Annotated in this window: 58 protein-coding genes (1 of these 58 only partly in view); 22 read left to right on the top strand and 36 right to left on the bottom strand. The window is 64.8% G+C overall.

Features of this window, described 5'->3' with window-relative positions; genetic code table 11:
• The 3 genes from purF to radA form a co-directional block, all read right to left on the bottom strand.
• Positions 1–297, bottom strand: partial view of an amidophosphoribosyltransferase gene (gene purF / locus ACODS4_RS15565; RefSeq protein WP_488865172.1) — the 5' end (the start) only. The gene continues 1,152 nt to the left of window position 1, outside the view; only the first 297 of its 1,449 coding nucleotides appear in the window; its start codon is at positions 295–297; its stop codon lies beyond the left edge, outside the window.
• An 88-nt stretch (positions 298–385) separates the two neighbouring features.
• Positions 386–1,072 (bottom strand): CvpA family protein, encoded by a 687-nt coding sequence (locus tag ACODS4_RS15560; RefSeq protein WP_488865170.1) that lies wholly within the window; start codon positions 1,070–1,072, stop codon positions 386–388.
• A 12-nt stretch (positions 1,073–1,084) separates the two neighbouring features.
• Entirely contained in the window at positions 1,085–2,491 is a 1,407-nt protein-coding gene (radA, locus tag ACODS4_RS15555; protein WP_488865168.1) for a DNA repair protein RadA, read from the bottom strand.
• Positions 2,492–2,654: 163 nt separating this feature from the next.
• Between radA and map the strand changes: the two genes are divergently transcribed.
• From map to ACODS4_RS15530, 5 genes are all read left to right on the top strand, one after another.
• Complete coding sequence (gene map / locus ACODS4_RS15550; RefSeq protein WP_488865166.1) at positions 2,655–3,479, top strand: type I methionyl aminopeptidase; 825 nt, start codon at positions 2,655–2,657, stop codon at positions 3,477–3,479.
• Positions 3,479–4,087: an NUDIX hydrolase gene (locus ACODS4_RS15545; protein ID WP_488865164.1), complete on the top strand. Its 609-nt coding sequence runs from the start codon at positions 3,479–3,481 to the stop codon at positions 4,085–4,087. The genes map and ACODS4_RS15545 overlap by 1 nt, the downstream gene beginning before the upstream one ends.
• 80 nt (positions 4,088–4,167) lie before the next feature.
• Positions 4,168–4,794 carry a Uma2 family endonuclease gene (locus tag ACODS4_RS15540; RefSeq protein ID WP_488865162.1) on the top strand — a complete coding sequence of 209 codons (627 nt, stop codon included), beginning with the start codon at positions 4,168–4,170 and terminating at the stop codon, positions 4,792–4,794.
• Complete coding sequence (locus ACODS4_RS15535) at positions 4,791–5,246, top strand: cupin domain-containing protein (RefSeq protein WP_488865160.1); 456 nt, start codon at positions 4,791–4,793, stop codon at positions 5,244–5,246. Before ACODS4_RS15540 ends, ACODS4_RS15535 begins: the two co-directional genes overlap by 4 nt.
• 150 nt (positions 5,247–5,396) lie before the next feature.
• Positions 5,397–6,350 (top strand): hypothetical protein, encoded by a 954-nt coding sequence (locus ACODS4_RS15530; RefSeq protein WP_488865158.1) that lies wholly within the window; start codon positions 5,397–5,399, stop codon positions 6,348–6,350.
• A gap of 142 nt (positions 6,351–6,492) precedes the next feature.
• Here ACODS4_RS15530 and der read toward each other — a convergent pair whose 3' ends face one another.
• The 4 genes from der to ACODS4_RS15510 form a co-directional block, all read right to left on the bottom strand.
• Positions 6,493–7,893, bottom strand: coding sequence for a ribosome biogenesis GTPase Der (gene der / locus ACODS4_RS15525; RefSeq protein ID WP_488865156.1), 1,401 nt, complete (start codon positions 7,891–7,893; stop codon positions 6,493–6,495).
• 51 nt (positions 7,894–7,944) lie between these two features.
• Entirely contained in the window at positions 7,945–9,291 is a 1,347-nt protein-coding gene (locus tag ACODS4_RS15520; protein ID WP_488865154.1) for a PQQ-like beta-propeller repeat protein, read from the bottom strand.
• A 3-nt stretch (positions 9,292–9,294) separates the two neighbouring features.
• Positions 9,295–9,939: a tetratricopeptide repeat protein gene (locus ACODS4_RS15515; RefSeq protein ID WP_488865152.1), complete on the bottom strand. Its 645-nt coding sequence runs from the start codon at positions 9,937–9,939 to the stop codon at positions 9,295–9,297.
• 213 nt (positions 9,940–10,152) lie between these two features.
• Positions 10,153–10,794, bottom strand: coding sequence for a response regulator transcription factor (locus ACODS4_RS15510; protein ID WP_488865150.1), 642 nt, complete (start codon positions 10,792–10,794; stop codon positions 10,153–10,155).
• A gap of 397 nt (positions 10,795–11,191) precedes the next feature.
• Between ACODS4_RS15510 and ACODS4_RS15505 the strand changes: the two genes are divergently transcribed.
• Positions 11,192–11,368 (top strand): hypothetical protein, encoded by a 177-nt coding sequence (locus ACODS4_RS15505; RefSeq protein ID WP_488865148.1) that lies wholly within the window; start codon positions 11,192–11,194, stop codon positions 11,366–11,368.
• A gap of 440 nt (positions 11,369–11,808) precedes the next feature.
• Here ACODS4_RS15505 and ACODS4_RS15500 read toward each other — a convergent pair whose 3' ends face one another.
• Genes ACODS4_RS15500 through ACODS4_RS15470 form a run of 7 tightly spaced genes read right to left on the bottom strand, consistent with a single transcriptional unit; the run spans position 11,809 to position 16,806 of the window.
• The gene (locus ACODS4_RS15500; RefSeq protein WP_488865146.1) at positions 11,809–12,015 is read right to left on the bottom strand and encodes a response regulator transcription factor; all 207 of its coding nucleotides are present in this window, start codon (positions 12,013–12,015) and stop codon (positions 11,809–11,811) included.
• The gene (locus tag ACODS4_RS15495) at positions 12,012–12,278 is read right to left on the bottom strand and encodes a response regulator transcription factor (RefSeq protein ID WP_488865144.1); all 267 of its coding nucleotides are present in this window, start codon (positions 12,276–12,278) and stop codon (positions 12,012–12,014) included. The genes ACODS4_RS15500 and ACODS4_RS15495 overlap by 4 nt, the downstream gene beginning before the upstream one ends.
• 15 nt (positions 12,279–12,293) lie before the next feature.
• Entirely contained in the window at positions 12,294–13,073 is a 780-nt protein-coding gene (locus ACODS4_RS15490) for an SDR family oxidoreductase (protein ID WP_488865142.1), read from the bottom strand.
• Positions 13,012–13,776: an HdaA/DnaA family protein gene (locus ACODS4_RS15485; RefSeq protein WP_488865140.1), complete on the bottom strand. Its 765-nt coding sequence runs from the start codon at positions 13,774–13,776 to the stop codon at positions 13,012–13,014. Before ACODS4_RS15485 ends, ACODS4_RS15490 begins: the two co-directional genes overlap by 62 nt.
• 13 nt (positions 13,777–13,789) lie before the next feature.
• On the bottom strand, positions 13,790–14,857 hold the full coding sequence (locus ACODS4_RS15480; RefSeq protein ID WP_488865138.1) for an AI-2E family transporter: 1,068 nt from the start codon (positions 14,855–14,857) through the stop codon (positions 13,790–13,792).
• Complete coding sequence (locus ACODS4_RS15475) at positions 14,854–15,414, bottom strand: CDP-alcohol phosphatidyltransferase family protein (protein WP_488865136.1); 561 nt, start codon at positions 15,412–15,414, stop codon at positions 14,854–14,856. The genes ACODS4_RS15480 and ACODS4_RS15475 overlap by 4 nt, the downstream gene beginning before the upstream one ends.
• Entirely contained in the window at positions 15,415–16,806 is a 1,392-nt protein-coding gene (locus ACODS4_RS15470) for a DUF2066 domain-containing protein (protein WP_488865134.1), read from the bottom strand.
• 97 nt (positions 16,807–16,903) lie between these two features.
• Here ACODS4_RS15470 and purM point away from each other — a divergent pair, with 97 nt between their 5' ends.
• The 3 genes from purM (at position 16,904) to ACODS4_RS15455 (ending at position 18,870) form a co-directional block, all read left to right on the top strand.
• A complete protein-coding gene (gene purM, locus ACODS4_RS15465; protein WP_488865132.1) occupies positions 16,904–17,962 on the top strand; it encodes a phosphoribosylformylglycinamidine cyclo-ligase in 1,059 nt (352 codons plus the stop codon).
• Positions 17,959–18,636 (top strand): phosphoribosylglycinamide formyltransferase, encoded by a 678-nt coding sequence (gene purN / locus ACODS4_RS15460; RefSeq protein ID WP_488865130.1) that lies wholly within the window; start codon positions 17,959–17,961, stop codon positions 18,634–18,636. The genes purM and purN overlap by 4 nt, the downstream gene beginning before the upstream one ends.
• Before the next feature lie 87 nt (positions 18,637–18,723).
• Positions 18,724–18,870: an aa3-type cytochrome c oxidase subunit IV gene (locus tag ACODS4_RS15455; protein ID WP_298372478.1), complete on the top strand. Its 147-nt coding sequence runs from the start codon at positions 18,724–18,726 to the stop codon at positions 18,868–18,870.
• Positions 18,871–18,926: 56 nt separating this feature from the next.
• On the opposite strand, the gene ACODS4_RS15450 is transcribed toward ACODS4_RS15455, so the two are convergent.
• From ACODS4_RS15450 to ACODS4_RS15435, 4 genes are all read right to left on the bottom strand, one after another.
• Positions 18,927–19,364 carry an ArsC/Spx/MgsR family protein gene (locus ACODS4_RS15450; protein ID WP_488865128.1) on the bottom strand — a complete coding sequence of 146 codons (438 nt, stop codon included), beginning with the start codon at positions 19,362–19,364 and terminating at the stop codon, positions 18,927–18,929.
• A gap of 126 nt (positions 19,365–19,490) precedes the next feature.
• The gene (locus ACODS4_RS15445) at positions 19,491–20,528 is read right to left on the bottom strand and encodes an ABC transporter substrate-binding protein (protein WP_488865126.1); all 1,038 of its coding nucleotides are present in this window, start codon (positions 20,526–20,528) and stop codon (positions 19,491–19,493) included.
• A 25-nt stretch (positions 20,529–20,553) separates the two neighbouring features.
• Entirely contained in the window at positions 20,554–21,354 is an 801-nt protein-coding gene (locus tag ACODS4_RS15440; RefSeq protein WP_488865124.1) for an ABC transporter permease, read from the bottom strand.
• A gap of 7 nt (positions 21,355–21,361) precedes the next feature.
• A complete protein-coding gene (locus tag ACODS4_RS15435) occupies positions 21,362–22,186 on the bottom strand; it encodes an ABC transporter ATP-binding protein (RefSeq protein ID WP_488865122.1) in 825 nt (274 codons plus the stop codon).
• 203 nt (positions 22,187–22,389) lie between these two features.
• Here ACODS4_RS15435 and ACODS4_RS15430 point away from each other — a divergent pair, with 203 nt between their 5' ends.
• The 3 genes from ACODS4_RS15430 to ACODS4_RS15420 all read left to right on the top strand — a co-directional run bounded on the left by ACODS4_RS15430 (position 22,390) and on the right by ACODS4_RS15420 (position 25,677).
• Complete coding sequence (locus ACODS4_RS15430; RefSeq protein ID WP_488865119.1) at positions 22,390–23,190, top strand: substrate-binding periplasmic protein; 801 nt, start codon at positions 22,390–22,392, stop codon at positions 23,188–23,190.
• A complete protein-coding gene (locus ACODS4_RS15425; protein WP_488865117.1) occupies positions 23,187–24,734 on the top strand; it encodes a SpoIIE family protein phosphatase in 1,548 nt (515 codons plus the stop codon). Before ACODS4_RS15430 ends, ACODS4_RS15425 begins: the two co-directional genes overlap by 4 nt.
• Positions 24,735–24,918: 184 nt before the next feature.
• Entirely contained in the window at positions 24,919–25,677 is a 759-nt protein-coding gene (locus ACODS4_RS15420) for a response regulator transcription factor (protein WP_488865115.1), read from the top strand.
• A 19-nt stretch (positions 25,678–25,696) separates the two neighbouring features.
• Here ACODS4_RS15420 and ACODS4_RS15415 read toward each other — a convergent pair whose 3' ends face one another.
• The 4 genes from ACODS4_RS15415 to ACODS4_RS15400 all read right to left on the bottom strand — a co-directional run bounded on the left by ACODS4_RS15415 (position 25,697) and on the right by ACODS4_RS15400 (position 29,587).
• Positions 25,697–26,722 (bottom strand): sensor histidine kinase, encoded by a 1,026-nt coding sequence (locus tag ACODS4_RS15415; RefSeq protein WP_488865113.1) that lies wholly within the window; start codon positions 26,720–26,722, stop codon positions 25,697–25,699.
• Positions 26,719–27,117 carry a DUF1987 domain-containing protein gene (locus tag ACODS4_RS15410; protein WP_488865111.1) on the bottom strand — a complete coding sequence of 133 codons (399 nt, stop codon included), beginning with the start codon at positions 27,115–27,117 and terminating at the stop codon, positions 26,719–26,721. The genes ACODS4_RS15415 and ACODS4_RS15410 overlap by 4 nt, the downstream gene beginning before the upstream one ends.
• Before the next feature lie 29 nt (positions 27,118–27,146).
• Complete coding sequence (locus ACODS4_RS15405) at positions 27,147–27,698, bottom strand: SiaB family protein kinase (RefSeq protein WP_488865283.1); 552 nt, start codon at positions 27,696–27,698, stop codon at positions 27,147–27,149.
• Positions 27,699–27,826: 128 nt separating this feature from the next.
• On the bottom strand, positions 27,827–29,587 hold the full coding sequence (locus ACODS4_RS15400) for an ATP-binding response regulator (RefSeq protein ID WP_488865109.1): 1,761 nt from the start codon (positions 29,585–29,587) through the stop codon (positions 27,827–27,829).
• 328 nt (positions 29,588–29,915) lie between these two features.
• Between ACODS4_RS15400 and ACODS4_RS15395 the strand changes: the two genes are divergently transcribed.
• Positions 29,916–30,563 carry a hypothetical protein gene (locus tag ACODS4_RS15395; protein ID WP_488865107.1) on the top strand — a complete coding sequence of 216 codons (648 nt, stop codon included), beginning with the start codon at positions 29,916–29,918 and terminating at the stop codon, positions 30,561–30,563.
• Complete coding sequence (locus ACODS4_RS15390; protein WP_488865105.1) at positions 30,560–31,102, top strand: hypothetical protein; 543 nt, start codon at positions 30,560–30,562, stop codon at positions 31,100–31,102. The genes ACODS4_RS15395 and ACODS4_RS15390 overlap by 4 nt, the downstream gene beginning before the upstream one ends.
• A gap of 7 nt (positions 31,103–31,109) precedes the next feature.
• Here ACODS4_RS15390 and hisE read toward each other — a convergent pair whose 3' ends face one another.
• Positions 31,110–31,520: a phosphoribosyl-ATP diphosphatase gene (gene hisE / locus ACODS4_RS15385; protein ID WP_488865103.1), complete on the bottom strand. Its 411-nt coding sequence runs from the start codon at positions 31,518–31,520 to the stop codon at positions 31,110–31,112.
• 60 nt (positions 31,521–31,580) lie between these two features.
• Positions 31,581–32,297, bottom strand: coding sequence for a Crp/Fnr family transcriptional regulator (locus ACODS4_RS15380; RefSeq protein ID WP_488865101.1), 717 nt, complete (start codon positions 32,295–32,297; stop codon positions 31,581–31,583).
• A 197-nt stretch (positions 32,298–32,494) separates the two neighbouring features.
• On the opposite strand from ACODS4_RS15380, the gene ACODS4_RS15375 reads away from it, so the two are divergent.
• Positions 32,495–33,247, top strand: coding sequence for a DUF502 domain-containing protein (locus ACODS4_RS15375; protein WP_488865099.1), 753 nt, complete (start codon positions 32,495–32,497; stop codon positions 33,245–33,247).
• On the opposite strand, the gene recG is transcribed toward ACODS4_RS15375, so the two are convergent.
• From recG to ACODS4_RS15340, 7 genes are all read right to left on the bottom strand, one after another.
• The gene (gene recG / locus ACODS4_RS15370) at positions 33,225–35,306 is read right to left on the bottom strand and encodes an ATP-dependent DNA helicase RecG (protein WP_488865097.1); all 2,082 of its coding nucleotides are present in this window, start codon (positions 35,304–35,306) and stop codon (positions 33,225–33,227) included. The two genes, ACODS4_RS15375 and recG, sit on opposite strands and share 23 nt — an antisense overlap.
• A gap of 392 nt (positions 35,307–35,698) precedes the next feature.
• Positions 35,699–38,707 carry a chemotaxis protein CheA gene (locus ACODS4_RS15365; RefSeq protein ID WP_488865095.1) on the bottom strand — a complete coding sequence of 1,003 codons (3,009 nt, stop codon included), beginning with the start codon at positions 38,705–38,707 and terminating at the stop codon, positions 35,699–35,701.
• A gap of 22 nt (positions 38,708–38,729) precedes the next feature.
• Positions 38,730–39,146 (bottom strand): response regulator, encoded by a 417-nt coding sequence (locus ACODS4_RS15360; RefSeq protein ID WP_298372502.1) that lies wholly within the window; start codon positions 39,144–39,146, stop codon positions 38,730–38,732.
• A 12-nt stretch (positions 39,147–39,158) separates the two neighbouring features.
• The gene (cheB, locus tag ACODS4_RS15355; protein WP_488865092.1) at positions 39,159–40,256 is read right to left on the bottom strand and encodes a chemotaxis-specific protein-glutamate methyltransferase CheB; all 1,098 of its coding nucleotides are present in this window, start codon (positions 40,254–40,256) and stop codon (positions 39,159–39,161) included.
• Positions 40,253–41,674, bottom strand: coding sequence for a chemotaxis protein CheW (locus ACODS4_RS15350; RefSeq protein WP_488865090.1), 1,422 nt, complete (start codon positions 41,672–41,674; stop codon positions 40,253–40,255). The genes cheB and ACODS4_RS15350 overlap by 4 nt, the downstream gene beginning before the upstream one ends.
• On the bottom strand, positions 41,671–42,561 hold the full coding sequence (locus ACODS4_RS15345) for a CheR family methyltransferase (RefSeq protein WP_488865088.1): 891 nt from the start codon (positions 42,559–42,561) through the stop codon (positions 41,671–41,673). The genes ACODS4_RS15350 and ACODS4_RS15345 overlap by 4 nt, the downstream gene beginning before the upstream one ends.
• 13 nt (positions 42,562–42,574) lie before the next feature.
• A complete protein-coding gene (locus tag ACODS4_RS15340; protein ID WP_488865086.1) occupies positions 42,575–43,777 on the bottom strand; it encodes a methyl-accepting chemotaxis protein in 1,203 nt (400 codons plus the stop codon).
• A 163-nt stretch (positions 43,778–43,940) separates the two neighbouring features.
• Between ACODS4_RS15340 and ACODS4_RS15335 the strand changes: the two genes are divergently transcribed.
• Entirely contained in the window at positions 43,941–45,950 is a 2,010-nt protein-coding gene (locus ACODS4_RS15335; RefSeq protein ID WP_488865084.1) for a methyl-accepting chemotaxis protein, read from the top strand.
• Between the two features lie 18 nt (positions 45,951–45,968).
• Here the strand turns inward: ACODS4_RS15335 and mltG are convergent, their stop codons facing one another.
• From mltG to fabD, 5 genes are all read right to left on the bottom strand, one after another.
• Positions 45,969–46,979 (bottom strand): endolytic transglycosylase MltG, encoded by a 1,011-nt coding sequence (gene mltG, locus ACODS4_RS15330; RefSeq protein ID WP_488865082.1) that lies wholly within the window; start codon positions 46,977–46,979, stop codon positions 45,969–45,971.
• Positions 46,980–46,985: 6 nt separating this feature from the next.
• On the bottom strand, positions 46,986–48,248 hold the full coding sequence (gene fabF, locus ACODS4_RS15325; RefSeq protein WP_488865080.1) for a beta-ketoacyl-ACP synthase II: 1,263 nt from the start codon (positions 48,246–48,248) through the stop codon (positions 46,986–46,988).
• A 94-nt stretch (positions 48,249–48,342) separates the two neighbouring features.
• Complete coding sequence (locus ACODS4_RS15320) at positions 48,343–48,582, bottom strand: acyl carrier protein (RefSeq protein WP_014247969.1); 240 nt, start codon at positions 48,580–48,582, stop codon at positions 48,343–48,345.
• A 172-nt stretch (positions 48,583–48,754) separates the two neighbouring features.
• On the bottom strand, positions 48,755–49,492 hold the full coding sequence (gene fabG / locus ACODS4_RS15315) for a 3-oxoacyl-[acyl-carrier-protein] reductase (RefSeq protein ID WP_488865078.1): 738 nt from the start codon (positions 49,490–49,492) through the stop codon (positions 48,755–48,757).
• A gap of 7 nt (positions 49,493–49,499) precedes the next feature.
• Entirely contained in the window at positions 49,500–50,441 is a 942-nt protein-coding gene (fabD, locus tag ACODS4_RS15310) for an ACP S-malonyltransferase (RefSeq protein WP_488865076.1), read from the bottom strand.
• Positions 50,442–50,938: 497 nt separating this feature from the next.
• On the opposite strand from fabD, the gene rpsF reads away from it, so the two are divergent.
• The 6 genes from rpsF (at position 50,939) to ACODS4_RS15280 (ending at position 55,498) form a co-directional block, all read left to right on the top strand.
• Positions 50,939–51,382 (top strand): 30S ribosomal protein S6, encoded by a 444-nt coding sequence (rpsF, locus tag ACODS4_RS15305; RefSeq protein WP_119829578.1) that lies wholly within the window; start codon positions 50,939–50,941, stop codon positions 51,380–51,382.
• The gene (rpsR, locus tag ACODS4_RS15300; RefSeq protein WP_119829579.1) at positions 51,379–51,654 is read left to right on the top strand and encodes a 30S ribosomal protein S18; all 276 of its coding nucleotides are present in this window, start codon (positions 51,379–51,381) and stop codon (positions 51,652–51,654) included. Before rpsF ends, rpsR begins: the two co-directional genes overlap by 4 nt.
• Before the next feature lie 50 nt (positions 51,655–51,704).
• Positions 51,705–52,667, top strand: coding sequence for a DUF2232 domain-containing protein (locus ACODS4_RS15295; protein WP_488865073.1), 963 nt, complete (start codon positions 51,705–51,707; stop codon positions 52,665–52,667).
• Positions 52,667–53,230 carry a 50S ribosomal protein L9 gene (rplI, locus tag ACODS4_RS15290; RefSeq protein WP_119829581.1) on the top strand — a complete coding sequence of 188 codons (564 nt, stop codon included), beginning with the start codon at positions 52,667–52,669 and terminating at the stop codon, positions 53,228–53,230. The genes ACODS4_RS15295 and rplI overlap by 1 nt, the downstream gene beginning before the upstream one ends.
• A 521-nt stretch (positions 53,231–53,751) precedes the next feature.
• On the top strand, positions 53,752–54,975 hold the full coding sequence (locus ACODS4_RS15285) for an NADP-dependent isocitrate dehydrogenase (RefSeq protein WP_488865071.1): 1,224 nt from the start codon (positions 53,752–53,754) through the stop codon (positions 54,973–54,975).
• Between the two features lie 142 nt (positions 54,976–55,117).
• Positions 55,118–55,498, top strand: a complete 381-nt coding sequence (locus ACODS4_RS15280; RefSeq protein ID WP_488865069.1) for an oxidoreductase — start codon at positions 55,118–55,120, stop codon at positions 55,496–55,498.
• The last annotated feature ends 25 nt before the right edge of the window (positions 55,499–55,523 follow it).

Below are 55,523 nucleotides of genomic sequence, written 5' to 3'. Positions count from 1 at the left end.
GTTGCGGATCGAGGTGTCGCCGGTGGTGGCGTAGCGGACATGGCCGATGGCCGAGGCGCCCTTCAGCTTGGCGATGATCGCCTCGGAGCTGAAATGGTCGCCGACGAGGCCCAGCGTGTGCTGAAGATGAAAGCGGCTGCCGTCGAAGCTGACGATGCCCGCCGCCTCCTGCCCGCGATGTTGCAGGGCGTGCAGCCCCAGCGCGGTGATGGCGCCCGCTTGCGGGTTGCCGTAGATGCCGAACACGCCGCACTCTTCGCGCAGCTTGTCGTCGTCAAACGGATGCGTCGTCAGCATCTCAGGAGTCCTTCGTTAAAAGCGCCCAGTCGCAGGGGCGCCATCAGCCGGAGTCAGCGCAGTATTACAGAGCGTCGAGCGGCGCGACTCATCGCGCATTCTGAATCAGCCGTTCAAGGTCGCCGCGTTCGCGGTCCTTATAGCCGGTATCGGTTGGCGGCGCACCCCCGGTCTTTGAAGGGCTGGGCACCGGAGTCGACAGGCGGTCCAGCGCCTCCTTGGCCTCCACCGCCTGCTTGGCGCGGTCCCGCGCCATGTCCAGTTGCCCCAGACTTTCCTTGCGCAAATTCTCCGGGACGATCTCATAGACCAGCGCCGCGCCGGTGGCGAGGAAGGGCCGGGTTTTCGCCGTCTGCAACCAGACCGGATGTTCCGCCGTGTTCGGCACCAGCCAGATGAAGAACAGATAGGCCACCGACACCAGAACCGCGCCCTTGGCCAGTCCGAAGACGAAGCCCAGCGAGCGGTCGAGCGCCGACAGGCTGGAGTTCTGCACCCCGCGCGACAGCGACCGCCCCAAAATGGTCAGCACGATCAACGCGACGATGTAGACGCCGACGGACGCGATGGCGTAGGCCAGCATCTCGAATTTGATGCGCTGCTGCACCAGCGGCAGGACATAGGGCAAGGCGTACAAGGTCGCCACGCCGGCCCCCGCCCACGAGGCGACCGACAGGACTTCGGCCACCATGCCACGGGTGAAGGCCAGCAAGGCGGCCAACAGCAGCACGGCGATAACGGCGGCGTCCGCCGGGTTGACGGGAAAATTCTCCATGGCCTAACGCTCTCAATCCTCGTCGCGATGGCGCGACCGTTGTGGCCGCGCGCCCGGCTGGAACAGCGGCATCAACTCGCCCAGATGGTGGAGTTCCACCGTCTTCAAACCGTTGTCGCCGCGCCCGCCCCGCGCTCCCGTTCGTCTAGCCGGAAAAATCGCGGAGGAAAAGCCCAGCTTGGCGGCTTCCTTCAATCGGGTGTCGCTCTGGCCGACGGCGCGCACCTCGCCCGACAGGCCAAGCTCGCCAAAAACCACGGCGTCCGCCGGAACCGGCTCGCCGGTCAGCGACGACACCAGCGCCGCCGCCACCGCCAGATCCGCCGCCGGTTCGGTGACGCGCAGGCCGCCCGCCACGTTCAGATAGACGTCGTTGGCCCCGATCTGCACGCCGCAACGCGCCTCCAGCACCGCCAGAACCATGGCGAGCCGCGCCGAATCCCAACCGACCACCGCCCGGCGCGGGGTGCCCAACGGCGAGGGGGCGACCAGCGCCTGCACCTCCACCAACACCGGACGGGTGCCTTCCATTCCCGCGAAGACGGCGGCGCCCGACACGTCGCCGCGCCGTTCGGCCAAAAACAGCGCCGACGGGTTGGCGACCTCGCCCAAGCCGCCGTCGCCCATCTCGAACACGCCGATTTCGTCGGTCGGGCCAAAGCGGTTCTTCACGGCGCGCAGAATGCGGAACTGGTGGCCGCGCTCGCCTTCAAAATAGAGGACGGTGTCGACCATATGCTCCAACACGCGCGGCCCGGCGATCATCCCCTCTTTGGTGACGTGGCCGACCAGCAGCAGAACGACGCCGCGCCGCTTGGCGACGCGAATCAGCTCCTGCGCGCTGGCGCGGACCTGGGCGACGGTGCCGGGGGCGCTGTCCAGATTGTCCACATACATGGTCTGGATGGAATCGATGACGATGATCTCCGGCCCGTTGGTCTCGTCCAGCGAGGCGACGATGTCGCGCACGTTGGTGGCCGAGGCCAGATTGACCGGGGCCGACGCGCAGCCCAACCGTTGGGCGCGCAACCGCACCTGATCCACCGCCTCCTCGCCCGAGACGTAGGCGCAGCGATGCTCCTGCGCCAAGCGCGCCATCGCCTGGAGGAGAAGGGTGGATTTGCCGATGCCGGGGTCGCCGCCGATGAGGATGGCCGATCCGGGAACCAAACCGCCGCCGCACACCCGGTCAAACTCGGCGATGCCGGTCAGTCGGCGGGGCGGCGCGCTGCTCGATCCGGCCAGCCCGAAAAACTCCAACCGCCGCCCACGCCCGGCGCCCAACCCCTTGGGCGCGCTGTCGGGCGCCGCCTCTTCGATCAGGCTGTTCCATTCGCCGCAGGCGTCGCACCGCCCCGCCCATTTCGGGAAGGACGCGCCGCAGGACTGGCACACATAGCGGGTGGTGGGCTTGGCCAAAACTCAGGTGGTCCTATGAGGGCGAGACCGCCGACATATAGCAAGACGCTCCCCGGAATCCTATGGGCGAAGCCCGGAAAAGGCCGGGGCTTTTCACCGGGGCTTTTTTCGGCGCGCCATGATGGTAGGGTGGCGACGGCGCAGACCAGCGTCGAACATTCAGATGACCGAGGGTTTCGTGGCGGATAAGGAAGGCAAGCGCATCGTCCTGCATGGACCGGAAGCGTTCGCGGCGTTGCGCAAGGCGTGCCGTTTGGCGGCGGAGACGTTGGATTACATCGGCCCCCACGTCGTGCCGGGGGTCAGCACCGGCCATCTCGACCGCTTGGTCGAGACATTCCAGCGCGACCGGGGCGGGATTCCCGCCACCATCGGCTATCACGGCTACCCGAAGGCCTGCTGCATCTCGCCCAACCATGTCGTCAACCACGGCATCCCCAGCGACGACAAGCGCTTGGCCGACGGCGACATCGTCAACATCGACGTGACGGTGATCCTGGACGGCTGGTACGGCGACAGCAGCCGGATGTATTTCGTCGGCGACAAGGTTGGGATCAAAGCGCGCAAGCTGGTCGATCTGACCTATCGCTGCATGATGGCCGGGATCGCCCAGGCCAAGCCGGGCGCCACCCTTGGCGACATCGGCCACGCCATCCAAACCCTGGCGGAGGCCAACCGCTGTTCGGTGGTGCGCGATTTCGGCGGGCATGGCATCGGTCAGGTTTTCCACGACGCCCCGCACGTCGATCATTACGGCAAGCCTGGAACCGGCGTGGTGCTGCAACCCGGCATGGTCTTCACGGTCGAACCGATGATAAACGCCGGGCGGCACGAGGTGAAAATCCTGTCCGACGGTTGGACCACGGTGACGCGCGACCGCTCGCTCTCCGCCCAGTTCGAGCATCAGATCGGCATCACCGAGGATGGCTGCGAGATCTTCACCCTCTCCCCCGCCGGTTTCACCCAACCGCCCTATGGGGCCGCATGATGAGCGACGATTCCGAAAAGGACGCGCTGAAGCCCTGGAAAATTCTCGGCAGCCGTGACCTTCTCGACGCCAGCCCTTACTTGAAGGTGCGCGCCGAAACCGTGGAGTTGCCCGACGGTCGGCGGGTGGAAAGCTTCTATCAGGTGGAGCAGCCCGATTACGCCCTGATGTTCGTCGAGACCGAAGACGGCCACGTCGTCATGCTGCGCACCTACAAGCACGGCGCCCGCCGCGTCAGCCTGACCTTCCCGGCGGGCGCGATCTCCCCCGGCGAGGATCCGCTGGCCGCCGCCAAGCGCGAGCTGCTGGAGGAAACCGGCTATGAAGCCGACGATTGGACGGCGCTGGGCGACTATGTGGTGCAGGGCAATCATCGCGGCTGCGCCTGCCACATGTTCCACGCCAAAAACGCCCGCAAGGTGGCCGAACCCGACAACGGCGACCTGGAGGACATGCGGATCGAACTCCACACGCCCAAGGATCTGATCGACGCGGCGGCGCGCGGCGAATACGCCTTCCTGCCGGTCATCGCCATGCTGGGCGCCATGCTGGTGCCGGAACTGCGCGCCGGTCTGGGCATGGCGGCCAAGGGGCGTGATGGGGCGTGATGGCGGGCATGATGGCGGGCATGATGGCGGACGCGGGGAGGCCGTGTTAGCCTGACAGGGGTGTAAAGCCGGAGGCTGGCATGGGGGCGTTGCGCAAACATCGGTCGATGACGATGGCCGAATTCCTCGTCTGGGAGGATCGGCAGGACGAGCGCCACGAATTCATTCATGGCGAGATCGTCGCCATGACGGGCGGAACTGTCGCGCACAACCAAATCTCCGGCAACCTCTACACCGCGCTGCGTTCGGCTTTGCGCGGCACGCCCTGCCGGGTGTTTCAGGAAAACATGAAGATTGCCGCCGACGGCTCCCTCTTCTACCCTGACGTGTTCGTCACTTGCGCCCGGCTGAGCGACCAGGACCGGCTGGCGACCGAACCTTTGGTGATCGTCGAGGTCCTGTCCGACAGCACGACCAACCGTGATCGCTTGGTGAAAAACACCGCCTACCGCACCCTGCCCTCGCTGGCCCAATATGTGATCGTGAACCAGCGCGTCGCCGCTGTGGAAAGCGTTCGTCGCGAGGGAGCGAACTGGCTGCACGAGGTGGTGACGGGCGAACAGGGCGTTTTGCGGATTCCGGCGCTGGGCGTCGATGTGCCGCTGTCCGTGATTTACGAGGACACGGAAACCCCCTTCGATCTGGAAAGCCTGGATGATGGTCCAGACGACGGCGCCGGGGCGACGGAGGCACGACTTACACCATGAGCGCTGACATGACGCCCGACCAACTGATCGCCCTGCTTGGCCTGCAACCACACCCGGAGGGCGGCTGTTACGTCGAGACCTACCGCGCGCCGACCGATCCGCCGGGTGGGCGGGGCAGCGTCACCGCCATTTATTTTCTGCTGACGGCGGGCGAGCGGTCGCACTGGCATACGGTCGACGCCGTGGAAATCTGGCTGTGGCACGGCGGCGCGCCGCTGGAACTGTCGATCCATGATCCGGCCCACGGCCCGGCGGCGCAGACGCCGACCACCCAGCGCTGTCGGCTTGGCATGGACCTCCAAAACGGCGAACGCCCACAGGCGGTCGTGCCGGTGGGCGCGTGGCAGTCGGCCCGCAGTTTGGGCGCTTGGTCGCTGGTCAGTTGCACGGTGGCGCCCGCCTTTGACTTCGCGGGCTTCACCCTGGCGCCGCCGGGCTGGGAACCGCTATGAGCACAAGGCATTCAAATTGATCGGATTTTTAAGAATTTTTTGGATCAATTGAGCGCCGGAATTCATTTTTCAAAAAATTATAGCGACATCATTCCAGATAGTTTATGAAATCTCAACGCAACTATCGATACTCACAAGAGGCATCCAAGAATGAAAAAAGAGGTTTACGATTTAGCTAACCACGCCGCTTCAGATTTAAACTCAGACATACTTTTTTACAATGGGGGTATTTCGCAAGGCAATTGGTTAAAGTTGACTGATGAGATTTCAAAAAGAAAATTCAAAAGAGAGAACGTTATATTATTATTGATCACACCAGGTGGCGATCCAGATGCTGCCTATAAAATAGCTAGACTTCTTCAGAGAAGCTATAAAAAATTTCACGCCTTTATCCCAGGATGGTGCAAAAGCGCCGGCACATTAATTGCCATGGCCAGCTCTTCTTTATACATAAGTAACAAAGGAGAACTAGGTCCCCTTGATATACAAATTGCGAAACAAGATGAACTTGACGAAATGGCATCTGGCCTTTTAATGGATGCCACCATGAAAACTCTTGAATCAACCGCCTCTCGCATGTTCATTAGTTTGCTTAAAACGGTTCGACGTGAAACAGGTATTTCAACACGCCTAGCAGCGGAACTATCTGCAAAGATGGTGGTTGGTTTATTAGATCCTGTTTTTGCTCAAGTTGAACCCATGAAGGTCGGAGAAAACGCTCGTGCAATGAATATTACAAGAGCATACGGAGCAAGGCTTTCGCAACTCTCCAAATCATTGGTATCCCCGCAATTTTTGGATTATCTGGTAAACTCATATCCTGACCACGGTTTCGTAATTGACAGAGAGGAAGCCGGATATATATTTAGAGATGTTCGAGAGCCGACTCCAAGCTTGACACTTTTAGAAAACGCCTTAGGTGAACTTGCCTTACTTCCGAAACAAGGCGTTGAAAATGCACAGATTGAGTATCTGTCAACTGAAATGTGCAGCGACGAGGATGCCGAAGGAGAATTAAATGGAAGAGACCAAGAACAAACCCCAGAGGGGCGAGAAGGAAGCCGAGACACAGAGGAACGCGAAGGAGATAATGGCACTTCTTGAGCAAGAACTTCAAGAGAGACTGATAACTCCGATTAAAACGCGAATACCTCAGGCTTCTTCACATTATCCGTATAGAACTTATTGAAAAAAGGCCTCGCTTCGCGAGGCCTTTTTTCACGTTTTAGATTTGATCTGCGCCCTATTATTCGTCGGCGTAGGGGTTCTTGCCCTTGCGCAGCAGCAGACGCAACGGCACGCCGGGCAGGTCGAAGCTATCGCGCAGGTCGGCGATCAAGTAGCGCTGATAGCTTTCCGGCAGTTCCAACGGCTTGTTCACGAACAGCGCGAAGGTCGGCGGGCGGGTCTTCACCTGGGTGACGTAGCGGATCTTCACCCGGCGGCCTTCGATCAAGGGCGGCGGGTGATGGTCGAGCACGCCGCCGATCCAGCGGTTCAACTGCGCGGTCGAGATGCGGCGGTTCCACACCGCGTAGGTCGCCAGAATCCCATCCAGCAGCGTGTCGAGCTTGTGGCCCTTCAAGGCCGAGATGGTGACGACCTTCACGCCCTTGATGTAGCCGAGCGCCGCTTCCAGCTTGTCTTCGACCTGACGCAGCGCCATGGCGCGGTCATCGACGATGTCCCATTTGTTGATCGCGATGACCAGCGAGCGGCCCTCCTCGATCACCATCCGGGCGATGGTCAGATCCTGCTTGTCGAGGATCGCCTCGGCGTCCACCACCAGCACCACGACATTGGCCATGCGGATGACGCGCAGCGTGTCGGCGACCGCCAGCTTTTCGACCTTTTCATCAACGCGGGCGCGGCGGCGCATCCCGGCGGTGTCCACCAGTTTGAACCGGCGGTCGCGCCATTGCCAATCGACGCTGATGGCGTCGCGCGTCATCCCGGCTTCCGGGCCGGTCAACACGCGCTCTTCGCCAACCAGGCTGTTCAACAGGGTCGATTTGCCGACGTTCGGACGGCCAACGATGGCGATCTGAATCGGCTTGACCAGATCCTCGGCGGGTTCGGGCTGGTCGCCGATGGGAATCGGACGGTCGCCGACGCTCTCGACGACCTCCTCCTCCGTCTCCTCCACGTCGCCTTCCTTGTCGTAGGGCATCAGGGCTTCGACCAGATCGGCCATCCCCTCGCCATGCTCGGCGGACAGCGGGATCGGATCGCCCAGGCCCAGCTCGTAGGATTCATAGAGGCCGGACTTCGACGCCTTGCCTTCGGTCTTGTTGGCGACCAGCAGGACCGGGGTCTTGATCTTGCGCAGCAGCGCGGCGAAATGGCGGTCGAGCGGAGTCACCCCGGCCCGCGCGTCGATCATGAACAGGGCGACGTCGGCGCGCTCCAGCGCCTGCTCGGTCTGGCGGCGCATGCGCGCCTCCAGACTGTCGTCGGTCACATCCTCAAGCCCGGCGGTGTCCACCACGGTGAAGGACAGGCCGCCGACATGGCCGGGGGCCGAGCGCCAATCGCGGGTGACGCCCGGCGTGTCGTCCACCAAAGCCAGCTTCTTGCCAGCCAAGCGGTTGAACAGGGTCGATTTGCCGACATTCGGCCGACCGACGAGAACGACTGTGAACGACATGGGGCCAAAGGCCTCCTAAAGCAGACAAGAAGCAAAAGACTTCACGAACGATCAACGGAAGGCGACGAGCGATCCGTTGTCGCACAAGACATAGAGAGTGTTGTTGGCGACGATCGGCGGCAGAAAGGCGGCGGCGGGCAAGGAGCGCGTCACCTCGATCTTGCCATTGGCGGTGGACAGGCCCAGCAGAACGCCGTTCGATCCGGCCACCCACAGGCGCCCCCCGGCCAGAACCGGCCCCGCCCAAACGATGGGGCCGCTCTTGTCCTGGGGATCGTCGTAACGTTGCAGCGGCGCGACCCAACGGACCTGACCCGCCTGACGAGTCACGGCCACGACCTCCTGGTCGTTGGTCACGACATAGAGATAGTCGCCAGCCAGCCAGGGCGTTTGCACGCCGCCGACTTCGGTTTCCCAAACGCGGTTGCCGATGCGCTGGTCGATGGCGACCATGCGGCCCGAATGGCCGATGGCGTAAACAACGCCGCGATCCATCACCGGCAGGCCGCGAATGTCGGCCAGATTGCTCAACGCGCCGGTGCGGCGGATGGCCGCCAGGCTTTCCTGCCACGACACCCGGCCATTTTCCGGACGCAAGCCGAACAACTCGCCCGACGAATACGGCGCCACCACCAGCGAACCGTCCGCCGCCGGGCTGGCGGCCCCCAACAGACCAGCGGTTTCCAGAATGCCCTGGTGCGACCACTGAACCTCGCCATCGCTGGCCGACAGGGCGACCAGTTGGTTGTCCAGCGTCAGAACCAGAACGCGCCCGCCAACCACCGTCGGCGCGCCGCGCACCGGACCGGCGACGCGCTTGCGCCACAGGATGGAGCCGTTCGCGGGATCCAGCGCCATGACTTCGGCGTACCCCGTCGCGGCGAACAGACGGCCGTCGGCGTAGGCCACGCCGCCGCCGGTCGCGCCGCCGCGTTCATTTTCGGGCTTGGTGTCGACGCGCCAAACCGACCCGCCGGTGCGCTCGTTCAGAGCCGACACATGGGCGTCGGCGTCCATGGCGAACACGCGGCCATCGGCGATCACCGGGACGCCCAGCAGCATGCGCGAGCTGCTCGACCCGGCGCCGACGTCGCCACGCCACGCCTCAACCGGGTTTGCCGCCAAAGCGAGATGGCCCATGGCATGGTCCGGCGCGCCGCCGGGTTGCGCCCAGGCGGCGTTGACGGTCGGCGACGGAACCGTCACGGCGACGTCGGCCAGACGGGCGTCCGGCTCCACCTTGCGCTCACGGGTCAGAACCGAAACGCGCTGGCCCGGCAGGGGCGGATCCTGCGTTTTGCCGAACCAGTCGCCTACGGTGTCGCAGCCGCCCAGAAGGACGGCGAGCAGCGAAGCGGACAGAAGCGCCGAACGGCGGATGTTGCGAGCCGTGGTCATCGTTCAGGTCTTGCCGTAAAGGGAAGCGAGATCAGCGGCGCGCGACCGGACACCCGCAGGGGCCAGAGCGTCGTCCGCCAGTTGCTGGAACAGGCCGCGCGCCTTGGCCGTGTCGCCGCCCCGCAGGGCGAGCACCGCCGTCAGCTCCCGCGCGGTGAAGCGCCAGGGGCTGCTTTCGGCGGTCAAGGGGGCCAGCTTGGCGGCGAGCTGCGCCGGATCGCCGGTTTCGACGCGCTGCATCGCCCCCAGCAGGGTGGCGAGATCGCGGTACGCCGGATCGACCGAGCCGTTGGCGGCGACGCCGTCATAAATGGTGGCGGCGTCAGCGGCCTTGCCCTGGCGGACCAACAGCGCCGCCGCGTTGAATTGGGCGAGCGCGGCCATGCGAACCTCGGCGCCGCCCGCATAGGCGGCCAGAGCCTCCACGCCTTTTTCCGGCCCCTGCTGGGTCTGCGAAATGGCGGAGACCAGCGCGGCGGTGTCCTGCTGCTGCTTGTTCTGCTGCCAATTGCGCCAAGCGGTGTAACCGCCGGTGCCGACGACCACGGCCACGGCGGCGGCGATCATGTAGCCGCCATATTGTTTGAAGACATGCTCCGCGCGGTCCCGGCGCAGATCCTCGTCAACTTCGCGGAAAATATCGCTCATGGCCCTGCGGTGCAGTCCTTGTTCGCGCGGCCGTTGGCGGCACGGGCGCTGGGTCGGGTCACGCCAAACCTACGCCTCCAGCATAACCGGAGGGGCGGTTCGGCATCATCACAGGGCCGGATAGCATTGGGTACCACGCCCGTCAAGTGCGCAGGACGCGCGCCTCTCCAATCCCACAGGGCGATTTGACGAAAATCCGCGCGCGAACGCCGATCACGCCGTCAAGGCCGAGGCGGCGATCACCGCCTGGGTGCGGTTCTTGACGCCCAGCGATTTGAAAATCGCGGTGACGTGAATTTTTACGGTGCCTTCGGACAGGCCAAGCTCATAGGCGATCTGCTTGTTGGATTTGCCTTGGCGCAGGCAATCCAACACCTCGCTCTGGCGCTGAGTCAAACCGTAGCCGCCGTGACGCTCCAAAGGCTCCTGAAAGCGGCGGCGGTTTGGCGATTCCACTGTGGTTCCCAGCGCGCCGGGCGGCACGTAAATTCCCCCGGACATCACCAGATTGATCGCCCCCATCATCACCTTGACGCTGCTGGATTTGGGGATGTAGCCGGTGGCGCCATGGTCGATGGCGCTGCGGATGTCGCTTTGCGCCTCCGACGCCGACACGATGACGACGGGGACGCCGGGTTGCAGGGCCAAAACATCCCGGATGCCGGAAAATCCAGGCCAACCCGGCATGTGGAGATCCATCAAAACAATATCAATGCCCTGATTGTCCCGGCAATGATCGAGAAGTTCGCTGAAGGTGCCGGATTCAACAAACAACGCGTCGTCTTGCAATTGTTCGAGGACACGCCGCAGGCCTTCGCGGAACAGCAGGTGATCGTCACCGATCAGAATTTTCATGGCGCCGTTACTTTCGCTCGCCGCCCCTTGCGGGCGTCGGACCCTGCGCCCAGCGCGCCCTCGTGACGCGCGGATCGACTCTCCGACGGCAACTGGTGGGATGCATTGTTATCACGTTCGGTCAGGCGCTCGCATCCCAACAAGAGCCATAGGTCATTTGCTGCTTTCTTTGGCCGCATATCTTTCGTCAGGTGTTTTGCCAGCGTTCACCTTCCCATAGGTCATAGCAACAAATGTCAGAGGATGACCGTGTTGGCCTCTGCGGACATCATCGCAGACAGCGCCCCTCTTCAGACGTCACAGGTCCGGCGACCAGCGGCCGACAACGCCTTGACGACACGCCGTCGCTGGTGTGGTCTTAGGATGCGCGCGCGGGCGCCACAAACATGGGGACGACATGACGGGTTGGCAGATCATCGGCGCGGCGATGGTCGGGTATCTTCTGCTTCTGGCGCGCAGCGCCTGGAAGCAAGGAGAGTTTCGCCAATTTCTGCGCAGCCTCGCCATTGTCGCGTTGCTGATCGGCAGCGTCGCCGGGGTTGTGGCCGCCGCCATCGCGCTCGATTCTCCGTAACGCGTGACGTTCGGGCGGACACGTCGTCGCGGCTGCCGATGAGCGCTTGGAAAACCCTGCCAAGCGTTCATCGGCGTTTCAGAGCGGCGCGCGGCGCGGAACCGTTTTTTCACCGCGTCAAAATGGGACCGATCATCGACCAGCCGTAGAGCGTCGCCAGCAGCACCGCCAGCGTCACGCATTCACGCACGAAAGCCAGAACCGACATGCCAACCTCCACGGTTCACTTAATGTTCCCATTCAATACCAGAACAAACCATGCACATCAATCCTGGTGTTTGTATTTTGTTCTTTTTTTGACCGCGTTCGTTCCCCAAAGAGAACGGATCGCAACGGCGATCGGATCGCTTCAAACCATGCTGCTTCTGGGGTGGGGTGAGGTAAGGTGAGGTGAGGTGAGGTGAGGCGACGCGCGCCCATCCAAGGGGAAAACCGACGTCTTACAGGAACTCAGCTCCGGCCATCACCTTGAAACGGGACCACATCTTTCGGAACAAGGCTGGATCGATGGGCTTCAACAGGAAATCATCCGCGCCCTGAGCGCGGGCCGTCCGGACCGATTCAGACCGCCCATCGCCCGACACCATGATGATGTAGACGTCCGGTCGCCGCCGCTTCATTTCGGCCAGCGCGTCCAATCCGTTCACCCCTGGCAGATGAACTTGCGGATCATAGGCGCGCAAAACGTCTCCAAGACCTGAAGACCGTTCCGGCCCGGCATGTTGACGTCCAGCCGAACAAGGTCGCAACGATGCCCCTTGTACAAGGCCACCGCCTCGTTCCCATCCACCGCCTCGACAAATTCGAGGCGGTGTTCGTCCTTGGGGAAACTGCTGCGAATCAGAATCAGCGCCCGCATGAAAGGCGCGTCATCGGCCAGCAGAACGCGGATGGGAAGCAACGGCTTCACGCCCGCTCCCGCAGATCACAGGGTTCCCGCATAGGCGCCGCCATCCAGCAAAACATTCTGCCCTGTCATGTAACCAGCAGAGGCCGAACAGAGGAAGGCGCAAGCGGCCCCGAACTCCTCAGGATCGCCAAAGCGCGCAGCCGGGTTGGTTTGACGCCGCGCCGCCATCTCGTCATCGACGCTGCGACCGGCGGCCTTGGCGCCGCCCTCCATGGTTTTCCGCAGACGGTCGGTCTCGAACGGGCCGGGCAGCAGGTTGTTGATGGTGACGTTGTGGCGGACCGTTTGGCGCGACAACCCGGCGACGAAGCCGGTCAACCCCGCCCGCGCGCCGTTTGACAGCCCCAAAATGGGAATGGGCGCCTTCACCGCCGCCGAGGTGATGTTGACGATGCGGCCAAAGCGCCGCCCGATCATTCCGTCAACCGTCGCCTTGATGAGAAAGATCGGCGCCAGCATGTTGGCGTCGAGCGCGCGGATCCAATCCTCGCGCTCCCAATCGTGGAAATCGCCCGGCGGCGGGCCGCCCGCGTTGTTGATGAGAATGTCAGGATCGGGACAGGCTTTGAGCGCGGCGGCCCGCCCCTCCTCCGTCGCGATGTCGCCGACGGCGGTGGTCACGGTCACGCCGGTGGCGGCGCGGATCTCGGCGGCGGTCGCCTCCAACGTCTCGGCGCTGCGGGCGGTCAGCGTGACGTGAACGCCCTCCCGCGCCAAGGCCGACGCGCAGGCCTTACCCAACCCCTTGCTGGCCGCGCAGACGAGCGCGCGACGACCGGCGATTCCCAGATCCATGGTCACTCTCTCCCGTGATTTGTTCCAACCCCGCCAGCACCTCGCGGGCCAGCGGAACCGTCACCCGGCGGTGCGCCGCCAGCGAGGCGTGATCGAGCGCCGCCACCACCCGGCGGGCGGCGTCGAGCGAACGCTCCATCCGCGTCAACAGATAGGTGACGACCTCCAACCCTGGCCGCAACTGGCGGTCGGCGAACAGCTTGACCAGAACGGCGGCGAGCAGCGCGTCGTCGGGCGCGGCCACCTCCACCGCCGGAGCGCCCTTGATGCGGGAGCGCAGATCGGCCAGCCGCGCCCGCCAACGCGACGGCGCCTTGCGCGACAGCAGCAGCAGATGGCCGTTCTGCTCGCGCGCCAGATTGTAGAGATGGAACAGCGCCTCTTCCCGCGCCGGTTTCCCCGCCACCTTGTCGGCGTCCTCGACCACCACGGCGTTCGCCGTGGCCAACAAACCCGGCAAATCGGCTTGATCGAGCGTTTCCCCGTTGGCGATCACCGCCCGGCTGCGCGTCCGCCAGACATGGCCCAGATGGGTCTTGCCGCAGCCCGCCGGGCCATAGACGGTCAAGGCCGGGGCGGGCCAAACGGGCCAGCGGTCGAGCCACGCCACCGCGTCGGCGTTGCTGGACGCGACGAGGAAATCCTCGCACCCCATCGCCGTTCGGTGCCCAAGATCGAGCGGTATCTGCGCCGGAGCGCTCATCAGCCGGTTTCCATCAGCGCTCTGGCCCCACGCCATGATAATAGCGGCTGCTGAGATACTGGCGCAGCGCGAAGCGGGTCAACACGCCGATCACCGCCGCCACCGGCACCGCCAGCAACACGCCAAGGAAACCGAACAGGCTGCCGCCAGCCAGCAAGGCGAACATCACCCAAACCGCGTGCAACCCGACTTTGTCCCCGACCAGCTTCGGGGTCAGAACGTTGCCTTCCATCGCCTGCCCGAACAGGAAAATCCCGATGACGATGGCGACGCGCCACACATCGTCAAACTGCAACAAAGCCAGCCCGACGCTGACCACAAAGCCGAACAGCGAGCCGACATAGGGAATGAAGGACAAGACGCCGGACAAAAGCCCGATCACCAAACCGAAATCCAGTCCGGCGACCGTCAACCCCGCCGCGTAGAGCGCCCCCAGCGCCAAACAGACCGTCGCCTGGCCACGCACGAATCCGGACAGCGTGACGTTGACCGCCTTGACCTGCTCGCGCACCACATCGGCGTGGTGGCGCGGCAACCAACCATCGACCTTGTGGACCATCAGGTCCCAGTCGCGCAGCAGATAAAAGGCGACGACCGGCGTGATGAACATCACCGACAGCACGTCGAACAGAGCCAGCCCGCGCGACAGGATGCCGGAAATCACCTTGGCGATCCAACCGGCGACGTCGCCCGCGTAATTGCCCGCCGCCGCGCGCAGACGCTCCACATCGCCCGGCGGCAGGCGATGAACCAGCCGGTCGAGCGCGGGCAAGGCGCGCTCCTTCACCACGGCGACGTAATTCGGCAGCACCTGCAACAGATGGGTCGTCTGCCCCTGGACCAACGGCACCAGCAGCAAAATCATCACCACCAGAACCAGGATGAAACCCAAAAGAACCACCCCGGTCGCCAGCCAGCGCGGCAGCCCCAGACGTTCCAGCCGATCCACCGTGGGGTCGAGCAGATAGGCGATGGCCAACCCGGCGACGAAGGGCAACAGCATGTCGGCCAGCAACCACAGGACCAGCACGAACAGCCCCAACCCGATCAACCAGAAGCGGAGCTGCTTGTCCTGAGTCACGCGACGCCCCCATGGCGGTTGAACAGCAGCGCGGCGCGCTGGGCGTAGGCGACGCCGGACAGGACCGTCGTCACCGTGCAGGCGTAGACCAGCGCGTCCACCACCTCCAACCCAAACAGATGGAGTTCCGGCAGCCCCAACGCCGGAGGAGCCAGAACGGCGGCGGCCAGCGCGATCTGAACCACCGTGTTCAGCTTGCTGACGATCAGCGGCTGCATCGCCAGCGTTTCCTTCAGCGTGAACAGCAGAATGACGCCGCCGACGATCATCACGTCGCGGAACACCACCATCATGACCAGCCACAGCGGAATTTGGCCGACATAGCCCAGCGCGACATAAACGCCGATGATGAGCGTCTTGTCGGCCAGCGGGTCGAGATAGCCGCCCAGCACCGTTTGCGCCCGGAACAGGCGGGCGATGGCCCCGTCGAGCGCGTCGGACACGCCCGCCGCGACGAACAGCCAGAAGGCCCACTCCATCCGCCCGGTCAGGATCATGTACATCGCCAGCGGCACCGCCAGGATGCGCAGGAAGGTGATGATGTTGGGAACGCTCACTTACTGGACGCTCTTGGCCGGAAGGGTTCCCAGATCGCGCGGCGGCGCGCCCAACCCGCCGGATGGCGCCGAAGAGGCGCCCATGGGCGCGGTTGGGGCCAGCGCGGCGGGCGCGCCGAGCGGGGCGACCATGGCCTCGCCGCCGCTGCGCGGCAGCAGGGTCAATTGCCAGTCGGTGGACACGGCGCCCGGAACCGTCGGCGGGGCCGACGGGGCGCGGGTCAACGACAGGTCGCGCTTGGTCAGAGCTTGGGCCAGCCGATCCGGATCGCCGCGATGGGTCAGCGTGACCATCGCGGCGCTGCGGCTCATGGATTGCAAATCCGTCCGGGTCACGGCGGCGAAGCCGGTCAGGCGCTTGCGCACCTCGACCCAATCGGCGGCGGCGGTCAGCGGCACGCGGACCAGCGTCGATTGCTCCGGCCCGGAAGCCATCACATTGTCGCGCCGCCACGCGTCATCCAACTGAGCGCCGACCGTCGCCACCGCGCGGGTCAGCACGTCGCCCGCCGCCGCGTCGGGCTTGACGCTGACGGTCTGGGCGTCGCGCGCGCCATCCAAGCCGTAACGGGTCAGATCGACGCTCAACCCGCGCGCCGGATCGGCCCCGCCGCTGGGAAGCTCCACCCGCGCGACGATGACGCCGCCCGCGTTGTAGCGCTGGGCGATGCGGGCCAGCGCCTCGGGGTTGCCCGCGACTGCCTCATCCACGCCGATGGCCTGAACATCGGCCAGCTCGCCGTCCGGCACCACCAACGGCACCAGCGAGGACGCGGCGGGGCGATCCTCCCACGCGGCGCGCCAAGCGGTGCGGTCTTCCCACAGCACGGCGCGCCCGGCGGTCATCGTCACCGGCAGCACGACGAAGGGCTTGGCGGGCGGCTCGACATATTGGCTGTTGCCGGTGACGCTGCCGCCGATGACGTCGCGCACCGCGTTGGGGCGGAAACGCACGGTGATCGACCCAATATATTGGGTGGCGGAGACTTTCTCCTCGTCGATCTCGAAGCCTTGCACCAGCTTGGCGAGCTCCGTTTCCGGCAGTTTCGGCGCGGCGCCGCCGGTGGGGACGAGACGCTTGTAAAGTTCCGTCCACGCCCGGCTTTGCGCCTCGCGGATCGCCTGGTCGCGGGCGTTGTTGGCGTTGGCGGCGGTGATGTCCACCTTGACGCCCGACACGGCGAAGGCGTCGGCGGCGGTGTTGGCGGTCGGCGCGGTGGACGGCAAGACCGAAGCGGCGGGAGACGCCGCGCCGAGAGGCTGCCCCTGCGTCATCCCTTGCGTCATCGGCGCCGGAGTCGTCTGCGCCTGAGCAAGGCCAGCCGACAGGGCGGAAGCGACGGACAAGGCGGCGAGACCCGCAAACAGCGGCGCGCGACGGCGGTGGAGCATTGCAATGCCTTCCGATTCGAGTATGTTCGGCCCGAGCCAACGGCTCGGTATATAGCCCAGCTCAAGCGAGGATACCATCAGCACCCAGTCCAACAACATGTCCGACGCCTACAAGCAGGCTGGCGTGGACATCGACGCGGGCAACGCGCTTGTCGAAGCGATCAAGCCTCTTGCCCGCTCCACCGCGCGTTCCGGCTCCGACGCGGGTCTGGGCGGCTTCGGCGCGCTGTTCGATCTGCGCGCCGCCGGCTATCAGGATCCGCTTCTCGTCGCCACCACCGACGGCGTCGGCACGAAGCTGAAGGTCGCGATTCTGGCGAACCGCCACGACACGGTCGGCATCGATCTGGTGGCGATGTGCGTCAACGATCTGGTCGTGCAGGGGGCCGAACCGCTCCTGTTCCTCGACTATTACGCCACCGGCAAGCTGGACGTGGCCGCCGGTCGCGCCATCGTGTCGGGCATCGCCGAAGGTTGCCGTCAGGCGGGCTGCGCGCTGGTCGGCGGCGAGACCGCCGAAATGCCCGGCATGTATTCCGAAGGCGACTATGACCTCGCCGGTTTCTCGGTCGGCGCGGTCGAGCGCGAATTCGCCCTGACCGGCTCCACCGTGCAGGCGGGCGACGTCGTTCTTGGTCTGGCGTCCAGCGGCGTGCATTCCAACGGCTATTCGCTGGTCCGCAAATTGGTCGACATGTCGGGCCTTGGCTACGACTCGGCCTGCCCGTGGGACAGCGCCAAGACGCTGGGCGAAGCGCTGCTGACCCCGACGCGCATCTATGTGAAGAGCACGTTGAAGGCCGTGCGCGCCGGAACCGTGCGGGCGATGGCCCACATCACCGGCGGCGGCCTGATCGAGAACATTCCGCGCGTGCTGCCCGACGGGTTGGGCGTGACGTTGGACGCCGGGACCTGGTCCCTGCCCCCGGTGTTCTCCTGGTTGATGAAGACCGGCGGCATCGCGCCGTTCGAGATGGCCCGCACCTTCAACGTCGGCCTCGGGATGGTCGTCGTCGTTCCGGCGGACAAGGCCCAACAGGCCATCGACATCCTGACCGAGGGCGGCGAGACGGTCCACACCGTCGGAACCGTCACCGCGCTGAAGGATGGCGAGCCGCGCGTCACCGTCACCGGCATGGAAACGGCCTGGGCATGACGTCAACGCCAAAAACGGCGGCGCCAAAGCTGAAGCTGGGCGTTCTCATTTCGGGCCGGGGCAGCAATTTGCAGGCGTTGATCGACGCCTGCGCCGCCCCGGATTTCCCGGCGGAGATCGTTCTGGTCCTGTCGAACAAGGCCGACGCCTTCGGTCTGGAACGCGCCGCCAAGGCCGGGATCCCGACGGCGGTGGTCAGCCACCGCGATTTCCCCGGCGACAAGGCGGCGTTCGAGACGGCGATGGACGCCCAACTGCGGCAGGCGGGCGTTCAACTGGTCTGTCTGGCCGGTTTCATGCGGCTTCTGTCGCCGCTGTTCGTCACGCTGTGGAACGACTCGCTCATCAACATCCATCCGTCGCTCCTGCCCTCCTTCAAGGGGCTGGACACGCACGAGCGGGCGTTGGAAACCGGCGTTCGCTTCCACGGCTGCACCGTGCATTACGTGCGGGCGGAGATGGACGCCGGACCGATCATCGCGCAGGCGGCGGTTCCCGTGCTGCCCGGCGACGACGCCCACGCGCTGGCCGACCGCGTGCTCGAATCGGAGCACAAACTCTACCCGCACGCCGTCCGCCTGATCGCCGAGGGGCGCGCCCGCGTCGATGGCGCGGTCGTGCGGATCAACGGCGATTCCCAGGAACTGGCCTCCTCCATCAATCCGCCCCTATAAAGGCGAGCGGGTTGGTTGGTTTTTGTTGCGCTTCTCCCATTCGTGGGCAGAATTGTCGGCAATGCAAACCAAAGGAGGGTTCTTGAGATGGCGGCTGTTGGTTCCCCGACCCCGGTCAGCGACGATCTGGTCCGCACGCACATGCAGGGCTGGCTCGCCTTCACGCAGTTCGTGAAGATCGGCACCGGCGGCGTTGTCGCCCTTCTGGTTCTGATGGCGATCTTTCTTCTGTAAACCGTTGACGGCGTTTCCCCCGGTCGATGACCGACAGGGAAACGCCGTCACTTCCCTCATGCCGCGACGGGCGGCTTCACAAAATGCTGGTGGCCGTGGTCGCACTGGCCGCGCGCGTGCTTGTCGTCGCAGCTTTCCTGCGAGGTCAAACCGATCCAGGCGTGCAGCGTCGCCGGATCAAAGCCCGCCTCGCGGCGGTCGCCCGATTCCAGCAGCGGGCGGCGGATCAAATCGCGGTCGGCCAGCATCGCGGCCAGCGCCGCCGCCTCGTCCAAATCATCGGGCGTCACCGCGCCGCTTTTGACCGCGACGGCCCGGCGGTTGAACCACGCCGCAACCTCCTTGTCGCCAAAGAAGGCGCGCAGTTCCGCCGCGCTCAAGGGCGCGGTCGCCAGATCGCGTTCGATCAGGCTGTGGCCAGCCGCCTGCAACTGAAGCTTCTGCTTGGCGTTCGCCGTGCAGCCGGTCAACCCGTAGAAAATCACCTCAGCCATCGCGTGCGCTCCGCATAGGGGATGGTCCGAAAGGAACAATCAGGACCAATTCCGTCCAGTCTAACGGCGGCGCGGCATGAAAAAGGGCGCGACAGAATGCCGCGCCCACATTTTTTGTAAGGTTATTTATTTCGCCAACCGCTTCAACGAGTCCTCGACATACTGGTTGGTGTAGGTCTTGGACAGGTCGATGGACGCCGCCGCCACCGCCGGATCGAACGCCTTCAACACCGTCAAGGCCGCCTGGGCGCCATCCTGGGTGAAACGACCGTCGGGCGAGTAGGTCGGTTTGGAATGCTCGAACGCCTGGGCGTAGAGCGTCTTGTTGCCGAGGAAATACTCCTCCGGCAGCACTTTCAGGACGTCTTCGGTGCTGGCCTTGTTCAGCCACAGCATGGTCTTCACGAAGATGTCGGACAGGGCTTGCGTGGTTTTCGGGTTGGCTTTGATGAAGGCCGCCGTGGTGTAGAGCACCGCCGCCGGGTACGGCCCGCCATAGACGTCCAGCGTGCCCTTTTCGGTGCGGGTGTCGGCGATGATGGCGATGTCGCCGTCGGCCTCGGCTTGGCTGATGACCGGATCCAGATTGGAAATGGCGTCGATGTCGCCACGCTTGATCGCCGCCACCGCGCTGGGGCCGCCGCCGACGCCGATGATCGACACGTCGTCCGGCTTCATCCCTTCCTTGGCCAGCAGATAATTGACCATGAAGTTGGTGGAGGAGCCGGGAGCGGTGACGCCGATCTTCTTGCCCTTCAGATCCTTGATCGAGGCGATGGTCCCGGCCTTTTTGACCGAGGCCAGAACGATGCCGGGGTAGCGGCCCAACTGGGTCACGCCGACGATGCTCTGCCCCTTGGCCTGCATCTGGATGGTGTGGTCATAGGCGCCGGTCACGACGTCCGCCGAGCCGCCGACCAACGCTTGCAGGCTCTTGGCCCCGCCGCCGAAATCGCTGATTTCGACGTCCAAGCCCGCCTCTTTGAAATAGCCCAGCCGTTCGGCCAGGGTCAGCGGCAAATAATAGAGCAGCGGCTTGCCGCCGACGGCGATCTTCAACTCTTTCTTTTCCAGCGCTTGCGCGTTGGCCGAACCGACCGCGCCCAAAGCCAAGGTCAAGGCGACGGTTGTGGCGGCGGCGGCGATCAAAGTCCTGAAGCCCATGGGGCGATCCTCCCGACAATCAACGTTAATGGGTGGTTTGCGCCTCTTGCGGGCGCCAATGCAGCAGACGTTTTTCAACGACCGTCACCGCCGAATCGATGGCCACGACGAAGATGGTCAGCACCAGCATGCCGGAAAACACGCCGACCGTGTCGAACACGCCTTCGGCCTGATGGATGCGGTAGCCAAGACCGGCGGACGATCCCAGATACTCCCCGACCACCGCGCCGACCATGGCGAAGCCGACGGCGGTGTGCAGGGAGGAGAACACCCAGGACAGGGCCGAGGGCAGATAGACATGACGGAACAGGTGGCGGGAGTTGGCCCCCAGCATGCGGGCGTTGGCCAGCACCACCGGGCTGACCTCCTTCACCCCCTGGTAGACGTTGAAGAAGACGATGAAGAAGACCAGCGTCACCCCCAACGCCACCTTGGACCAGATGCCCAGTCCCAGCCACAGGGCGAAGATCGGGGCCAGCACCACGCGCGGCAGGGCGTTGACCGCCTTGATGTAGGGGTCGAAGACAACCGAGACCAGCGGCGCGCGGGCGAACCAAAAGCCGAAGGCGATGCCCGACGCCGTGCCGATGACGAAGGCCAGCGCCGTTTCCAGCAGCGTGATTCCCAAATGATACCAGATGACGCCGGAGGCGAAGTCCTTGACCGTGCGCTCCAGCACCGCCAGCGGCGTGCCGAAGAAAAAGGGGCTGAGCAGATTGGTGGTCACGGTCAGGACGTGCCACAGCAGGAAGAAGCCGACCAGAACCGCAACCTGCAACAGCAGGATGACGGGACGGCTCGGCAGGCGCTTGGCGTGGGATCTCATGATGTCGTCACCGCAGCTTGGTCTGGGCGTAGCCCTTCAGCACTTCGTCGCGCAACTGGCCCCAAATCTCTTTGTGCAGCGCCAGGAACTGCGGGGTCATGCGGATTTCCGCCACGTCGCGCGGGCGGTCCAGGGTAATTTTGTACTCGCCGATCAACCGCGATCCCGGCCCCGCCGACAGCACCAGCACCCGATCGGACATGGCGATGGCCTCCTCCAGATCATGGGTGATGAAGACCACCGATTTGCGATCCGCCGCCCACAGGTCAAGCAGTTCGTTTTCCATCATCTGCCGGGTCTGGATGTCGAGCGCCGAAAACGGCTCGTCCATCAAAATGATCTTGGGATCGACGATCAATGTTTGGGCGAGCGCCACCCGCTTGCGCATCCCGCCGGACAATTGATGAGGGAAGCGGTCACCGAAGCCGTCCAACCCGACCCGCGCCAACCACGGCCCGGCGCGGTCCAGCGCTTCGCGCTTGGGAACCCCGCGAAACTCCAGCCCGGCGGCGACATTCTCCAGCGCCGATTTCCAGGGCATCAACGCTTCGGCCTGGAACATGTAACCGGCCAGCGGGTTGATCCCCGTCACCGGCTGGCCAAAGCTCAACGCCCGGCCCTCGCTGGGCCGCAGCAGCCCGGCGGCGACGTTCAGCAACGTGGATTTCCCGCTGCCGGTCGGCCCAACAATCGAAACGAACTCGCCATCCGCCACCGTGAAACTGGCGTTCTGCACGGCGGTGTAGGTGCGCCCGCGCCCGTCGGGGGATGGAAAGGTGCAGGTCACGCCCTCCAAACAGAGAGCGGGCGCCGTCGCGGCGGCCTCGGCCATGGGTGGAACGTCCTTCCTTGCTGGGTGCGCGTCATGCGGGCCGTCATACTGGCCGATGCGACGCGCCGGAGCAACATGGTCCGTATGACTCACAATCGCTGAGCTGCCCTGCTCCGCCCCGCCTCATGCCACGTTGCGGCTGTTTGTCATACCGGAGTAGAGTGGATGAGAAAACAAAGGCAACCCACGGCGAGAGGGGCAGCATGACGGGCCGATCAACCCGCCGGATGGCGCTTTCGGTCGCTTGGTCGTTGTGTTTTCTGGTGATCGCCGGGATCATCGGCGGATCCTGCGCAAGAGCGGCCATCACCGTCAAGGTTGGCGCCTATGAATTTCCGCCCTACGTGGAGGAAACCGGACCCAGCGTCACTCAAGCGTTTCTTGATCTGTTGAACTCCAGCCAAAATGAATTTCGGTTTGAGTTGGTCGCAACCTCCCCGCAACGGCGTTACGAGGATTTGGAACAGGGCCGTTTCGACGTGATCGCCTTTGAGAGCTTGACCTGGGGCTGGCGGAATCGCCCGGTTGACGCCACCCGCGTGTATTTGCGCGACGCCGAGGTGTTTGTCGCCAAGGCGGGGCCGGGCGTCGACCAGTCCTTTTTCGACAGGCTGGACGGCAAAACGATTCTCGGTCGGCTTGGTTATCATTACGCCTTCGCCAACTTCAACGCCGACCCGAAGGCCCTGGAAACGGGCTACGGCGCCCGCGTGACGGTCACGCATGAGGGGAATGTGCGCAACGTCGCGGCTGGCCGCGCCACGCTCGCCATCGTCACCCGCTCCTTCCTCACCCGCTTTCTGAAATCAGACCCGGACCTTGCGCGCAAGATTCTGGTCTCCAACCGCGTCGATCAAATTTACGAACACACCATCCTGGTCCGGCGCGGCGCGCCTGTCACCGTCGTCTGGCTGAACGCGCTGCTGGACCGTCTTGACGCCGCCGGGAAACTGAACGCCCTGTGGAACAGCACCGGGATCGCCAACGGCGAGATGGCGCGATGAAGCCCAGCCGCCGCCTCGCCCCCTTTTGGCGTGGAGAGTCGCTGCTGGCGCGCGTCAGCGCCACCATGCTGATCGCCACCGTCACCATTGGCCTGCTGGCGGTCGCCCTGTCGGCCCGCATCGTCGGCGAACAACGCCATCAGGATTTGCTGCGCCGCGCCGAACTGGTGGCGGCCACCCAGGCGGACGCGCTCAGCGGTCCTGTGTGGGAGCTGGACAACCGCAGCATTCAAGGCACCATCAACGCCCTTCTGGCCCGTGACCCGGCGATCCGCAGCATCGCCGTGTTCGAGGCGAATCACCCCACGCCGCTGGCGCGCGCCGCGTCCCCCGCGTCGCTCAACGATTCGACAAGCCCGTTGCGGATCGAGCGCCCGATTGTTCTGCGCAGCCGCGAGGGAAACACGGAAACCGTCGGCCGTCTGGAGATCGCCTATTCAACCGCCGAAGTGTGGCAGGCGACGTTGGACGCCCTGTTTCCGGTGGTCGGGCTGTTGCTGCTGTCGCTGCTGGCCGCCATTGGCTTGCTGGGCGTCACGCTGAACCGGATCATCCTGCGCCCGCTGCGCCGTCTGACCCAATTGGCCCGCGCCATGGCGCGTGGCGACTATGGCGCCCGTATGGACAGCGCGCGCGGCGACGAAATCGGCGTGCTGGCCGAAAGCTTCAACCGCATGGCGGAAACCGTTCAGGAGCACACGCAAACCCTGGAAACCCGCGTTCAGGAACGGACGGAGGCGCTGGCCGCCACCAACCGCGCCATCATGGACAGCATCAACTACGCCCAATTGATCCAATCCTCCATTCTGCCGACCCAGGAAAGTCTGAACGCCGGGTTGACCGAACACGCCGTCCTGTGGCGCCCGCGCGACGTGGTCAGCGGTGATTTTTATCTGTGCCGCCAGACCGCCAACGGATTCGTCATCGCGGTGGCTGATTGCACGGGCCATGGCGTGCCGGGCGCTTTCATGACGATGACCGCCAGCGCCATGTTGAACAACGCTCTCGACCAGTTGGGAGCGGAAGATCCAGCGGCGATCCTGGCCGCCGTGGACAGCAAGGTCCGAACCACCCTGAACCAGGAAGGCGAGGCGCGCACCCTGGTCCAGCACTTTGACAACGGCCTGGATCTCGCCATCTGCCATGTTGTCCCGAATGAAAACCGCCTGACCTTCGCCAGCGCCCGCATTCCCTTGCTGATCGTCACCGACGAAGGCGTCACGGAATTGCGCGGGGATCGGGAAAGCCTGGGCTACCGACGGCTCACCGCCTCGCCGGTTATCGGCTTCACCAACCACAGCGTCACCTTGCGATCCGGCCAAAGTTTTTTTCTGGCGACCGATGGGTTGACCGATCAAAACGGCGGCGATCTTGGCCGACGCTTTGGCAAACAGCGTCTGCGCGACGAACTGATCCGCAACCAGGGCAAGCCGCTCGACCTTGTGAAAGCGACTCTGGAACGAACTCTCGACGGCTTCCAAAACGGGCGGGGGCAGCGCGACGACATCACGCTGTTCGGATTCCGCGTGCGTTTGCCGGATTGAGACGCGGTGAAACGCGACTCACGCCATAAACTCGCAAGGCCAGCGTTTTAAAACTGGCCTATGCTTCAAAAATATTGGCCGTCATGGCATCTTGCATCGGCCCGCTTGCACAATTCGCATGTTTTGATGCAAGAACATTCTAGAGTATGCTCCGTTCGGTCCGGCGGCAGAAGGAAACGAGAGTATGGCGACGCCAACGATCATCGTGGTCGAAGATGAAAACTCCTTACGATCCGACATGGTCGAATATCTTGAAAATTGCGGATTTGACGCGGTTGGCGCGCGCGACGGCGCCGAACTCGACAGGTTGTTGAGCCAACGGGCGGCGTCCGTCATCATTCTTGACGTAAACCTGCCCGACGAGGATGGATTCAAGATCGCCGCACGGTTGCGCGATGGTCATGGCGTCGGCATCATCATGGTGACGGCGCGCGGCACAACGGTTGACCGCGTGGTTGGGCTGGAAATCGGGGCCGACGCCTATCTGGTGAAACCGGTTGAACTGCGAGAGTTGGAAGCCCAGGTCAAATCCTTGCTGCGCCGCCTGAGCGAGCACAACGCTGAACAATCAGCCTCCCCTTGCGGCCCCGCCTCGCCGTCGGACGGCGTCGGGGAACCAAGCGAAGAGGCTCGCTGGACGCTCGACCCGACCGAATGGGCGTTGACCAGCCCCGCTGGAATCCGCATTGGCCTGACCAGCATGGAAATGAAGCTGACCAGCCTGTTGGCCGGACAGGCGCGCAAACCGGCGACGCGCGATCAAATTTCCCAAGCGCTCTACAATCGACGCTGGAATCCCGAAGACCGCTCCATCGACACCGTGGTCGGCCGCCTGCGCCACAAGGTTGAGGCGACCATCGGCGGCGCGGCGCCGCTGAAGTCCGTCCATGGCGTCGGTTATGTCTTCTCGGCGCCCGTGCGCATTCTGGGTGGAACCGCCTGAACGAAGATCCGCTTCGTCGTCAGTCCTGCTCCGGCGTCTGCTGTGGAAACAGCAGGACGAAGCGGGTTCCCTGATCGACGGCGCTCTCCACCGTAATGCTCCCCTTCAGGGCGCCAACCACCAGATTGTGGACGATGTGCAGCCCCAATCCGCTGCCGCCATGCCCCCGACGGGTGGTGAAGAAGGGTTCAAACACCCGCGCCCGGTTTTCCTCCGTCATGCCCTGGCCATTGTCGGAAAAGCGCAAACGAATCCAACCAGAGTCAGGTTGCTCAACCTCAATCGCCATCAGCCCAACCCGCCCATTCGGAAAGGCGTGGGTCAGTGCGTTCATCACCAGATTCGCCAAAATCTGCGACAGAACTCCGGGATAACCGTCCAATTCCACATCGGGCGGGCAGAGCACCGACACTCTGTGCCCAAGCGGGCGCAATTTGGGCTGTAAACTGACCAGCGTTTCCTGAATGTAGGTGGCCAGATTGAACCGCCGACGCTCCGCGCTGGCTCGATCCACCGCCACTTGCTTGAAACCGGCGATGAGCTGGGCCGCGCGTTGGCAATTGGCCAAAATGAGATCGGTGGTGTCGCCAGCGGTCGCCAGATAACGGGAAAAATCGCCCCGGCTCACCGCCCCTTCATCCGACAGACGTTTCAACCGCGCGGTCGCGTCGGCCAGATGCGAGGCGCAGGACACGGCGATGCCTACCGGCGTGTTGATCTCATGAGCGACCCCGGCCACCAGCGCGCCCAGCGAGGCCAGCTTCTCCGCCTGGATGATGGCCTCTTGCGCTTCGCGCAAATGCTCCAGCGCGGTTTCCGCCTCAAGCCGCCGACGCTCCAATTCCTGGTTGGCGGTTCCAAGCTGCGCTTGAAGCCGGTCGCTGACGCGGACCAGACGACGTTGTTCCCGTGTGCTGCGCTGAAAGGCGTCCACCAGCGCCTCAAAATCACTCACGCAGTCGGGCGCGACGACCGCCAAAGCCTCCCCCAGCGCACGGGCCTTCTCAATGGCCTGTTCTTCGGCTGCGAAGAGATTGAATTTCATCCGATGGCGCCGCTGGGAACGCTGCGGAGAGAAAAGGTGACGTAACGCAAATCTTCGGAAAAATCCTCGCCCAACTCGCGCATAGACTCGTCATTCTCTTCGTAACACCAGGACACGGACACAGGACGGCCAAGCTTCGCCACAGCTTCCAGCATTTGAAAAATGTTCATCAAAACTTTGGCGCTGGAGCTGTTGAAATAAAGAAGCTCCATGTCAAAGCGGATCGGGCGATGATTGGATTCGGCCAGATAGGCGCGCAGCTCGGTGAAGATCGGACCAAAGAAGGTGGCCACATCGTCGGGATAGGATTCGCCATGCAACCGCAAATGCCCGGCGGCGAAATCAAAGGCCACGCCCGGCGTGCGCCCGGTGGCGGGAATGTTGAGAGAGTCCATTGCTGTTCGCTTATGTCCTGCTGCGGTCGTCAGATTCGGACCTTGAGGCAAAAAAAGCTCCGCTCAGCGTCCATCACGTCAAAATCATAATCGATGGGTTCGCTGGCACGCCGCGCAATCTCAATCAAGCCGATGGTCGCCCCCCGGCTGCCATCCTCCGGTTCTTCACGCAGTTGTTCGCGGTAGTAGGTCTTGATCCCCTCGCGGTCCAAACTGCGCAGATGATCCAAACGCTCGCGCAGACGCGGAACATCGGCGTTGTGAACGGTGTTGCCACAGACGATGAAGACCTTGTTCCGCTCCATGCCAATCGTCACCATCCCAGCGCTCAATTCAATCGCGCGCGTGGTCGCGCCCGTAACCTTTTCCGCCGAATAGCGGATGATGTTCTGCATCTGCTCAACAAAGACGGCGAACACCCGCCGCACCGTCGGCGCGTCGGTTTCCTCCAGCGTCATCTTTTCCCGCAGGGCTTCCCCCAAAGAATAGAGTATCCCTTCGGATAAATACCCGCTGAACGAGAACACAATGCCTTTTTCGTCAAGGTCGCGTTTGATCGCTGCGTATTGTTGAGCAAGCATGGCCAACGCTTTCAGAAGCGAATGAGAGGCGGAGACGTCGATACCCGCTCAACGTCATCGCGCAACCTGAAAAAATATGTCATTTCCCTTGGAAAAGAGCCATACGATTCGCGAGGCTTCGCCTCCACCTAGGCCATCACCGGCAGGATGACGCGAAAGCTTGATCCAACTCCTGGCGTGCTGTCCACAGCGACGGCGCCGCCATGCAAATGGACGATTTGTTGCACCGTGTGCAGGCCGATGCCGGTGCCCGGCACGCCGACCGCGCTGGATCCTCGGAAAAAACGCTCAAACAGCCGGGGAATTTCACAGTTGGGAATGCCGCGCCCCTGATCGACGACGTCAATCACCGCCATCGCCCCATCCATGTTGCCGCGCAAGGTGATGGCGCTGCCGGAGTTTGAATATTTGACCGCGTTGGTGATGAGGTTCGCCAAAACCAGCCCGATGAGATGGGCGTCCACATCGGCCCGTTCTGGCAACGCGCCAAGATCAAAATCGAAGCGGCGGTCTGGATAGGCGACCTGAAATGGATTGGCCACGGTCAGGATCAAGGCCGCCAAATCAACCGGTCCACGCTCCAGCACCAGGGCGTTGCTTTGCAAACGCTCGTCAGCGAGATGAAAGTCGATCAACCCGGTCAGGCGTTGGACGCTGCCCCGGATGACCGAAAGCCGTTCCAGCATGTCCGGCCCCGCCTGCTCGGCCCGCATCGCCAGAAGTTGGGCGGCGCTGTCGATGATCGCCAAGGGGGTGCGGAACTCATGACTGACCATGCCAAGAAACTGGCTTTGGTTCTCCTTGACCCCAAGCTCGCGCTCCAGCGCCCGCTCAGCCCGCTCCTTCGCCAGAATCAACGCCCGCTGGTTGGTTGCGAGTTCCGCCGTCCGCATTTCAACCCGCTGTTCCAACGAGCGGTTCAGCGTGATGAGTTCTTCATACAGACACACATTGTCAAAACCGATGGCCACGCGGTTGCAGAACAGTTCCAACAAGCGGTGTTCGTCGGCGGTGAAGGGTTCGGCCCGTTCCAACACCAAAATCGTCTTGCCATGCTCACGCGTGCGGAAGACCAGAACGCAATGCCCGCCGCCATAAAGATTCTGGTGTGATTGATAGGCCGTCTCGATGGCCGAGGCCAAAGCCGGTGACAAGGCCTCGGCGATGGACAGCCCGACGGCGCGGGTGTGGCGACCGATTCCCGCCACCACCACGGTGTGCGGCAGGCCATCCCCCCGCTCCGTCTGGCGACAGGCCAGAATCGCCGGGACGCTGCCGGGATCGACGACGTGGGACAATTGCTCCACCAGTCTTTCGACAAAGGCCCGCATTGAGCGCAGTTCAAACAACGAGGCCGAGGCGTTGAGAATGCGCTCCAACCCCAGCCGGTTCCGCTCAATGGTCACAATGTCGCGCCACGCCCGCAGGGCGCTGACCAACGTCGTGAACAGACGTTGAGCCGTCAATTCGCTCTTCGCTTTGTAATCATTGATGTCATAGCCAACGATCACGTCGCGTTCGGGCGCCTGCCCCGGTTGGCCGGTGCGCAAAATGATCCGCATCCGCCGGTTTGCCAGATCATCGCGAATGTAACGAACCAACCGAAGCCCGGCATCCTCGGTTTCCATCACCACGTCGAGCAACGCCACCGGCAGATCAGGCCGCTCGGCCAGAATGATTCGCGCCTCCGCCGCCGACAAGGCGCCGACCACCTCGAACGGACGACCATCGAAATCAAAATCACGCAACAGCACCGCCGTCATGGCGTGAACCTGCGGATCATCGTCAACAACCAGAATCGGCCAAGGCTCTCCGCTTGGGCGCGCCGGACGTTCCGCCGCCATGTCGTCGGCGTCGTTCCCGAACAGAGGCTCGTCGTCCCACGCCATCTTTGCAACCGCCCTTTCAAGCCTTGACCATCCCGCCCGCCGCAATGGACACACGGTCTGAAGCAGGGAGTCGATGGTAGCATTTCCTCAGGCGCGGCGATCTCCGATGTTGAGATTGCTTCAATTTGTTACAAATTACCGTTCTTTGTTTCCCAATGGCGTGAATTCTCGCCATTCAGGCGTTTCGCGACGCGACCGCGATTTGTATAGTTTGACCTGCAAGGCCTCTCGTCAAATTGTTGTTGGCGCAAACAATTTTCAAGCGAGGCCCGGTCCTTCTTCTTTTACGGATGGTGGCCGAATGCCTCCGACCCAAGATGTTTTTGGTATGGCGGTTCTGCTTCTTGGCCTCACCGCTCTTGGATTGTCGGTGATCTTCGAGGCGTCCCGGTTGAGCGCCGTGGCTGGACGGCTGGCGCTGCTCCGTCGCCGCGCCCAATCTCGCCAACGCGAAAAGCTTGAGTTGAAGCTCCGCTTGGACAGCGGCGAGACCGAGATCGCCGCCAAACAGATGAAGCTGGACGCAATGATGGCCGAACGGTCGCGAATCATCGCCGCCACCACCGCGTTGAAGCTGTCAAAAATCGAAATGGTCCATGAGATCGGCGAACCCGAAAGCGGGATGGCGTTGTTTCAAGGCGACCTGCGAACAATCCCAGAGCAGAGCCGCGCCGACCAGCGCCGCATCGTGTTCGCCAAGGAAATTTGGGAACGCAGCAACATCGCTCATGTCTGGGCGGAAACGCCGGAATCGGCGATGGCGGCGATCCAACGCGCCTTCACGGCCCGGTCGGGCATCGTCGCCTCCCGATTGCAGAGGGCCGCGCCGCCAAAGATCGCAGGCCCGACAAGCGACAGCGGCCCGGTCGCCGCCCCCACGCCCCCCGCAACCACTCCCGCCACGCCAGTTCTGCGAGCGCCCGCAACAGCGTCCAGCGCCGCCGCCGCCGCCACCACGGTGGTCCAAGCCGCATGACCGCTCTGTTTCTCTACGCCGCCGTGCTCTTCATGGTCGGCAGCGTTCTGGTCAACCGCATTGGTCAGCGCCGGATGGCCGCCGCGCGCAAAAGCCTGACGGAGGAGGAAAACGCGCTGACGTCGCTGGAGCGTGAGATCGTCGAGCACGCTCAAAAGCTGAACCAAATCCAAGAACGTGAAACCACCTTGGACGATCAACTTCACAGCGCGCGTCTTGCCGTTGAGCATCTGACGGAAAAATTTGACGAGGCTCGCGCCGCGCCCGTTGAACGTTACTATATCTTTGATCGACTGGACGCCCGTCCGGGCAGCATCTGGTCGCTTGAGGTCCGCCGCGCCGACGACGCGGGCAACTTGCGGATGGCGGCGGCTTGGCCGATGCCCCGCACGTATCTGATCGTCGCCTCCACCCCGCGTGAGGCGGTTGACCGGGCCGTGCAGCGTTTTCCCCGCAACCAGGGCTTCGAGATCGGCAACGCGGTCCCGTGCCACCTGTTCAAATCAAAACGCTCAAGCGCGGAAGACAGCGCTGCTTGAACGGGACTCACGCTTTCTCGCTCTTGCCGCGCTTGCCCGCCGCTGAGGTGATCGGGGCGGTGAGGACGGGCGGCTCCTCCGCCGTCTTTGGCAGTTTTTCCGCGATGCCAAACATCATGGCGCGCCGCCGCATCTCGGCCATCACCTCGTCAGGGGAAATCTCCAGATCGGCCAGCAGAACCACCAGATTGTAGAGCAAATCCGCCGATTCCATGACCACGGCGCCACGGTCGCCGCGCATGGCGTCAATCGCCACCTCGATGGCCTCTTCGCCGACCTTGCGAGCCATGCGGGCGCGGCCCTGGGCCATAAGCTTGGCCGTGCGCGATCCCTCCGGCGCCGACAGCGGATCACGCCGCAACGCCTGGATCGCGTCGTACAGGGCGCTAAGCGGGTCCGTGCCAGACAATGCCATCATATTTTAGAAGTTGTGACGCCCGAGGCGTTTGTCAAGCTCCACTCATCATCGGTTGTGGAATCAGACGTTGCCGCGCACATCCTCGACCATGGTTTCCAGGCGGGATACGTCGCGCACCACCAAAGCGTCGGCGCGACGCTCCACCAGACCGTCGCGCGACAGATCGCTCAGCACACGGGCGACGGTTTCGCGTGTGGTGCTGACGCGGGCGGCGATGTCGGAATGGACGGGAATCGGCGCGATCACCGATATCTTGCCTTCGATTCGCCCCCGCTTGGCCAGCCGCAACAGCTCGGCGTGCACCCGGTTGTTGGCCCCCAGAGTGGACAGCTCCATGATGCGGTCGGTGGCGACGCGCAGTTTGCCGCTCAACCGCAACAGCATCGCCATGGCCAAAGAGGGATGACCGGCGACCAAATCCTGGAATGGGCGCGGGCCGAGAAAAGCGATCAAGGTTCCCTCGCGCAGCGCCACCACGGAGGCGGAACGGGGACGCCCATCCAGCGCCGACATTTCGCCGACGAACTCCCCGGCGTCGATGTCGTCAAAGCTGATTTCCCGCCCACCGGCGGAATGACTCAACACCCGGACTCGCCCCTCGACGACGAAAGCGACGTCGCTGGTTTCCGCCCAATGGTCGATCAACTGCTCGTCCAGGCCAAAGCGACGCCAGCGGCATTGCCGCACCACCGCCGCCCGCTGCTCCGCCGACAGGGCGCGCAACAGATGAATGCGGTCAAGCGCGTCAGCCGGGGCGATCTCGGAATGGGTGGACACGGCGGCGGCAGACCTTTGGATCGGAAGCGGTGCGTTTTCCAGCGCAGGATAACCCGCTCCGCGCCGTAGGGGAAAGAGGCGTGACCCCAATTTGCCCGCGCGTTTTCGCAAGCGCGGTGGTTGAGCCGCAACGCGCCTTGCATCACTATGGCCGCAAAGGGATTTTCGACGGGTGGGTCAGCGTGGACAGGAAAACCGTGAGCAAGAACGCCAAGGACGGTCACAACAAGGCGCATGAGCCGCCGCGCCATCGCCGGGAACGAATCGGTCTGATCGGTCGGTTGCGCGCCTATTTTCTGGCCGGCATTCTGGTGACGGCGCCGATCGCCATCACCATCTACATCGCCTGGTGGTTTCTGTCCTTCATCGACGGGAACATCCGTCCGTTGATTCCATCAGCTTACAACCCAGAGAATTATCTTCCCTTCTCAATTCCGGGAATCGGGGTTCTGACCGTCATCGTCGCGGTCACGCTCATCGGCGCCTTCACCGCCGGTTATGTCGGGCGCTTGATGCTGGGCCTGGGCGAAAGCGTGGTGGAGCGGATGCCGGTCGTCCGTTCGGTCTACAGCGCGGTGAAGCAGATTTTTGAAACGGTGCTCGCCAAAAAATCCAACGCCTTCCGCGAGGTCGTGGTGCTGCAATACCCACGCCCCGGCGTCTGGTCGCTGGGCTTCATCACCGGCGCCGCCCACCCGGAGGTGGAGCAGGTCTGCGCCCACGACACCCATGGGGAAGAGATGGTGAACGTCTTCATCCCCTGCGCGCCCCCCACCACCGGCTTTCTGGTGATGGCCCCGCGTCACGAGGTGAAGGTGTTGAACATCACGGTCGAGGATGGGTTGAAAATGGTGATGTCCGGCGGCATCGTCGTTCCGCCCGACCGCCGCCCCAGCGCCATGACGTCCGAGTCCTCGCCCGCGACCATCAGCCCGACCGCAGCGTCTTAGCCGCCGCGTCGCGTTCAAACAGATACAGCAGAGTCCGCAGCGCCTGCCCGCGCGGCGTCGCCAATTCAGGATCGCGGTCCACGATCAGCTTGGCGTCGTCGCGGGCCGCCGCCAGCAACTCGCCATGCACGGCCAAATCAGCCAATCGGAAGCCCGGCAGACCCGATTGCCGGGTGCCAAGCACCTCGCCCGCCCCGCGCAGCCGCAAATCCTCTTCGGCGATGACGAAGCCGTCTTCGGTGTCGCGCAGAGTCTTCAAGCGGGACCGCGCGGTTTCCGTCAAATGCGGGTCGAACAGCAACAGGCAGGTGGACGGCTTCTCGCCCCGCCCGACCCGTCCGCGCAATTGGTGAAGCTGGGCCAAGCCGAATCGTTCCGCGTGCTCGATCACCATCACCGTGGCTTCCGGCACGTTGACGCCCACCTCGATCACCGTGGTGGCGACCAGCACGTCGAGCGCGCCCTCGGCGAAGGCGGCCATCACCGCGTCCTTGTCGGGGCCGCGCATCTTGCCATGCACCAGCCCGACCCGGTCGCCGAAGCTGGCGCTGAGAAAGGCGTGGCGCTCCGTCGCGGCGGCGAGGTCGATCTGTTCGGATTCATCGACCAGCGGGCAGACCCAATAGACCCGCGCGCCCTCCTGCACCTTGCGGCGAACGCCGTGGACAATCTCCTCCAGACGGTCCAGGGCGATGGTGACGGTCTGCACCGGCTTGCGCCCGGCGGGCTTTTCCATCAGGCGCGACACGTCCATGTCGCCATAGGCGGTCAGGGTCAGGGTGCGCGGGATCGGCGTCGCCGTCATCACCAGCACGTCCACCGCCCGCCCCTTGGCCGACAGTTGCAAACGCTGGTGAACGCCGAAACGGTGCTGCTCGTCGATCACCGCCAGCGCCAAATCCTTGAAGGCCACATCCTCCTGAAACAGCGCGTGGGTTCCGACCAGCAGCGGCAATTCGCCCGACGCCAGCCTATCGAGAACCGCCTGGCGCCCCTTGCCCTTGTCGCGCCCGGTCAGCAGGCCGATTTCGACGCCCGCCGCCTTGCACAGCGGGGCGAGGCTCTCGGCATGCTGGCGGGCCAGGATTTCGGTGGGGGCCATCAGGGCGGCCTGCCCGCCCGCCTCCACCGCGTTCAGCATGGCGAGCAGCGCCACCACGGTCTTGCCGCTGCCGACGTCGCCTTGCAGAAGCCGCAGCATCCGGGCGTCCGCCGCCATGTCGGCGTAAATCTCCTCCAGCGCCGTGCTTTGCGAGCCGGTCAGCGCGAAGGGCAAGGCGACCAGCGCCTTGCCCCGCAGGCTTCCATCGCCCTGGGTGACGCGCCCGACCAAGCGCCGCTGGCTGGAGCGCACCAGCATCAGGGCCAACTGGTTGGCGAGAAGCTCGTCATACGCCAAGCGGCTGCGGATCGCCGAGGTCGGGGCGAGGTCGGCCTCATCCTCCGGCGTGTGGGCGCGCTTCAGGGCGTCGGGCCAGCTCGGCCATTGGCGGCGGGCCAACCAGGCCGGATCCTGCCATTCAGCCAGAGCCGGGATGTCGGCGAAGGCGGCGCGCACCGCCTTGCGCAGGGTTTTGGCCGGAAGACCGGCGGTCATCGGGTAGACCGGCTCCACCGTTTCGATCTCGTCGCGGGCTTCCAGCGGCACGACGGCGTCGGGGTGGGAGATTTGCGGGGTGTCGTTGAACCATTCGACCTTGCCCGACACCACCATGGTGGAGCCGACCGGGATCTGTTTGGCCAGCCAATCGCCCTTGACGTGGAAATAGACCAGTTCCAGCACGCCGGTGTCGTCGGTGCAGCGGATGCGGTAGGGATGGCGCGGGTTGACCGGGGCGACGTGCGAATCGACGCGCACCGTCAGCGTGGCGATCCGCCCGTTCGGCGCCTGCGCGATCTTCGGTGAAAAGCGGCGGTCAATCACCCCGCAGGGCAGATGCCACAGCAGATCGACGACATGGCCGCCCGCCAGCTTTTCCACCAGCTTGCCCAGACGGGGACCGAGGCCGGGAAGCGCCGTGACCGGCTTGAACAAAGGAAACAGGATGGCTGGGCGCACGGGCGGCACGGTCTCGCAAGGTCAACGGACCTCAGAAAGCCGCGCGGGGAGCGGCTCGTCAAGACCAGGATTCGCAAAAGAAAAAGAAGGGGGGCGGAGCGCGCCGGGACCGGCGGCGACAGTCGGGGGCAACCAAGGCCGTGTTGGCCGCGTCACGCTCCGCCAAAGGGCGCCGTCCGGTGGGGGTGCTGGGGAACCGGACGGGCTGAAGTTTGGTGGCAGGGGAACCACCGGGAGAGACATCAGAAAACGCACTGTGGAAGACGCACTGTGAAGACGCTGCTTTCGGTGTGACGGGGCCGGTTCTGGGGGGAAGTCGAAGCGCCCCCGTCACAGGATGAACAGTAACCGCGCCCGCCTGAACCCTGTCTGTCGGCTGGATGAAATCCGGTTCATGAAACAAGCGGTTGCGGCATTCCCACCGCGCCCTCGCCGCTGCGCCGCTGCGCCGCCGCCGCCAGCCGGTACAGCTCGTCGCCGTCCAGAATGATGACGATCCGCCCGTCGTTCAGCAGCGACACGCCGCCCACCCCCGGCACCTCGGCCAGACCGGGATGACTTTCCCGCACGAACAGGTCGCCGCGCCGCAGCAGCTTGTCGATTTCCAGCCCGATCCGACGGTCGCCCTGGCGCAGCACGACGATCAAGCGTTGCCCCTCGCCCACCGGCGGCCAATCGCCGCTGGCCGGAAAGCCCAGCGCGTCGGCCAGCCGAACCACCGGCAGCACCCGGTTGCGGCGCAGCACCGTCCAGCGCCCGGACACCACATGGAAGGCGTCGGCGGCGAAGCCGCACACCTCTTCGACGAAACGGTCGGGAATCGCCAACACCTGATCGCCGACCTGAAGCAGCAGGGTGCGCAGGATCGCCGCCGACAGGGGCAGGTCGATGGCGAAAGCGGTGCCCGCCCCTTCCCGCGAGCGGGTGGCGACGCTGCCGCCCAACCGGGTGATGGCGTTGCGCACCACATCCATGCCGACGCCGCGCCCGGACGTCTCCGTAACGCTGTCCGCCGTTGAGAATCCCGAGGCGAAGATGAACTCACGCACCGATTCGGGGGAGAGACGATGGCTCTCCTCCTCCCCGATCAGGCCGTTGCGGACGGCCTTGGCGCGCACCGCTTCGGTGGAGATGCCCCGGCCATCGTCAGCGATCTCCACCACGACGCGGCTGTTGCGCTGGACCGCGCGCAGGCTGAGCGTCGCCTGGGCCGGTTTCCCGGCGGCCTCGCGCTCGGCGGGAGATTCCACGCCATGGTCGATGGCGTTGCGCACCATGTGCATCAACGGATCATAGAGCGTTTCGACCATGCTCTTGTCGATGCGGACGTCGCCGCCGTCCAGCGTGAAGCGAACCGTCTTGCCTTGCACGCGGGCCAGTTCGCGCACCACGCGGGGAAACTGGTTGAACAGGGTGTCGATGGGCACGACCCGCAGATCGAGCGCGGATTCGCGCAAGCGGTCCACCGACCGGCTGAGTTGGGCGTCGAGGTCCGACAGCGCGCGCCGGTGATGCTCGACCGCCTCCTGCACGGCGCGCAGTTCGGGATCGCCCGCCCCCAGCCGCTCCGTCAAGGCCGCCAGCGCCTGTTCCAGCCGCAGATCGTTGGCGACGCCGTTCAACTCGCCCGACAGCAGAACCATGCCGTCGATGCGCGCCATGAAGCGGTCCACCACCTCCCCCGGCACCCGCAGCACCCCGCCGCCGGGCGCGGTCGGCGCGCGTGGAGAGGCTGGCGACGAAGGCGGCAGGACGGGCGGCAGGACGGGCGGTTGAGTTGCGGGAGACGGCGCGGCGGCGGTCGTCGCGGGGACCGGATGGATCATCGTCGGCGCGGGCGCGGCGACTGGCGGCGCGTCGATCTCACCCGTCGCGTCGGGCGCTGACGATTCGCCCGGCTCATCCTCCACGCTCGGCGCGCAACGGCGGATGTGGAGACACTGCCCACTGGGGTCGATGGCGGACAGCGCGTCGCGCAGCGCGTCGAAGTCCTGCGCCGACGCGACCAGCACCCGCAACCACGTCTTGCCGTCGATGAACTCCGGCCAATTGGTGATCGCCCGCACCTTGCTCCCCAACCAGGAAACAAAGCCGGAGGCCACCTCGGCGGAGGTTTCCAGAAAGGCCGTGACCTCGTACAGCGTCACGGTCGGGTCGGCGACCGCCGCGCGCAAATCCGCCGCGCTGTCCGGCGACAGGAAACGCAACAGCCCGGCATCCAGGCCAAAAGCGGTCAACTCCTCAACGGTGAAGGGCCGTCGCGCCTCGGCGGCGGCGGACGCGGCGTCGACGAAACGGCGCAAGCGCCCCTCCAGCGCGGCGGCGGCGGCGGCGTCCAGATCCTCCGGCGGGTCGAGCGTCGCCTGATGGGCCAGCCCCGCCATCATCGCCCGGCCATCGTTGAGCAGACCCGGCCACTCCTCATGCCCCAGCGGGGCCGCCCGCCGGGTCACGTCGGCGATCACCCGCAACAGGGCGGCGGCGCGGGGCAGCGCCAGAATGTCCAGCGTCGCCGCCAGCCGGTCGAGCAACCCGGCGAGTTCCTCCCCAGCCGCCGCCGGGTCGGCCATCAGCTCCAACGCGCGGGCGGTTCCCCGCGCCAGCGCCTGGGCGTTGTGATCGGCCAGCAGGGTCGCCAGGATCGCCGATCCGGCGTCGCGCCCGGACAACCGCCCGACCCGCGCGCTGGCCAGCGTCACCGCCTGCAACTCCCGCAGAATCGCGTCGGGGTCGCGCGCCGCCAAACCGGCGCGAAAGCGGCGGAAGACGTCGGCGAAAGGCAGGAAGTTCAAGCGCTCGCAGGCGATTTCCAACCGTTCGGCGGCATCGTCCACGCTGCGGAAACCATCGGCGTCCAGCGCCGCCAGATCCAGCGCGCGGGTCAGAGTCGCCATGCCGTCGTGCAGCAGGCCGACGAACAGAGTCAGCAGTTTTTCATTGTCGTGCAGGCGGGTCGGCGGCTTGACCGGCGCGGTCGTCGCCTTGGCCGCCGCCGCTTCGCCCGCCCCGCCCAAAGCGTCCAGGCGGGCCAAAAGGTCGGGGTCGGCCTTGCCGTCCCGCCGCTCCCGAACCGCCAGATCGGCCAGACCGCGCAGCGCGTCCAACGCCTCCAACAGCGGATCGCCAACCGCCCCGGTCAGGGCCAGCGCGCCGCCGCGCACCCGCCCCAAGATGGTTTCGGCGCGATGGGCCACCGCCTCCATCGCGAACAGATCCATCGCCCGCGCCGCGCCCTTCAGCGAGTGGAAGGAGCGGAACAGCGCGGCCACGCGCTCCGCGCCGCCATTCTCGCAGGAGCCATCCTCGCCAGAACTGGCCGACAGCAGTTTTTCGATGGCGTCGAAATGCTCGCCCGCCTCGACGCCGAACTGCCGCCACAGGGTTTCGATCAGTTCGCTCATGCCCCGGCCCGTTCCGTCGTGGTTAGGAGCGAACCGGCAAACCGGCGGCCCGGCGGATGGCGACGACGATGTCGTGCCCCTTTTTATGGGCCAGATCGAGGCTCATCGTGCCGGACGGCTTGGCGATGATCTCCACCGCGCCCAGCGCGCGGGCCTCGTTCGCTTCGGGCGATCCGACCTGGGCGACCGAGGAAATGATGATGACCTTGGCGCGCGACATCAGGGACAGATGCTCCATCACCTCCAGCCCCGACATTTCCGGCATCTCGATGTCGAGCAGCACGATGTCGGGCTTCAGCGACTTGACCATCTCCAAGGCCACCTTGCCGTTCTCCGCCGCGCCGACCAGATCGAGATCCTCGTCGGAGCGCACGATGTCGCCAATGATGGTGCGCATCAGCACCGAATCATCGACCAGCAGGATCGTAGGCTTCGCCATCAAACAGGTTTCCTATGCTTGCGTCAGGGTGAACAGGGTGTTGAGCTTGGCCGCGATGGCGGCGACCGGCAGAATGTCGGTCGCGACGCCCGCGCGGATCGCCGAATTGGGCATGCCGTCCACGGCGCAGGACGCCGGATCCTGAACCAACACCGGACCGCGCCGGGCCGCCAATTCCGCCGCCCCGGCGGCGCCGTCGTCGCCCATGCCCGTCAGGATGACGGCGACCGGCGAATCGGCCTCCCGCGCGGCGGAGCGGAACAAGAGATTGGCCGAGGGGTGATGCGGTTCCCCGCTGTCGGCGACCAGGCGCAGGGTGAAACGGCCCGACGCCGGACGCTTGACCACCCAATCGGCCCCGCCGCGCAGGATGGTGATGGAGCCGGGTTCCAGGACCGCGCCCTCCTCCCCCTCCGTCACCGGGCGTTTGAGGCTGCGCGCCAGCGAGGCGGCGAACCCGGCGGTGAAGCTGGCGGGCATGTGCTGCGCCACCACCAGCGGGCAGGGCGACGGCCCCAGCGCGCCCAGCAGCTCCAGCAACGTCACCGGCCCGCCGGTGGACACGCCGACCACCACCAGATCAGGCCGCTTGCCGCGCGCCGCGACGCTGGGGGAGCGGGACGCGGCGGCCGGCGGCGCCATCCGCGCCACGGTCGCCGCCTGCGGCGTGGCGGCGGCGGACGGTTCGCCCAGCGCCGCCATGCGCCAGCGGCCCCAATGGCGGACCTTCTCGGTCAGTTGCCGTTCAATCGACGCCATGTCGAAGGTGATGAAGGAGGTGTTCTTGCACACGAAATCGACCGCCCCGGATTCCAACGCCCGAATGGTGGCGTTCGCCCCGTCGGAGGTTTCGTTGGACACCATGATGCAGGGCGGCCCCTTTTCCTGGGCGATGGCCTGGACCGCTTCGATGCCGTCCATGATCGGCATGTTCAGATCCATGGCGACGACGTGCGGTTTCAGGCGGCGCGACAGGCGCAGGGCCTCGGCCCCGTTGCGCGCCTCGCCGACGATTTCGATGTCGGCGGCGGCCTCCAGCATTTTGCGCAGCGCCACACGAACGAAATTGCTGTCGTCCACCACCAAAAGCCGGATGCGCGGCGCGCTCATCGGACGCCTCCCCCGGTCGTCGGCGCGACGGCGGGCGGCAGCGCCTTCGTCGCCCCATCGGTCGCCTTGCCGTCCGTCATCAGCCCTTCCGGGCGCAGCACGGGGATGAGCGCGCCCTCCAGCCGGATGACGGCGGCGGTCAGGCGGTCGGACATCGGGTCCACGTCGTCGGTTGGGATCTTGCGGATGCGCTGGATGGAATCGGCGATCACCGCCACCACGCCGCCGTCGATCTCCACCAAAATGGCGACGCCGGGATCCTCGGGCGGCGTTCCCACCGGGTTGCGCGCCAGCAGGCGCCGCAGATCGAGAATCGGCAGGATCGCCCCATCGACGTCGGTCAAGCCATCGAAGCTCGCCGCCCCTTGCGGCAGGTGCAGCCGATCCGACGCCTCGACCACGCGGCGGACCCGCTCGAACTCCAGGGCGTAGACGCGCGCCTCGACCAGAAAGGTCAGGAAACGGCGGAAGAATCGGCGCGGCAGACGGCTGTCGGCCATGTCGCCGCCCTCCGGGATCAGGGGGCCGATCTCGCCCAGATGGTCGCCCAACATGCCCATTCCGCTTCTCACGTCCAGCCAAGCCCCATCGTAATCCACGATTTCATCCGGCGCACCGGCTTCTCCCGCCTTCACCCGATCCAGCGGAAAGCGGACGACGCCGCGCACCGCGTCCACCCGCACGCCGACCGGCCCGCAGGGCGTGGCGTGAACCACCGCGTAGCCGCCCACGCCCGGCTGCGCGCCCAATGGGTCGGCCAGCAACACCGGGCGGCGCTGCACCTGCCCCATGCCGCGCACCAGCCACGGCGCGTTCGGCAGCGGACGCAGATCCGTGACCGGAAAGACCAGAACGACGTCGGTCATGTCCAGCGCGTGAGACCGTCCTCCAGCCTCGACGATCAGCAGGCGCACGGTGGAGCGTTCGCGCGCCGGGTCGGGCGGATCGGCGGGAACCCCGGCCAACGCTTCCCCCTCCGGCAATCCGGCGAAGGCCATGCCATGGCCAAGCTCCAGTTGGTCGGGGTCAAGCAGCCGCAGCGAACGGTCGCCATGCCGCAGCCGTCCCGCCACCGGCGCGCCGACATCCTCGGGCGCGGGGGCTTCCAGCGTCACACGGTCGCGCGCCAACGATCCGCCGATCCGCCCGGCCCGCAGCGCCACCAGCCCATCGCCCGCCCGCAAAACGATCAACAGCCCGCCCTTGCGCCCGCCGCCCCACGCCAACCCCAGCGACGGATAGCCGGTGACGTCCAGCACCGGCAGAATGCGCCCGGCGACGTTCGCCAGCCCCTCAACCTGCGGCAGGGCGAAGGGCAAACGGGTGGCGCGGGCCGATTCCGCCACCTCCACCACCTGGGCGTTGTCCACGGCGAAGGGAATTCCGGCAATGTCGAAGGTGAGGAATCCGCCAATCATCGCGCCGTCACCCCGCCCGGCTTGCGGCGGAAGGCTACCGCACGTTCGCCGCGATGCCGCTCAAACGGCGCGCCCTCTGGCATGCGGTCGGTCGTGCCCAGCGTCAGCCAACCATCGGCGGCGACGGCCCCGATCAAATGCCGCAGCGCGCGGTCCCGGCTGTCGTCATCGAAATAGATCATCACGTTGCGGCAGGACACGAGGTCGAAGTCGATTTCCGGTGGAGCGGCGTCCATCAGATTGTGCCGCTCAAAGCGGACGATCCGACGAGCGTCGTCCCGCACCCGACGCCAAGATCCGGCCTCCCCAGCCAACGGCACAAACCAGTCGGCGTAGGCGGCGGGCAGATCGCGGAAAGCCCCCATCCCTTCGTCGCCGTAACAGGCGTTGCGCGCCTGCCGCACGGCGATGCGGCTGAGGTCGGTTCCAAGAACGTCCACCGTCCAATCGGTGACGATTCCCTCGCCCGTCCGCCGCGCGGCGCCCGCGTCGGCCAGCGCCTCCAGCGCCAAAATGGCCAACCCATAAGCTTCCTCGCCGCTGGCGCACCCGGCGCTCCACAGGCGCAAAGCGCGCGCGTCGCGCCGGTCGGCGATCAAGCGGGGCAACACGTGGCGGCGCAGATGCTCGTGGTGTGGCTGGTCACGGAAGAAATACGTTTCGTGAATGGTCAGATTTTCGATCAGGCTCAGCCAATCCGGGCTGTCCGGGGCGGCGGCCTCAATCTGGTCCACCCAGGATTCCAGAACGGCCAATGGCATGGCCGCCAGAATGCGGGTGAGTTTGCGCTCCAGCGGGCGGTCATGGCGGATCCCCGCCTTCCGCCGCACGTCGTCCAGCAACCGCCGCGCCAGCGCTTCCAGGGGGGTGGGGAAAGGCGCGCTCACCGGCGGCGCTCCGTCACGACGCTTTGAAGCGTTCGGCCAGACGGCGGGTTTCATCGGCCAGCCGCGACAGTTGCACCATGGTCGCCGTGATTTCCTCCGACGCGGCGGCGTTCTTGAACGCGACGTTGCGGATGTTGCCGACGTTCGATTCAATCTCGACCATGCTGTCCTGCTGTTGGGCCATCGCGCCCGCCACGGATTGGAACATACGGTCAAGCTGCGTCACCCGCTCGGCGATGCCGTCCATCATCTGCACCACCTCGGCGGTGGCGGCCATCCCCTCTTCGGCCATGGTCGCGGCGGCCTCGACGATCTCGGCGATCTGGCGGGCGCTTTCCACCGCGTTGTCGGCCAGCTTGCCGACCTCTTCAGCGACGACCTCGAAGCCCTTGCCCTGCTCCCCGGCGCGGGCGGCTTCGATGGAGGCGTTGACCGACAGGATGTTGGTTTTCACGGCGATCTGGGTGATCGCCTCGGTGATCCGCCCAATGCGGCGGCTGTTGTCGCCGATGGTTTGCGACACCCGGACCAGCCGAGCCATCTCGGTCTTGCCTTTGTCGGCGAAGCCAGCGGTGTCCTTCACCATGTTCGACGCGGCGCGCGTGCTGTCGGTGACGGAGGCGATGGCGCGGGCCGATTGCCCGACCGCCTGGACCACCCGGTCCAAATCTTCGGTCTGGATCGACGCGCCGTCGGACACCTGAGCCACCGCCGTGCTGGCCTGCCCGGCGGCGACCGCGACCTGAGCCGCCTGTTCGCCGATTCGCTGGAAGGAGCCACGCGCGTCGCCGACCAGCGCCGCCATCGCGCCGTAGCCGCCCGGCAGGGTGGGCGCAGCGGTCTTGCCGTCCACCTCTCCGGCGTCGATCAGGCGGCGCAACTCGGCGTGCAAGGCGCTTTGCGTCGCCGCCAGCCGGTCCAGCGCGGCCAAGCTCCCCCCCACTTCATCGCCGCGCGGCGGGGCCGCTTGCCAGCCGTCAAAACGCCCATCGGCCAAATCCGCCGCCCGCCGCTCCAAACGGCGCAGCGCGTCGGCCAGATCCAGCGCGACGACCAACCCGATCAGCAACGCGACCGCCAACGCCCCGCCCGTCGCCAGCCACACAACACGCGGCTCGGCTCCCGACAACGCCAGAGGAACCAGCGCGGCGGCGGCGGGCAGCAGCGCCGTCAGACACAGCTTGGGAAACACGCGCAGTCCAGCCGGAAAGGACATGACAAACGGCTCCTCGCAAACAATTGGACAAGCCTAGGGCAATGGATGGTCAAGGCAACAGCCTTATGACTTGCCGGATGCACCCCGCCCGACGCAAGGTTAAACCAAACGGCCACCACCGAAGCCAGTTCGCCCGAGACCAGTTTGTAGGGACACCGTCGGCATGTCGATTTCAACCCGCATCTCTTTGGGCTTCTCCGCGATCCTGCTGCTGACCGTCACGGTCGCCGCCGTCGGCTGGAACGGGTTGGACACCTACGCCGAACGGGTGAACGTCGCCAGCCGCACCTCAACGCTCGACAGCGCGCTTAGCCTCGCCCGTCTGGAAGAAGCGCGCTATCTGCTGGACGTCGATCCATCGGCCAGCCGCCGCGTCCGCGCCCTGACCGACGCGCTGAAGACCGACGCCGAAGCCCTGTTGAACGACCCTGCGCATCCCGTCAATCCAGAGGTTTTGAACGAGGCGCTGGGCAAACTGGCCATCTACCGCAAGACCTTCGACGATGTGGTCCGATTGGAGGTGGAGAAATTCGCCAGTCTGGCCAAACTGCGCAAACAGACCGCCACGCTGCTGATCGCCGCTCAATTAATCTCCCACGCCCAAACGGAACGCTACGCCAACGCCGTCATCCGCCTGCACACCGACGCAACCGACGCCGAAGCGCTCGCCACGCTGGAATCCTCGGTGGTGCTGTCCACCATCGCCAACCGAATGATCCAAGAAACGCGGGGGGCGCTGCTCGATGTTCAGCAATTCTTGATCGAAAGGGGCGGTTCGGAACGGGACGGGCTGAACGCCAGCATCGACAAGCTGCTCTATGTCATCGCCGACGCCCGCAAAAGCGCTCCGGATGAGGCCACGCAAAAGGACATCGCCAATCTGACCGCCGCCGTCTTGGGGGTGGAAACCGAATTTTCGCTGGTCCGCGACGTCATCCAGCAACGCCACAAGGCCCGCGCCGCCATGAAGGACGCCGCCGACGCCGTCAGCGAACGGATCGGGGCGCTGGTCGCCGGGCAATTGGCGGAACGTGAGGCCGGGCGCAGCCGAGCCGTCGTCCTGTTGGAAACCGGCGCGTTTGGCGCGCTGGCGGTCGGCATTCTGCTGTCGGTGCTGATCGCCCGCAGTTTGACCGTTCCGATCACCGCCACCACGCGGGCCATTCAACGCCTGTCCGAAGGCGACCTGACCGTCACGGCGCCGGGAACCGGACGCCAGGACGAGCTGGGGGCCATCGGACGGGCCATCGAAAGCGTCATCCAGGTGCTGCACGGCCTGCACCATGAGATGCACCGTCTGTCCGGCGTCGCGACCCAGCCCAACGACGACGAAACGGCCGTGGGAAACCGCGCGCCGACCTTCAGCGGCGCCTATGGTGAAATGGTCAACCTGCTGAAAAGCACAGGAACCGCGTTCCAGAGCATCGGCGATCAAGCGACCCAGGTCGCCATCGCCGCCGGGCAGGCCAGCACGGCCATCACGCAGGTGTCGGACGGCGCGTCGGAGCAGACTGACGATCTCGATCAAGTGGTGATCGCCGTCGGCCAATCCGCCCGCGCCATCGCCCACGTCACCGAAAGCACGCGCGACGCGTCCGACATGGTGAAAGACGCCACCGGCTTCGCCGCCAAGGGCAAACAGGACATGGCGCGGTTGTTGAGCGTGTCGCAGACCATCGCCGAAAACAGCCGCCGCATTGGGCGGATCACCGAGGCGATCACCCAGATCGCCGTGAAAACCAACATCCTGTCGGTCAACGCCTCCATCGAAGCCGCCCGCGCCGGGGAGCAGGGCAAGGGCTTCGAGGTCGTCGCCGAAGAGGTCGGCAAGCTGGCCGACAACGCGGTGGAAAGCGCCCGCCAGATCGCCGAGATCATCGAATCCGCCGCGACCATGGCGGCGGAGGGCATGGCCGTCACCGAACAGGCCCGCCGAATGATGGACGGTCTGGCCGAGCGCGTCGCCCGCATCGACAGGGCGTTCCAGGCGGTCGCCGTGGCCATGGAGCAGCAGCAGGCCTCGGTCAAGGACATTGAAAATTCGGTGGAAAGCGTCCGTATGGTGGCGTCAAAAAACGCCGCCGCGTCGGAGGAAATCGCCGCAACCATGGTGCAATTGTCGCGCTTGGCCGACGAAACCCGCCATCAGGCGGCGCGCTTCAAAGCGATCTGAGGCCCCTTGCCAAAACCCTCAAGGCTCAGTCGACGACGGCCTCGCCTGCTGGATGTCGCGCCATTTGGCGACGTTGCGGTTGTGATCGGCCAAAGTCTTGGCGAAGACATGGCCGCCGGTTCCGTCGGCTACGAAATACAAAAGCTCATGCTTGTCCGGCTTCAGCACCGCTTGCAACGAGGCCTTGCCGGGGTTGGCGATCGGTCCCGGCGGCAGGCCCGTGACCTGATAGGTGTTGTAGGGGGACTCGAACTTCCAGTCATTCCGAGTCAAGGCTCGCCCCAGTTCCCCCACTCCGTCGGTCAAGGCAAAGATCACCGTCGGATCGGATTGCAGCTTCATCCCGGCTTCCAGCCGATTGATGAAGACCCCTGCAACCTTCGCGCGTTCGGTGGCGACCCCGGTTTCCTTCTCGACGATGGAGGCCAGGGTCAGCGCCTGCTGCGGCGTTTCAAAGGGAAGATGCGGATCGCGCGTCTTCCAACTCTCCGCCAACATCTGGGTCATCGCCGCCTGCATCCGCTCGATGATCGAGGCGCGGCTGTCGCCGTAGGCGAAATGATAGGTTTCCGGCAAAATCGTGCCGTTCTTCGGCGTCTGCTTGACCGTCCCGGTCAGCGCCGTTTCTTTGTCAAGCAACGCGATGACCTGCGCGGAGGTTAAGCCCTCCGGCACGGTGAAGCGTCGCACGACCGTGCGACCCTGCCTCATCTGGTCAAGAATCGCTTCCATGCTGACGCCAGCGGGAAACAGATACTCGCCCGCCTTCAGGTCGCGCGCGTTTCCCGCCAAGCCCGCCATCGCGGTGAGTTTTGCGCCCGCCAAAAACAGCAGAGGGGATGACACAATTCCGGCGTCGCCCAAAGTGATGGCGATGGCCTCAACCCCGCTGCCACGCGGGATGACAATGGTTTCTGGATGGTCGAGAGGACCGGGGGCCATGACTTCCATGGCTCCCCAGACGCCGACTCCGGCGGTCGCGCTGACCAAGACCAGCACCCCCGCAATGATTCGGAGGCCCCAGCCCATGATGGTTTACGCAAACTCCTTGAAGACCAACGACGCGTTGGTGCCGCCAAACCCAAAGGAGTTGGACAGCGCCGCGCGCACCCGGCGTTCTTGCGCCACCTTCGGCACAAGATTGACGCCCTGGCAGCTTTCCGACGGGTTCTCAAGATTGAGCGTCGGCGGAACAATGCCGTGGTTGATCGACTTGATCGAATAGATCGCTTCGACGGCGCCGGCTGCGCCCAGCAGATGGCCGATGGCCGACTTGGTCGACGACATCGCCAGCGTGCTTATCGAGTCGCCGAACAACCGCTTGACCGCGCCCAGTTCGATTTCGTCGCCAAGCGGCGTCGAGGTGCCATGAGCGTTGACGTAGTCAATGTCCGACGGGGCCAGACCAGCCCGCTTCAACGCGCCGCGCATGGCGCGGAAACCACCATTGCCATCCTCGGCCGGAGCCGAGATGTGGTGGGCGTCGCCCGACAGGCCATAGCCGACGACTTCGGCGTAAATGGTCGCGCCGCGACGCTTGGCATGTTCCAACTCTTCCAGCACGACGACGCCGGCGCCCTCGCCGATGACGAAGCCGTCACGGTCCTTGTCATAGGGCCGGGACGCCTGCGAGGGCGTGTCGTTGAAACTGGTGGACAGCGCGCGCATGGCGGCGAAACCAGCCACGCCCAAACGGCTGACCGCGCTTTCGGTGCCGCCCGCGATCATGACGTCGGCGTCTTCCCACATGATGAGCCGGGCGGCGTCGCCAATGGCGTGCGCGCCGGTCGAGCAGGCGGTGACGACCGCGTGATTCGGTCCCTTGAAGCCATACTGAATCGACACATGCCCGGAGGCGAGGTTAATCAGGCAGGCCGGGATGAAGAAGGGAGAGAGGCGGCGCGGCCCCTTCTCATGCAGGGTGATGGCGCCTTCAGCGATGCCGGGAAGTCCGCCGATGCCCGAACCGATCATGACCCCGGTCATCTCGCGTTCTTCGTCGGTTTGGGGAACCCAACCGGAATCTTTGATGGCTTCCTGAGCGGCGGCGATCGCGTAGAGGATGAAATCATCCATCTTACGCTGGTCCTTGGAGGACACGTAGGAGTCGGGGTTGAAATCCCCCTCGCCGGCGCCACGCGGAACCTGACCAGCCACCTTGGAGGCAAGGTCGGAAGCGTCGAAGCCCGTGATCGCGCGGATTCCCGATTGACCGGCAATCAGCCGCTCCCAGTTCAGCGAGTGACCAACGCCAAGGGGCGTGGCCAGACCGAGGCCGGTGACGACGACACGTCTCATGAGGCTGTTCCTTGACCTTTCCTCGGAAAATCTCGGCGACGGCCAGGGCGCCGCACGCGGCGCGCCTGGCCCTCGGAAAACGCTATCCGCGCGCTCAGGCGGCGGCGTTCGCCTTGATGAAGTCGATGGCGTCCTTCACCGACAAAATCTTTTCAGCGGCGTCGTCCGGGATTTCCACACCGAACTCTTCCTCGAAGGCCATAACCAGCTCGACGGTGTCGAGGCTGTCGGCGCCCAGATCGTCGATGAAGGAGGCGTTCTCCACCACCTTCGACTCCTCGACACCCAGGTGGTCAACAACGATCTTCTTCACGCGCTCGGCGATGTCGCTCATTTTATTAGACCTTCCAATCCTTGAAACCGCTCGGGATAATCCGGTCGGAGCAACACGCGAAGAACGTGCCGTCCTGCCGCGAAAGCCCCGTCCGATAACATATTTCGGCAGCCTTGACCAGCGCCCAAGAGGCAACCGGGGGCTCCGAAGCTTCACAAGAGGCGAAGCCGCCTCAGATCATGGCCATGCCGCCGTTGATGTGCAGCGTCTGGCCCGTGACATAAGCGGCCTCTTCGCTCGCGAGGTACACGACCCCGGCGGCGATTTCCCCCGGCTCGCCCATGCGGCCGGCCGGGATGGCGGGGAGCAGCTTTTGCTTCTGCTCGTCGTTCAGGGCGTCGGTCATCGCCGTGGTGATGAAACCCGGCGCGACGCAATTCACAGTGATGTTGCGCGAGGCCAATTCGGCGGCCAGCGACTTCGACATGCCGATCAATCCAGCCTTCGAGGCGGCGTAGTTCGCCTGCCCCGGATTGCCGGTGACGCCGACGACCGACGTGATGTTGATGATGCGGCCCCAACGCTGCTTCATCATGCCGCGCATGACGCCGCGCGACAGACGGAAGGCGGCGGTCAGATTGACGTCGAGAACCGACTGCCAATCCTCGTCCTTCATCCGCATGGCGATCTGATCGCGCGTCAGCCCGGCGTTGTTCACCAGTATGTCGATCTTGCCAAGCGCTGTTTCGGCATCCTTGAGAAGCTGGGTGATCGCGGCGGCTTCCGACAGATTGCCGGGAACCACAAAGGCGCGCTCGCCCAATTCGGCGGCCAACGCCTCCAGCGGAGCCACGCGGGTGCCCGACAGAGCGACGGCGGCGCCCTGGGCGTGCAAGGCGCGGGCGATTGAGGCGCCGATGCCGCCGGAGGCGCCCGTGACGAGGGCCGACTTGCCAGTCAAATCGAACATGATGGCCTCACAAAGTCTTCAGGAACGACTCGACATCCGCCGGCGCGCCCACCGAGGTCGCGGACAGCTCTTTGTCGATGCGCTTGGTCAAACCGGCCAGCACCTTGCCGGAGCCGACCTCAACCAACGCCTCGACGCCCTGCTCCTTCATGGTCAGGACGCATTCGCGCCAACGGACCATGCCAGTCACTTGTTCGACCAACAAGCGGCGAATCGCGTTGGGATCGGATGCCGGAGCGGCGGTCACGTTGGCGACCACCGGAACGACCGGCGCGGAAATGGTGATGGCGGCCAGGGCTTCGGCCATCGCGTCGGCGGCGGGCCGCATCAGCGCGCAATGGAACGGCGCGCTGACGGGCAGGCGCACAGAACGCTTCAGACCACGTTCGGCGGCCAGCGCGATGGCGCGGTCAATGGCGTCGGCGTCGCCAGAAATCACCACCTGACCAGCGGAATTGTCGTTGGCGACGGAACACACCTCACCTTGGGCGGCGTCTGCCGCGATGGCTTGCGCCTGCTCCAGATCGGCTCCCAGCAGCGCGGCCATGCCGCCCTTGCCGACTGGAACCGCCCTCTGCATGGCCTGCCCGCGCAGCTTCAACAATCGCGCGGTGTCCGCCAGCGTGAAAGCCCCAGCGGCGCAGAGCGCGGAATATTCGCCGAGCGAATGACCGGCGACGAAACGGGCGTGCTTGGCGAGATCGACCCCGCCCTCGCTGGCCAAGACCCGCAGAACGGCGACGCTGACCGCCATCAGGGCGGGTTGCGCGTTTTCGGTCAGGGTCAGGTCCGCTTCCGGGCCTTCGACCATCAGCCGTGACAGGCGTTGGTTCAGCGCGTCATCCACCTCTTGGAAGGTGTGGCGCGCGACCTCGAACGCCTCGGCGAGTTCGCGACCCATGCCCACGGCTTGGCTGCCCTGCCCCGGAAAGACGAACGCCCTAATCATGCTGCGTCAAAACCCTGGATGAAAGCGCGCCGCCCCTGTGGCGGCACCGTCGATTGGCCGACAGTCATACCCTCCCTTTTGGGCAAGTCAAGCGACGCGCGTTGTCCAAATCCCCAAAAGACCGATAAAACGCGATCAATCCAGGCGCAGGGCCGGAAAATTCTTTGCCCCGCGACCTGTTGTCTGCTCCCGCCCCTTCGGTTTTACGCCGCGCACACTCCCTATATATAGAGTGTCGAATTTTCTTCTTTCGGTCGGATCTGAAGTGAACGGTCACGGGATTCGCCCCCTCGGCAATCCCCATCCCTTTCGGCAGAAAATTTCATCGCTTTCTCGGCTTTCTGATGGATTTTTCTTGCCGATCAAGCCGCTTTATGCATACTGCGCCGCTTCCAACTCCTTGCCGACGGCGTGCCGTTGGCTAGGCCCGGGCGGCTGGCCGCACCCATTGGGGGTGTTGGCGCAGCGCCGGACCATGAACAGCCATGGGGAGTGCAATGGCACTTTACGAGTGCGTGCTGATCGCGCGCCAAGACATTTCGGCCGCCCAGGCCGAAGCTCTCAGCGAACAATTCGCTCAGATCATCCGCGACAATGGCGGCACGATCGAGAAGACCGAGTATTGGGGTCTGAAGACCCTGACCTACAAGGTCAAGAAGAACCGCAAGGGTCACTACACCCTGTTCAACATTTCCGCCCCGGCCGCCGCCGTCGCGGAGATGGAGCGGAACATGAGCATCAATGAAGACGTCCTGCGTTACATGACCGTGCGCGTGGACGAACTCGACGCCAACCCGTCGGCGATGATGCAGAGCCGGAACGAGCGCAGCGATCGCGGCGACCGTGGCGATCGTGGCCCCCGTCGTTTTGACGACCGTGGCCCGCGTCCGCCGCGCCGCCAAGACAATGTGACCGCTTCGGAAGGGGAGATCGCGCAATGAGCGACAAGCAGACCACGGGCGCTCCCGCCGCCCGCACCGGCGGCGGCGCTCGTCGCCCGTTCTTCCGTCGCCGCAAGACCTGCCCGTTCTCGGGCGCGAACGCTCCGGCGATCGACTACAAGGACATCAAGCTGCTGTCCCGCTTCATCTCGGAGCGTGGCAAGATCGTCCCGAGCCGCATCACGGCGGTCTCGACGAAGAAGCAGCGCGAGCTGGCCCGCGCCATCAAGCGCGCCCGTTTCCTGGCTTTGCTTCCGTACATCGTGAAGTAAGCCCGGACGACAGGGCTGAAGGTTTCAGGCAAAGGTTGTAAGGGGTTCCCATGGCCGCCGGTCTGGCCGCTCCGCTGGTTCTCGCCGTCGGCGGCGGTCTGGTCAGCGCGTTCTTTTACCTGTCGGTTCTGTTCGGCGGGATCGGAGCGTTGATCCTGGGCTATCTCGCCCCCCTGCCCCTCTTCCTCGTGGGGTTGTGGCTGGGGGCGCCAGCGGCGGCCATCGCCGGGTTGACGGGCGGCGCGACCGTTCTGCTCGGCACGTCCGGCAGCGTGCTGGTGTCCGTCGCCTATCTGCTGACCGGGGCTGCTCCGGCCATGCTGGTGGTGCGGCAGTCGCTGTTGGCGCGGGTGGATTCCGGTGGGAACCTGGAATGGTATCCGTCTGGTCGGGTTCTTTTGGGCCTGGTCGGAATGGGGGTTGCGGCGGTTCTCGTCGCCATGAGTCTGGCGTTCGACCAGCCCGGTGGGCTGGAGGGCGTTGTGCGTCGGATGCTCGCCCAACTGGCCGAGCCTCTGTTCAGCGCGCAGGGCCTCGCGGCTCCAGGACCAGAAGCGGTGTGGATGGCGGCGGCTTTGCCGGGCTTGGTTGTGATCTCATGGATCGTCATGACGGTCATCAACGCGGCTCTGGCGCAAGGGGCGCTGATGCGGTTTGGCCGCAACCGTCGCCCGCCCATGCGGATGGGGGCGTTGGAGGTGCCGGTCTGGCTGCTTCCCGTTTTCGCCATGGCGCTGCTGGGCGCGTTGGGTTTGCCGGACGCCTTTGGGTTTCTGGCGGTCAATCTGACGCTGATCCTGGCCGTTCCGTTCGCCTTTGCCGGGCTTTCGGTGGTTCATCATGTGGTGGCGCAACGTCGGTCGGCCCCTGTGCCGCTTCTCGTTGGGTTCTACATGGTGCTGTTTCTCTTCGGGTGGCCGATCCTGCTTTTGGTCGGCCTGGGCATGATCGAGCAATGGATCGGGCTGCGCCGCCGGTTTAACCGCGCTGCCCCCGGTCAGGAGGACGAGTGATGGAAGTTATTCTGCTGGAACGGGTTGAGAAGCTCGGCCAGATGGGTCAGGTCGTGAACGTGCGTCCTGGCTTCGCCCGCAACTATCTGCTGCCGCAGAAGAAGGCCATGCGCGCCACCAAGGCGAACATGAGCGTCTTCGAGAAGCAGAAGGCCCACCTGGAGGCCGTCAACCTGGAGCGCCGCAAGGACGCCCAGGAAGTCGCCACCAAGATGGACGGCGTCGCGGTCATCGTGATCCGTCAGGCCGCCGAGACCGGCGTTCTGTACGGCTCCGTCAACACTCGCGACATCGCTGACGCCCTGGACGCCGCCGGTTACAAGACCGACCGCAAGCAGGTCGCCATCGAGACCCCGATCAAGACGCTCGGCCTGTTCAAGGTCCGTGTCGTCCTGCACCCGGAAGTGTCGATCAGCGTGACGGTCAACGTCGCCCGTTCGCAGGAAGAAGCGGGCCTTCAGGCCCAGCGTGGCGGCATGATTACCGCCGCTGACCTGCGTGACGACGACGAGGAAGAAGAGACCTACGTCAACGACGCCACGACCGAAGACGACGAGGCCTAACAGCCTCTTCCGCCGCTCGCCCCTGGTTTCGATCACGGGCGAGAGGCGACACGTCGCTCGTTCAGATGCCGCCCACCCCGTTCAGGGTCGGGCGGTTTTCTGCGTTTTGGACAGTCTGCCTTTTTGCAGGGCGGCTTCGTCCATGATTCCGCTTTCAGGGCCGCATCGTCTTTCAAATTCAGATGAGCCGTTCGCTGGAAAGCGCGCCGTTGACTCGCGATCGCATCACAGACGCCGACCGACAAGTCGCCGCGTCAACCGTCAAAGCGCAAACGGCGCCGGTGGGCGAAACAGTGGTCTGACCAGTTGGGTCAAAGTCTTAACTCGTGCGACATCGACGTCACGCCCTCCGCGATACCTTCCTTTTCATGGCGGGGCGGTGCTATACAACATTGATTAATTCCGCCCGGGGTATCGGGGGGCGCGTTTACGCGCTCTCTCGGCAACAAGCGCCCGTTTGACGGCGCGCCCGGCGTTAGGAAACGACAACGCCCTTACCCGTTCGGGGAGATCTCGCACCAATGACCAAGATCAAGGTAGCCAATCCGGTCGTCGAACTCGACGGCGACGAGATGACGCGCATCATCTGGCAGTTCATCAAAGAAAAGCTGATTCTGCCCTACCTCGACATCGACCTGAAATATTACGACCTGGGCATCGAGAACCGCGATGCGACCGACGACAAGGTCACGGTCGAGTCGGCCAACGCCATCCAGAAATACGGCGTGGGCGTGAAGTGCGCGACCATCACCCCGGACGAGGCGCGGGTGAAGGAGTTCAACCTCAAGAAGATGTGGAAGTCGCCGAACGGCACCATCCGCAACATCCTGGGCGGCACCGTGTTCCGCGAGCCGATCGTCTGCCAGAACGTGCCGCGCTATGTGCCGGGTTGGACCAAGCCGATCATCATCGGTCGTCACGCCTTCGGCGACCAGTACAAGGCGACCGACTTCGTCGTTCCCGGCCCGGGCAAGATGACGATCAAGTGGGAAGCCGCCGACGGCAGCAGCCAGATCGAGCATGAGGTGTTCGACTATCCCAGCGCCGGCGTGGCGATGGGCATGTACAACCTCGACGACTCCATCGAAGGCTTCGCCCATTCCAGCCTGATGTACGGCCTGGAGCGCGGCTATTCGGTCTATCTGTCGACGAAGAACACCATCTTGAAGGCCTATGACGGGCGCTTCAAGGACATCTTCCAAAAGATCTTCGACGAGAGCTACGCCGAGCAGTTCAAGGCCAAGGGCTTGGTCTATGAACACCGCCTGATCGACGACATGGTCGCCTCGGCCCTGAAGTGGGAGGGCGGTTTCGTCTGGGCTTGCAAGAACTACGACGGCGACGTGGAATCCGACGTGGTCGCGCAGGGCTTCGGCTCGCTGGGTCTGATGACCTCCGTGCTGGTCACGCCCGACGGCAAGACCGTCGAGGCCGAGGCCGCGCACGGCACGGTGACGCGCCACTACCGCGAGCACCAGAAGGGCAAGGAAACCTCGACGAACCCGATCGCCTCGATCTACGCCTGGACCCAGGGTCTGGCCTATCGCGGCAAGTTCGACGACACCCCCGAGGTCATCAAGTTTGCTCAGACGCTGGAGCGCGTTTGCGTCGAGACCGTCGAATCCGGCTACATGACCAAGGATTTGGCGATCCTGATCGGCCCGCAACAGCCGTGGCTGACGACCAAGCAGTTCCTCGACAAGCTGTCGGACAATCTGCAAAAGAAGATGGCCGCCTGGAAGTAACCCTGGTTGCAAAACCGGGGGTGCGACGCCACGTCCGGGTCACACCGGACGCAAGGTTGGCTAGAGTGAAAACGGGGGGCTTCGGCTCCCCGTTTTTTATTGCCTGCGTTCCGGCGCAGCGCAGAGGGAGGACCAAAGCACCATGGCCAACGATCTGTTCCGCGTCGCCGTCGTCGGCGCTGGCGAAACCGGCACGCCGCTGCTGCGCCAATTGCTCGACGCTCCGTTCGTCCAGCTTCTGGGCGTGGCCGACCTCGACCCCAACGCGCCCGGCATGACGCTGGCCCGCGAGCGGGGCGTCGCCACCACCACGGATTTTGTGGAGTTGACCCGGCTGGGCGCGGATCTGGACATCTTGATCGACGTCACCGGCGTTCCCGCCGTGCGCGAGGCGCTGCGGCAGGAAATGCAGGGCAGCGGCAACCATCACACGCTGATTGTGCATGAGATGGTGGTTCAGTTGATGCTGTCGCTGCTGGTCGGGAAGCGGGTGCGCCTGAAGCACGGCGCGCAGGACTACTGACGCCCCGCATCATAAAAAGAAAAGG

This window comes from Azospirillum sp. FG154, assembly GCF_057809575.1.
Note: the sequence above shows the minus strand (reverse complement) of the source record. Positions and strands in the feature narration are given on the sequence as shown.

Excerpts from the sequence above, each read along its gene's own strand:
- fabD (WP_488865076.1), bottom strand. The coding sequence starts at position 50,441 with ATGATTAGGGCGTTCGTCTTTCCGGGGCAGGGCAGCCAAGCCGTGGGC.
- ACODS4_RS15410 (WP_488865111.1), bottom strand. The coding sequence starts at position 27,117 with ATGGACTCTCTCAACATTCCCGCCACCGGGCGCACGCCGGGCGTGGCC.
- ACODS4_RS15530 (WP_488865158.1), top strand. The coding sequence starts at position 5,397 with ATGAAAAAAGAGGTTTACGATTTAGCTAACCACGCCGCTTCAGATTTA.
- ACODS4_RS15280 (WP_488865069.1), top strand. The coding sequence starts at position 55,118 with ATGGCCAACGATCTGTTCCGCGTCGCCGTCGTCGGCGCTGGCGAAACC.
- ACODS4_RS15430 (WP_488865119.1), top strand. The coding sequence starts at position 22,390 with ATGACGGGCCGATCAACCCGCCGGATGGCGCTTTCGGTCGCTTGGTCG.
- ACODS4_RS15490 (WP_488865142.1), bottom strand. The coding sequence starts at position 13,073 with ATGGATCTGGGAATCGCCGGTCGTCGCGCGCTCGTCTGCGCGGCCAGC.
- ACODS4_RS15360 (WP_298372502.1), bottom strand. The coding sequence starts at position 39,146 with ATGGCGAAGCCTACGATCCTGCTGGTCGATGATTCGGTGCTGATGCGC.
- map (WP_488865166.1), top strand. The coding sequence starts at position 2,655 with ATGACCGAGGGTTTCGTGGCGGATAAGGAAGGCAAGCGCATCGTCCTG.
- purM (WP_488865132.1), top strand. The coding sequence starts at position 16,904 with ATGTCCGACGCCTACAAGCAGGCTGGCGTGGACATCGACGCGGGCAAC.
- ACODS4_RS15425 (WP_488865117.1), top strand. The coding sequence starts at position 23,187 with ATGAAGCCCAGCCGCCGCCTCGCCCCCTTTTGGCGTGGAGAGTCGCTG.
- ACODS4_RS15350 (WP_488865090.1), bottom strand. The coding sequence starts at position 41,674 with ATGATTGGCGGATTCCTCACCTTCGACATTGCCGGAATTCCCTTCGCC.
- ACODS4_RS15440 (WP_488865124.1), bottom strand. The coding sequence starts at position 21,354 with ATGAGATCCCACGCCAAGCGCCTGCCGAGCCGTCCCGTCATCCTGCTG.
- ACODS4_RS15400 (WP_488865109.1), bottom strand. The coding sequence starts at position 29,587 with ATGGCGTGGGACGACGAGCCTCTGTTCGGGAACGACGCCGACGACATG.
- ACODS4_RS15540 (WP_488865162.1), top strand. The coding sequence starts at position 4,168 with ATGGGGGCGTTGCGCAAACATCGGTCGATGACGATGGCCGAATTCCTC.
- ACODS4_RS15320 (WP_014247969.1), bottom strand. The coding sequence starts at position 48,582 with ATGAGCGACATCGCCGAGCGCGTGAAGAAGATCGTTGTTGACCACCTG.
- ACODS4_RS15505 (WP_488865148.1), top strand. The coding sequence starts at position 11,192 with ATGACGGGTTGGCAGATCATCGGCGCGGCGATGGTCGGGTATCTTCTG.
- ACODS4_RS15365 (WP_488865095.1), bottom strand. The coding sequence starts at position 38,707 with ATGAGCGAACTGATCGAAACCCTGTGGCGGCAGTTCGGCGTCGAGGCG.
- ACODS4_RS15435 (WP_488865122.1), bottom strand. The coding sequence starts at position 22,186 with ATGGCCGAGGCCGCCGCGACGGCGCCCGCTCTCTGTTTGGAGGGCGTG.
- ACODS4_RS15470 (WP_488865134.1), bottom strand. The coding sequence starts at position 16,806 with ATGCTCCACCGCCGTCGCGCGCCGCTGTTTGCGGGTCTCGCCGCCTTG.
- ACODS4_RS15455 (WP_298372478.1), top strand. The coding sequence starts at position 18,724 with ATGGCGGCTGTTGGTTCCCCGACCCCGGTCAGCGACGATCTGGTCCGC.
- ACODS4_RS15520 (WP_488865154.1), bottom strand. The coding sequence starts at position 9,291 with ATGACCACGGCTCGCAACATCCGCCGTTCGGCGCTTCTGTCCGCTTCG.
- rpsR (WP_119829579.1), top strand. The coding sequence starts at position 51,379 with ATGAGCGACAAGCAGACCACGGGCGCTCCCGCCGCCCGCACCGGCGGC.
- ACODS4_RS15420 (WP_488865115.1), top strand. The coding sequence starts at position 24,919 with ATGGCGACGCCAACGATCATCGTGGTCGAAGATGAAAACTCCTTACGA.
- ACODS4_RS15485 (WP_488865140.1), bottom strand. The coding sequence starts at position 13,776 with ATGAGCGCTCCGGCGCAGATACCGCTCGATCTTGGGCACCGAACGGCG.
- ACODS4_RS15285 (WP_488865071.1), top strand. The coding sequence starts at position 53,752 with ATGACCAAGATCAAGGTAGCCAATCCGGTCGTCGAACTCGACGGCGAC.
- hisE (WP_488865103.1), bottom strand. The coding sequence starts at position 31,520 with ATGATGGCATTGTCTGGCACGGACCCGCTTAGCGCCCTGTACGACGCG.
- ACODS4_RS15445 (WP_488865126.1), bottom strand. The coding sequence starts at position 20,528 with ATGGGCTTCAGGACTTTGATCGCCGCCGCCGCCACAACCGTCGCCTTG.
- rplI (WP_119829581.1), top strand. The coding sequence starts at position 52,667 with ATGGAAGTTATTCTGCTGGAACGGGTTGAGAAGCTCGGCCAGATGGGT.
- ACODS4_RS15405 (WP_488865283.1), bottom strand. The coding sequence starts at position 27,698 with ATGCTTGCTCAACAATACGCAGCGATCAAACGCGACCTTGACGAAAAA.
- purN (WP_488865130.1), top strand. The coding sequence starts at position 17,959 with ATGACGTCAACGCCAAAAACGGCGGCGCCAAAGCTGAAGCTGGGCGTT.
- ACODS4_RS15535 (WP_488865160.1), top strand. The coding sequence starts at position 4,791 with ATGAGCGCTGACATGACGCCCGACCAACTGATCGCCCTGCTTGGCCTG.
- ACODS4_RS15510 (WP_488865150.1), bottom strand. The coding sequence starts at position 10,794 with ATGAAAATTCTGATCGGTGACGATCACCTGCTGTTCCGCGAAGGCCTG.
- ACODS4_RS15335 (WP_488865084.1), top strand. The coding sequence starts at position 43,941 with ATGTCGATTTCAACCCGCATCTCTTTGGGCTTCTCCGCGATCCTGCTG.
- rpsF (WP_119829578.1), top strand. The coding sequence starts at position 50,939 with ATGGCACTTTACGAGTGCGTGCTGATCGCGCGCCAAGACATTTCGGCC.
- ACODS4_RS15295 (WP_488865073.1), top strand. The coding sequence starts at position 51,705 with ATGGCCGCCGGTCTGGCCGCTCCGCTGGTTCTCGCCGTCGGCGGCGGT.
- ACODS4_RS15450 (WP_488865128.1), bottom strand. The coding sequence starts at position 19,364 with ATGGCTGAGGTGATTTTCTACGGGTTGACCGGCTGCACGGCGAACGCC.
- mltG (WP_488865082.1), bottom strand. The coding sequence starts at position 46,979 with ATGGGCTGGGGCCTCCGAATCATTGCGGGGGTGCTGGTCTTGGTCAGC.
- fabG (WP_488865078.1), bottom strand. The coding sequence starts at position 49,492 with ATGTTCGATTTGACTGGCAAGTCGGCCCTCGTCACGGGCGCCTCCGGC.
- ACODS4_RS15395 (WP_488865107.1), top strand. The coding sequence starts at position 29,916 with ATGGCGGTTCTGCTTCTTGGCCTCACCGCTCTTGGATTGTCGGTGATC.
- fabF (WP_488865080.1), bottom strand. The coding sequence starts at position 48,248 with ATGAGACGTGTCGTCGTCACCGGCCTCGGTCTGGCCACGCCCCTTGGC.
- ACODS4_RS15545 (WP_488865164.1), top strand. The coding sequence starts at position 3,479 with ATGAGCGACGATTCCGAAAAGGACGCGCTGAAGCCCTGGAAAATTCTC.
- ACODS4_RS15415 (WP_488865113.1), bottom strand. The coding sequence starts at position 26,722 with ATGAAATTCAATCTCTTCGCAGCCGAAGAACAGGCCATTGAGAAGGCC.
- ACODS4_RS15560 (WP_488865170.1), bottom strand. The coding sequence starts at position 1,072 with ATGGAGAATTTTCCCGTCAACCCGGCGGACGCCGCCGTTATCGCCGTG.
- ACODS4_RS15515 (WP_488865152.1), bottom strand. The coding sequence starts at position 9,939 with ATGAGCGATATTTTCCGCGAAGTTGACGAGGATCTGCGCCGGGACCGC.
- der (WP_488865156.1), bottom strand. The coding sequence starts at position 7,893 with ATGTCGTTCACAGTCGTTCTCGTCGGTCGGCCGAATGTCGGCAAATCG.
- cheB (WP_488865092.1), bottom strand. The coding sequence starts at position 40,256 with ATGAGCGCGCCGCGCATCCGGCTTTTGGTGGTGGACGACAGCAATTTC.
- ACODS4_RS15390 (WP_488865105.1), top strand. The coding sequence starts at position 30,560 with ATGACCGCTCTGTTTCTCTACGCCGCCGTGCTCTTCATGGTCGGCAGC.
- ACODS4_RS15340 (WP_488865086.1), bottom strand. The coding sequence starts at position 43,777 with ATGTCCTTTCCGGCTGGACTGCGCGTGTTTCCCAAGCTGTGTCTGACG.